The sequence below is a fragment of the Limnohabitans sp. TEGF003 genome, from assembly GCF_055395455.1.
Window position 1 is genome coordinate 1,715,799 of record NZ_AP029225.1, and the last position, 56,223, is coordinate 1,772,021.

At 59.4% G+C, this 56,223-nt stretch carries 51 protein-coding genes (2 of these 51 running past the window's edge); 17 read left to right on the forward strand and 34 right to left on the reverse strand.

All coding sequences use genetic code 11. The annotated features are described in order from the left end of the window. Both ACZ5RT_RS08485 and ACZ5RT_RS08490 read right to left on the reverse strand, forming a co-directional pair. Window positions 1-635: the beginning of a nitrite/sulfite reductase gene (locus tag ACZ5RT_RS08485; RefSeq protein WP_464452167.1), read on the reverse strand. Its footprint begins 1,186 nt before the window's first position; the window shows 635 of its 1,821 coding nt (coding positions 1-635); it begins with the start codon at window positions 633-635; its stop codon lies off the left edge, out of view. A 19-nt stretch (window positions 636-654) separates the two neighbouring features. Then, entirely contained in the window at window positions 655-1,446 is a 792-nt protein-coding gene (locus ACZ5RT_RS08490) for a sulfite exporter TauE/SafE family protein (RefSeq protein ID WP_291928437.1), read from the reverse strand. A 267-nt stretch (window positions 1,447-1,713) separates the two neighbouring features. Here ACZ5RT_RS08490 and ACZ5RT_RS08495 point away from each other — a divergent pair, with 267 nt between their 5' ends. Next, window positions 1,714-2,913, forward strand: coding sequence for an ABC transporter substrate-binding protein (locus tag ACZ5RT_RS08495; protein ID WP_464452168.1), 1,200 nt, complete (start codon window positions 1,714-1,716; stop codon window positions 2,911-2,913). 69 nt (window positions 2,914-2,982) lie between these two features. Further along, on the forward strand, window positions 2,983-3,957 hold the full coding sequence (locus ACZ5RT_RS08500) for an HD-GYP domain-containing protein (RefSeq protein WP_464452169.1): 975 nt from the start codon (window positions 2,983-2,985) through the stop codon (window positions 3,955-3,957). Between the two features lie 15 nt (window positions 3,958-3,972). Here ACZ5RT_RS08500 and ACZ5RT_RS08505 read toward each other — a convergent pair whose 3' ends face one another. After that, a complete protein-coding gene (locus ACZ5RT_RS08505) occupies window positions 3,973-6,618 on the reverse strand; it encodes a putative bifunctional diguanylate cyclase/phosphodiesterase (protein WP_464452170.1) in 2,646 nt (881 codons plus the stop codon). After that, complete coding sequence (locus ACZ5RT_RS08510; RefSeq protein ID WP_464452171.1) at window positions 6,615-7,814, reverse strand: ABC transporter substrate-binding protein; 1,200 nt, start codon at window positions 7,812-7,814, stop codon at window positions 6,615-6,617. The genes ACZ5RT_RS08505 and ACZ5RT_RS08510 overlap by 4 nt, the downstream gene beginning before the upstream one ends. 122 nt (window positions 7,815-7,936) lie before the next feature. Between ACZ5RT_RS08510 and ACZ5RT_RS08515 the strand changes: the two genes are divergently transcribed. Beyond that, window positions 7,937-9,175, forward strand: a complete 1,239-nt coding sequence (locus ACZ5RT_RS08515) for an HlyD family secretion protein (RefSeq protein ID WP_464452172.1) — start codon at window positions 7,937-7,939, stop codon at window positions 9,173-9,175. Window positions 9,176-9,182: 7 nt separating this feature from the next. After that, window positions 9,183-11,129, forward strand: coding sequence for a glycosyltransferase family 2 protein (locus tag ACZ5RT_RS08520; protein WP_464452173.1), 1,947 nt, complete (start codon window positions 9,183-9,185; stop codon window positions 11,127-11,129). Window positions 11,130-11,152: 23 nt separating this feature from the next. Here ACZ5RT_RS08520 and ACZ5RT_RS08525 read toward each other — a convergent pair whose 3' ends face one another. The 3 genes from ACZ5RT_RS08525 to ACZ5RT_RS08535 all read right to left on the reverse strand — a co-directional run bounded on the left by ACZ5RT_RS08525 (window position 11,153) and on the right by ACZ5RT_RS08535 (window position 14,326). Further along, window positions 11,153-12,772 carry an FMN-binding glutamate synthase family protein gene (locus ACZ5RT_RS08525; RefSeq protein ID WP_291928421.1) on the reverse strand — a complete coding sequence of 540 codons (1,620 nt, stop codon included), beginning with the start codon at window positions 12,770-12,772 and terminating at the stop codon, window positions 11,153-11,155. An 87-nt stretch (window positions 12,773-12,859) separates the two neighbouring features. Continuing rightward, a complete protein-coding gene (gene mnmC1, locus ACZ5RT_RS08530; protein WP_464452174.1) occupies window positions 12,860-14,014 on the reverse strand; it encodes an FAD-dependent 5-carboxymethylaminomethyl-2-thiouridine(34) oxidoreductase MnmC1 in 1,155 nt (384 codons plus the stop codon). A 36-nt stretch (window positions 14,015-14,050) separates the two neighbouring features. Further along, on the reverse strand, window positions 14,051-14,326 hold the full coding sequence (locus ACZ5RT_RS08535) for an oxidative damage protection protein (protein WP_062405287.1): 276 nt from the start codon (window positions 14,324-14,326) through the stop codon (window positions 14,051-14,053). Window positions 14,327-14,528: 202 nt separating this feature from the next. On the opposite strand from ACZ5RT_RS08535, the gene ACZ5RT_RS08540 reads away from it, so the two are divergent. Both ACZ5RT_RS08540 and ACZ5RT_RS08545 read left to right on the forward strand, forming a co-directional pair. Beyond that, window positions 14,529-15,305: a ferredoxin--NADP reductase gene (locus ACZ5RT_RS08540; RefSeq protein WP_422169736.1), complete on the forward strand. Its 777-nt coding sequence runs from the start codon at window positions 14,529-14,531 to the stop codon at window positions 15,303-15,305. Between the two features lie 288 nt (window positions 15,306-15,593). Further along, the gene (locus tag ACZ5RT_RS08545) at window positions 15,594-16,091 is read left to right on the forward strand and encodes a disulfide bond formation protein B (protein ID WP_464452175.1); all 498 of its coding nucleotides are present in this window, start codon (window positions 15,594-15,596) and stop codon (window positions 16,089-16,091) included. 268 nt (window positions 16,092-16,359) lie between these two features. Here the strand turns inward: ACZ5RT_RS08545 and argA are convergent, their stop codons facing one another. After that, the gene (gene argA, locus ACZ5RT_RS08550; RefSeq protein ID WP_291928411.1) at window positions 16,360-17,706 is read right to left on the reverse strand and encodes an amino-acid N-acetyltransferase; all 1,347 of its coding nucleotides are present in this window, start codon (window positions 17,704-17,706) and stop codon (window positions 16,360-16,362) included. A 158-nt stretch (window positions 17,707-17,864) separates the two neighbouring features. Between argA and hrpA the strand changes: the two genes are divergently transcribed. The 3 genes from hrpA to ACZ5RT_RS08565 are packed head-to-tail and all read left to right on the forward strand — an operon-like array spanning window position 17,865 to window position 22,636. Next, window positions 17,865-21,884 (forward strand): ATP-dependent RNA helicase HrpA, encoded by a 4,020-nt coding sequence (hrpA, locus tag ACZ5RT_RS08555; RefSeq protein ID WP_464454209.1) that lies wholly within the window; start codon window positions 17,865-17,867, stop codon window positions 21,882-21,884. Window positions 21,885-21,900: 16 nt separating this feature from the next. Further along, window positions 21,901-22,305, forward strand: coding sequence for a type II toxin-antitoxin system RelE/ParE family toxin (locus ACZ5RT_RS08560; protein ID WP_464452176.1), 405 nt, complete (start codon window positions 21,901-21,903; stop codon window positions 22,303-22,305). Then, entirely contained in the window at window positions 22,295-22,636 is a 342-nt protein-coding gene (locus tag ACZ5RT_RS08565) for a helix-turn-helix domain-containing protein (RefSeq protein WP_291928404.1), read from the forward strand. The genes ACZ5RT_RS08560 and ACZ5RT_RS08565 overlap by 11 nt, the downstream gene beginning before the upstream one ends. Before the next feature lie 129 nt (window positions 22,637-22,765). On the opposite strand, the gene ACZ5RT_RS08570 is transcribed toward ACZ5RT_RS08565, so the two are convergent. The 3 genes from ACZ5RT_RS08570 to ACZ5RT_RS08580 form a co-directional block, all read right to left on the reverse strand. Then, window positions 22,766-23,317, reverse strand: coding sequence for a hypothetical protein (locus ACZ5RT_RS08570; protein WP_291928401.1), 552 nt, complete (start codon window positions 23,315-23,317; stop codon window positions 22,766-22,768). Window positions 23,318-23,416: 99 nt separating this feature from the next. After that, on the reverse strand, window positions 23,417-24,241 hold the full coding sequence (locus ACZ5RT_RS08575) for a TPM domain-containing protein (RefSeq protein WP_464452177.1): 825 nt from the start codon (window positions 24,239-24,241) through the stop codon (window positions 23,417-23,419). Further along, window positions 24,238-24,882 (reverse strand): LemA family protein, encoded by a 645-nt coding sequence (locus tag ACZ5RT_RS08580; protein ID WP_464452178.1) that lies wholly within the window; start codon window positions 24,880-24,882, stop codon window positions 24,238-24,240. Before ACZ5RT_RS08580 ends, ACZ5RT_RS08575 begins: the two co-directional genes overlap by 4 nt. A gap of 183 nt (window positions 24,883-25,065) precedes the next feature. On the opposite strand from ACZ5RT_RS08580, the gene ACZ5RT_RS08585 reads away from it, so the two are divergent. Both ACZ5RT_RS08585 and ACZ5RT_RS08590 read left to right on the forward strand, forming a co-directional pair. Further along, complete coding sequence (locus ACZ5RT_RS08585; protein ID WP_424374638.1) at window positions 25,066-25,665, forward strand: hypothetical protein; 600 nt, start codon at window positions 25,066-25,068, stop codon at window positions 25,663-25,665. Window positions 25,666-25,689: 24 nt separating this feature from the next. After that, the gene (locus ACZ5RT_RS08590; RefSeq protein WP_464452179.1) at window positions 25,690-26,607 is read left to right on the forward strand and encodes a S8 family serine peptidase; all 918 of its coding nucleotides are present in this window, start codon (window positions 25,690-25,692) and stop codon (window positions 26,605-26,607) included. Between the two features lie 32 nt (window positions 26,608-26,639). Here ACZ5RT_RS08590 and ACZ5RT_RS08595 read toward each other — a convergent pair whose 3' ends face one another. Continuing rightward, complete coding sequence (locus ACZ5RT_RS08595) at window positions 26,640-27,509, reverse strand: CoA transferase (protein WP_464452180.1); 870 nt, start codon at window positions 27,507-27,509, stop codon at window positions 26,640-26,642. Between the two features lie 263 nt (window positions 27,510-27,772). Next, a complete protein-coding gene (gene pobA / locus ACZ5RT_RS08600; protein ID WP_422169744.1) occupies window positions 27,773-28,969 on the reverse strand; it encodes a 4-hydroxybenzoate 3-monooxygenase in 1,197 nt (398 codons plus the stop codon). Window positions 28,970-29,237: 268 nt separating this feature from the next. On the opposite strand from pobA, the gene ACZ5RT_RS08605 reads away from it, so the two are divergent. After that, entirely contained in the window at window positions 29,238-30,008 is a 771-nt protein-coding gene (locus ACZ5RT_RS08605) for an IclR family transcriptional regulator domain-containing protein (protein ID WP_291928385.1), read from the forward strand. Window positions 30,009-30,284: 276 nt separating this feature from the next. Here ACZ5RT_RS08605 and ACZ5RT_RS08610 read toward each other — a convergent pair whose 3' ends face one another. The 17 genes from ACZ5RT_RS08610 to ACZ5RT_RS08690 all read right to left on the reverse strand — a co-directional run bounded on the left by ACZ5RT_RS08610 (window position 30,285) and on the right by ACZ5RT_RS08690 (window position 46,589). Further along, window positions 30,285-30,998, reverse strand: coding sequence for an ABC transporter ATP-binding protein (locus tag ACZ5RT_RS08610; RefSeq protein ID WP_291928382.1), 714 nt, complete (start codon window positions 30,996-30,998; stop codon window positions 30,285-30,287). Between the two features lies 1 nt (window position 30,999). Then, on the reverse strand, window positions 31,000-31,767 hold the full coding sequence (locus ACZ5RT_RS08615) for an ABC transporter ATP-binding protein (protein ID WP_291928379.1): 768 nt from the start codon (window positions 31,765-31,767) through the stop codon (window positions 31,000-31,002). After that, window positions 31,760-32,767 carry a branched-chain amino acid ABC transporter permease gene (locus ACZ5RT_RS08620; RefSeq protein WP_464452181.1) on the reverse strand — a complete coding sequence of 336 codons (1,008 nt, stop codon included), beginning with the start codon at window positions 32,765-32,767 and terminating at the stop codon, window positions 31,760-31,762. Before ACZ5RT_RS08620 ends, ACZ5RT_RS08615 begins: the two co-directional genes overlap by 8 nt. A 13-nt stretch (window positions 32,768-32,780) precedes the next feature. Further along, window positions 32,781-33,644: a branched-chain amino acid ABC transporter permease gene (locus ACZ5RT_RS08625; RefSeq protein ID WP_422169747.1), complete on the reverse strand. Its 864-nt coding sequence runs from the start codon at window positions 33,642-33,644 to the stop codon at window positions 32,781-32,783. A 139-nt stretch (window positions 33,645-33,783) separates the two neighbouring features. After that, a complete protein-coding gene (locus tag ACZ5RT_RS08630; RefSeq protein ID WP_464452182.1) occupies window positions 33,784-34,968 on the reverse strand; it encodes an ABC transporter substrate-binding protein in 1,185 nt (394 codons plus the stop codon). Window positions 34,969-35,123: 155 nt separating this feature from the next. Then, window positions 35,124-35,573 carry a flagellar export protein FliJ gene (locus ACZ5RT_RS08635; RefSeq protein WP_464452183.1) on the reverse strand — a complete coding sequence of 150 codons (450 nt, stop codon included), beginning with the start codon at window positions 35,571-35,573 and terminating at the stop codon, window positions 35,124-35,126. Between the two features lie 16 nt (window positions 35,574-35,589). Next, the gene (locus ACZ5RT_RS08640) at window positions 35,590-36,912 is read right to left on the reverse strand and encodes a FliI/YscN family ATPase (RefSeq protein WP_422169750.1); all 1,323 of its coding nucleotides are present in this window, start codon (window positions 36,910-36,912) and stop codon (window positions 35,590-35,592) included. Further along, complete coding sequence (locus tag ACZ5RT_RS08645) at window positions 36,909-37,829, reverse strand: FliH/SctL family protein (RefSeq protein WP_464452184.1); 921 nt, start codon at window positions 37,827-37,829, stop codon at window positions 36,909-36,911. The genes ACZ5RT_RS08640 and ACZ5RT_RS08645 overlap by 4 nt, the downstream gene beginning before the upstream one ends. Beyond that, a complete protein-coding gene (gene fliG, locus ACZ5RT_RS08650; RefSeq protein ID WP_422169752.1) occupies window positions 37,816-38,934 on the reverse strand; it encodes a flagellar motor switch protein FliG in 1,119 nt (372 codons plus the stop codon). Before fliG ends, ACZ5RT_RS08645 begins: the two co-directional genes overlap by 14 nt. 21 nt (window positions 38,935-38,955) lie before the next feature. Next, a complete protein-coding gene (gene fliF, locus ACZ5RT_RS08655; protein WP_464452185.1) occupies window positions 38,956-40,827 on the reverse strand; it encodes a flagellar basal-body MS-ring/collar protein FliF in 1,872 nt (623 codons plus the stop codon). Window positions 40,828-40,852: 25 nt separating this feature from the next. Then, window positions 40,853-41,212, reverse strand: a complete 360-nt coding sequence (gene fliE, locus ACZ5RT_RS08660; RefSeq protein ID WP_291924070.1) for a flagellar hook-basal body complex protein FliE — start codon at window positions 41,210-41,212, stop codon at window positions 40,853-40,855. An 11-nt stretch (window positions 41,213-41,223) separates the two neighbouring features. Then, complete coding sequence (locus tag ACZ5RT_RS08665) at window positions 41,224-42,732, reverse strand: sigma-54 interaction domain-containing protein (protein WP_422169754.1); 1,509 nt, start codon at window positions 42,730-42,732, stop codon at window positions 41,224-41,226. 660 nt (window positions 42,733-43,392) lie between these two features. Next, complete coding sequence (locus ACZ5RT_RS08670; protein WP_464452186.1) at window positions 43,393-43,605, reverse strand: hypothetical protein; 213 nt, start codon at window positions 43,603-43,605, stop codon at window positions 43,393-43,395. A gap of 36 nt (window positions 43,606-43,641) precedes the next feature. Beyond that, complete coding sequence (locus ACZ5RT_RS08675; RefSeq protein WP_464452187.1) at window positions 43,642-43,815, reverse strand: hypothetical protein; 174 nt, start codon at window positions 43,813-43,815, stop codon at window positions 43,642-43,644. 169 nt (window positions 43,816-43,984) lie between these two features. After that, window positions 43,985-45,127 carry a flagellin N-terminal helical domain-containing protein gene (locus tag ACZ5RT_RS08680; protein WP_464452188.1) on the reverse strand — a complete coding sequence of 381 codons (1,143 nt, stop codon included), beginning with the start codon at window positions 45,125-45,127 and terminating at the stop codon, window positions 43,985-43,987. A 61-nt stretch (window positions 45,128-45,188) separates the two neighbouring features. After that, complete coding sequence (locus ACZ5RT_RS08685; RefSeq protein ID WP_464452189.1) at window positions 45,189-45,665, reverse strand: tetratricopeptide repeat protein; 477 nt, start codon at window positions 45,663-45,665, stop codon at window positions 45,189-45,191. Between the two features lie 465 nt (window positions 45,666-46,130). Beyond that, window positions 46,131-46,589, reverse strand: a complete 459-nt coding sequence (locus ACZ5RT_RS08690) for a hypothetical protein (protein ID WP_464452190.1) — start codon at window positions 46,587-46,589, stop codon at window positions 46,131-46,133. A gap of 497 nt (window positions 46,590-47,086) precedes the next feature. Between ACZ5RT_RS08690 and ACZ5RT_RS08695 the strand changes: the two genes are divergently transcribed. From ACZ5RT_RS08695 to ACZ5RT_RS08710, 4 genes are read left to right on the forward strand one after another with little or no spacing between them, the layout of a single operon-like run. Then, window positions 47,087-48,316, forward strand: a complete 1,230-nt coding sequence (locus ACZ5RT_RS08695) for a hypothetical protein (protein ID WP_464452191.1) — start codon at window positions 47,087-47,089, stop codon at window positions 48,314-48,316. Then, window positions 48,304-49,425 carry a pyridoxal-phosphate-dependent aminotransferase family protein gene (locus ACZ5RT_RS08700; RefSeq protein ID WP_464452192.1) on the forward strand — a complete coding sequence of 374 codons (1,122 nt, stop codon included), beginning with the start codon at window positions 48,304-48,306 and terminating at the stop codon, window positions 49,423-49,425. Before ACZ5RT_RS08695 ends, ACZ5RT_RS08700 begins: the two co-directional genes overlap by 13 nt. After that, entirely contained in the window at window positions 49,422-49,883 is a 462-nt protein-coding gene (locus tag ACZ5RT_RS08705) for an FAD synthase family protein (protein ID WP_464452193.1), read from the forward strand. Before ACZ5RT_RS08700 ends, ACZ5RT_RS08705 begins: the two co-directional genes overlap by 4 nt. Before the next feature lie 6 nt (window positions 49,884-49,889). Continuing rightward, window positions 49,890-50,594, forward strand: coding sequence for a class I SAM-dependent methyltransferase (locus tag ACZ5RT_RS08710; RefSeq protein WP_464452194.1), 705 nt, complete (start codon window positions 49,890-49,892; stop codon window positions 50,592-50,594). Between the two features lie 126 nt (window positions 50,595-50,720). Here the strand turns inward: ACZ5RT_RS08710 and ispD are convergent, their stop codons facing one another. Next, on the reverse strand, window positions 50,721-52,070 hold the full coding sequence (gene ispD / locus ACZ5RT_RS08715; protein WP_464452195.1) for a 2-C-methyl-D-erythritol 4-phosphate cytidylyltransferase: 1,350 nt from the start codon (window positions 52,068-52,070) through the stop codon (window positions 50,721-50,723). A gap of 220 nt (window positions 52,071-52,290) precedes the next feature. On the opposite strand from ispD, the gene ACZ5RT_RS08720 reads away from it, so the two are divergent. Then, a complete protein-coding gene (locus ACZ5RT_RS08720; protein ID WP_464452196.1) occupies window positions 52,291-54,036 on the forward strand; it encodes a hypothetical protein in 1,746 nt (581 codons plus the stop codon). A 27-nt stretch (window positions 54,037-54,063) separates the two neighbouring features. Here the strand turns inward: ACZ5RT_RS08720 and ACZ5RT_RS08725 are convergent, their stop codons facing one another. The 3 genes from ACZ5RT_RS08725 to ACZ5RT_RS08735 form a co-directional block, all read right to left on the reverse strand. Then, entirely contained in the window at window positions 54,064-54,897 is an 834-nt protein-coding gene (locus tag ACZ5RT_RS08725; RefSeq protein ID WP_464452197.1) for a flagellin N-terminal helical domain-containing protein, read from the reverse strand. Window positions 54,898-55,018: 121 nt separating this feature from the next. Continuing rightward, entirely contained in the window at window positions 55,019-55,858 is an 840-nt protein-coding gene (locus ACZ5RT_RS08730; protein ID WP_464452198.1) for a flagellin N-terminal helical domain-containing protein, read from the reverse strand. Between the two features lie 161 nt (window positions 55,859-56,019). Continuing rightward, window positions 56,020-56,223, reverse strand: partial view of a flagellar protein FlaG gene (locus tag ACZ5RT_RS08735; protein WP_464452199.1) — the 3' portion only. It continues 165 nt past the right edge of the window; the window shows 204 of its 369 coding nt (coding positions 166-369); the start codon falls outside the window, past its right edge; it ends in the stop codon at window positions 56,020-56,022.

Sequence of the window (56,223 nt, forward strand, 5' to 3'; positions counted from 1 at the left end):
AGGCCCACGTCGTGCCAGCCAATCGCGGCGCGGTCTTCCACGGCACCATGGATGGCGATCTTGAACTTGCGCGGCAGGTGCGCAAACTCGGGGTGCAGCGTGCTCCACTGGCGGATCAGCTCGGCATACGGCCGCGGATCGACCACTTCGTCCACGGCCACACCGGCCAGTTCGTCCGTGGTGGTGTTGCGGATGCAGTTGCCGCTGGTCTGGATGCCGTGCATGTTCACGGTGGCCAGCAGGTCCATCACGTCGGCCGATTTGTCCAGCGGGATCCAATTGAACTGCACGTTTTGGCGCGTGGTGAAGTGGCCGTAGTTGGTCGTGAGCTTGGGGGCCAGGCCAGCGATCTTGTCTTGGGTGGCCTGCGCTTCGGCCAGCAAGGCGGCGTCGGGCGTGTCGTATTCGCGGGCGATTCGGGCCAGCACCTTGATTTGGGCGGCGTTGATTTCGCCGTAGGGCACGGCCACGCGCAGCATGGGGGCGTAGCGCTGCACATACCAGCCGTTTTGCAGGCGCAGCGGGCGAAACTGGTCTTCGGTCAATTGACCCGTCTGCCAACGACCCAGCTGGTCGCGGAACTCTGCAGCGCGGGCGCGCACAAAGGCTTTGTCGAATTCGGTGTACTGGTACATAAAGGAGCGGTGGAAAAAATCAGATCAGAACGAGCTTGGTCCCTGCCCATGCCAGCAGCACGGACAGCAGTGAGCGGATCACGCGGTCAGGCGTGTGGTGGGTCAGGCGCGAGCCCAGCCAGATGCCGGGCAGTGAGCCCGCCAGCAGCTTGGCCAGCAAGGGCCAGTCGACCGAGCCGAGCGACGCATGGCCCAGGCCCGCCACCAAAGTGAGCGGCACGGCGTAAGCAATGTCGGCCGCCACGATGCGGGGCAGCGGCAGCATGGGGTACAGCAACAGCAGCACAGTGACGCCAATCGCGCCCGCGCCCACCGAGGTGAGGGTGACCAAGGTCCCGATCAAGGCGCCAAACACCACGGGCAAACTCCAGTGGCGGGGCGTGTTGGCCTGGGCTTCATCGGCGGCGGCCAACTGGCGGGGCAGCTGTTTGCCGCGCACCGCCTTGTAGAGCATGGCCATGGCCGTCAGCAGCAGTGCCACGCCCAAAGTGGTGGTCATCAGCGCCTGAACCGCTGCAGAGGCTGGGCCGACCCAGTGCAAAAAGCCCAAAGTGGCCAGACAGGCCGGGATGCTGCCTGCGCTGAGCAAGCCCACCACGCGCCAAGGCACGATGCGCTGGCGGGCAAAGCTCACGGTGCCGCCCAGCTTGGTGAAAGCCGCAAACAGCAGGTCGGTGCCGACGGCCATGTAGGGCTTGACGCCGAAAAAGAAGATCAACAAGGGCGTCATGAGCGAGCCACCGCCCACCCCCGTCAGGCCCACGATGGTGCCGACGAAAAAACCTGCAAAGACATAGCCCAAATCAACCATGGGCGAGACTGTAAGGGGGCTTTATGCTGAAACAAACGATTTTTTAGTTGGGTATATATGCTGGGTGCTTATAAGAAGTGGCTGCATGCATGTTGAGTGGGGGCTGTGCCTTCGTTGTGGATGGATACCCGCATGCGCGGGTATGACAAAGCAAGATCGGGTGCAGGGCCACCGGGGGATGCCCGGGTTTTGTGTGTCCTCTCTGCGACAGGGTAAAAATCGGCTGGTACAGTCACGCCTTTCCACCTTAACCCTAGGACTATTTTTATGAACCGCCTTATCGCCACGGGCCTGCTGACCGCAGCCGCCATGTCGCCCGTTTTTGCCCAGGCCCTCATCAAAATCGGGGAAATCAACAGCTATTCCGCCATCCCGCAGTTCACCCAGCCCTACAAGCAAGGCTGGCAGCTGGCGGTCGAAGAAATCAACGCCCAAGGCGGCTTGCTCGGCCGCAAGGTCGAAGTCATCGCCCGCGATGACGCGGGCAAGCCCGAGGAGGCTCTGCGCCACGCCATCGAGCTGACGTCCAAAGAAAAAGTGGACGTGCTGGCCGGGGGCTTTTTGTCCAATGTGGGCCTGGCCCTGGCCGACCACGCCGCCAAGAACAAGCGCCTGTTTGTGGCGAGTGAGCCGCTGACCGACGCCATCGTCTGGGACAAGGGCAACCGCTACACCTTCCGCCTGCGCCCCAGCACCTACATGCAATCGGCCATGCTGGTCGAAGAAGCGGCCAAGATGCCCGCCAAGCGCTGGGCCACCATCGCGCCCAACTACGAATATGGGCAAAGCGCTGTGGCCAGCTTCAAGGAACTGCTCAAGGCCAAGCGCCCCGATGTGGAATTTGTGAGCGAGCAGTGGCCCGCCCAGGGCAAGATCGACGCGGGCAGCACATTGACCGCCACCATGGCCAGCAAACCCGACGCCATCTTCAACGTGACCTTTGGCGCCGACCTGGCCAAGCTGGTGCGCGAAGGCAACCAGCGCAACGTCTTCCCCAAGACGCCTGTGGTGTCGCTGCTGTCCGGCGAGCCCGAGTACCTGGAAGTGCTGAAGGACGAAACGCCCAAGGGCTGGATCGTGACCGGCTACCCCTGGGACCAGCTGGACAACAAAGAACACGCCAGCTTTGCCGCCAACTATTACAAGAAGTTCAACGAGAACCCCAAGGTCGGCTCGGTCGTGGGCTATGCCACCATGCAGGCCATCTTTGCGGCCATCAAGAAAGCCAACACCACCGACAACGAGAAGCTGGTCACCGCCATGCGTGGCCTGAAATTCAGCACGCCCTTCGGTCAGGCCGAGTTCCGCGCCATTGACCAGCAATCCACCATGGGCGCTTATGTCGGCAAGCTCGACCAGCGCGGCGGCAAAGGCACCATGGTCCAGTGGCGCTATGCCGATGGCAAAAACTACCAGCCGACCGACGCGTATGTGAAATCTCGCCGCCCGGCCGAGGCCATTCGCTGAAACCCGTTCACCCGGCCCGGGCGCGATGCCCTATGCTGTGAATTCCCCTACCGAGCGCAAGCCCTGCCCATGAAGGACACCCCGTTCCACGATCCCGACCAACTCATGCTGGCCCAGGCCGATGCCGGGCTGGTGCTGGTGGACCCGGCCAGTGGCCGCATTGAAGGCCTGAACCCGGCGTGGCCCCAGTGGCTGGGGCGGTCCAAGGCCTCTTTGCAAGGCGCCGTGTTTTGGGAAGAAGGGGGCTGGCAGCAACCCGATGTGGTGCGCACGCTGGTGTCCTTGACCAGTCTGCCATTGGCCATGCCGCCCATGGCCGTCACGGGCATGACCCAGGACCAGCAAAGCCTGTCGCTGGTCATGAGTGCCCGGTCGGTGAACTTGGCCGACCGTCGGCTGGTGTTGTGCACCTTGGTGCGCAGCAGTTTGGCGCAAGCCATGTCGATTTCTTCTTCCGTGGCCGAAACCGCCCTCATGGGGGTGGTGCAGGCCTTGATCACGGTGCTGGAGGTGCACGACCCGGACTCGATTGGGCACCAAAGGCGCGTGGCCGATCTGGCCGGCACCTTGGCCAGAAAGCTGCAGTGGGCGCCCGACGAGGTCGAGTCGGTGGTTTTGGCGGCGCTGATCCATGACCTGGGCATGGTCACGGTGCCCGCGCGGGTTCTGGGCAAAACCGAACTCTTGTCGCAGGGCGAGGTCAAGCAAATCCAGAAGCATGTGTCGACAGGTCTGGACATGCTCAAACACATCGAATTCGCGGGCCCAGTCAAAGCCCTGATCGCGCAGCACCACGAACGCATCGACGGCAGTGGCTACCCGCTGGGCCTCAAGGGCGAGGATGTGTTGCGCGGCGCCCAGATCATTGGCATGGCCGACATGCTGGACGCCATGACGCGCGACCGCCCCTACCAGAGCGCACAAACCATGGACCAGGCCTTGCAGGTCTTGCTGGTGTCATCGGATGTGCTGTTCGATGCCGACCTGGTGCAGGCCTGTGTGGCCTTGTTTGTCCAGGACGGCTACCGCTTCCCAGGGCCCTGACCCGGCCCGGAAGTCTTAAGCAGGCTCCAGGTGCGAGGGCAGCTGCAGGATGTCCGCCAAAGGCATGGGGCGTGCAAACAGGAAGCCCTGGGCCTTGTTGCAGCCCAGGCCCAGCAGCACATCGCGCTGGAAGAAAGTCTCCACACCTTCGACGGTGACCTCCATGTGCAAGGCACGGGCCAGGGCCAAAACAGCCTGGATGATCTTCACCGTGTTGGGGTCTTGCACTGACCAGACAAAGGAGCTGTCGATCTTGAGTTTGCGGATCGGCAGTTGGCCCAGCCGCGCGAGGGAGGAATAGCCCTTGCCGAAATCGTCGATGGCGATTTCGATGCCCAGCCCGATCAGCAGTTCAAGCTGCAAATTGGCGTCTTCCATGCCCTGGATCAGCTCGGTTTCTGTCACCTCCATCACCAGACCTTCGAAGCTGCTGCATTTGGCGTCGATGCAGTTCGTCAGGATGCGGAAAATCCGGCGGTTGCTCAATTGCTTGGCCGAGACGTTGAACGCCACCTTGGCTTCGGGAAAGCGCTCGTGCAGCGGCTTGAGGTCGTCCACGATCTGGCACAGCATGACCTCGGTCAGCGGGTCGATCAGGCCCATGTTTTCAGCGATGGGGATGAACTCGCCGGGGGACACGGGGCCCAGCTCGGGGTCGTCCCAGCGGGCCAGGGCCTCAAAGCCACGCACCCGGCCATCGCGCAGCTGCACCTCGGGCTGGTAGTGCGGGCGGATCAGGCGCCCCTGCAGGGCCTCGGCCAGGCGGGCCTCGATGCGGTGACGACGCGTCAGGCGCAAGATGATGTCGTTGTTCAGCCAGGTCACGCGCGCACGCCCGGCTTCCTTGGACGACTGCAAGGCCGAATCGGCCAGCACCAGCAGCTCGTTGAGGGTTTGCGCGTGGTCGGGGTAGACCACCGCACCCACCGAAAACGAGGCCTGTGTCAGCACGCCGCCGGGCAGCTCGATGCGGTGCGTGACCGTCTGCATCGAGTCGTTGAGCTTTTGCTGCATGCCAGCGACGTTGTCCTGCATGTACAAAATCGCGATGAACTCGTCGCCTGAGCGGCGGCACAAGAAATGCGGCTGGGGCAAAAAGCGCGACAGGTTTTGTGCGATCTGCACGATCACCTGATCGCCTTGCTCATGGCCGTAGCTGTCGTTGATCAGTTTCAGGTGGTCCAGGTCGATGAACAACAGGGCAAAGCGGTGGGCGTGCGCGTTGTCGGGCCTGAGCTGGGTGTGCATCAATTCCGCAAAAGCGCGGTAGTTGGGCAGGCCGGTCAGCGGGTCCTTGTAACTCAGATCGCGCAGCCGGTCTTCGGCCAGTTTGAGGGCGCTGATGTCCGAGAAGATGGCCACATTGCCCAGGCTTTGCTGCTGCTCGTCAAACAGCGCCGACACGGCCAGCATGACCGGGATGGGGCGCTGATCGCGCGTGAGGAAGAAGGTCTCGCCACGCCACTCGCCGTGCTGGCGCACCGCCTCCCCGATGTTCACGCCTTCGTGTGAAGTTTCCTGCAGCCGGTAGAGCAGGCCAGCGGGCTGGCCAATCAGTTCTTCGCGCGGGTAGCCGGTCATGCGCAGCAAGGCGGCGTTGACGTCGGCAATGCGCCCTTGGTCGTTGGTGATCAAAATGGCTTCAGCAGCGGTCTCGAACACCCGCGACGACACCAGCAGCTTTTGTCCGATGGCCCGCTGGCGCAGCACGATGGCTTGCACCGCATCGAACACGGCCGTGATCTCATCGCCCTCGTTGTCGTGGAAGACGGGGGCCACGCCGTCGGTGGCCAACTTGGAGGTCACTTGCACCAGCGCATCGAGCCGGTCGGTCAGGTCTTTGGCAAATCCCTCAGCCCAGCGGCCCAGACGCCGGTACAGCCAGCCACCGCTGGCCAGAGTCAAGGCCACCGCCAGGAAAGCCACCAGCAGCCTTTGCCACATGGGCAAGGTCACCTCGACGTAAAGCACCATCTCTTGCTGCTCGAAAAGGATGGGCACCGGGCTGTAAGTCGTCAGCCAAGAGCCGATGCCTGCGGTCGGGGGCGGTGTCAGGCTGTAGTTCAGCCCCAGGCTGTCGGGCAAACCCAGACTGGTCAACTCCCGGGTCAGGTTGATGCTGCTGAGCAAAATGCCCAGTGGGCTGTCCGAAAAGGGGGCGATCACGGGCAAGGAAAACAGCAGCAACTGGCCTTGGTCAGACGCATAGAGCTGAACCTGGGGCCGGGCCTGTTCGATGGTGCGCGTGATCGCTGCGCTGTCCAGCCGTGGTCGCTGGCTGGAGGTCGGGCTCAAGATGAAGTCACGCCCCCGGTAATCCAGCAAATCAATCTGGTGGTGCGGGTTGCGGTTCATCTTGGCCAGCAAGGGCTCCAGATAGGCTTCGCGCCCGGCCGAATCGGTCAGGCCCGTCCAGACCACCGAAGAGTTGCCCACCGAGTCGGCCTCGCGCACGATGGCCGACAGCTCGGCCGACAGCTTGGTGGCGATCAGCGCCCGGTACTGCTGCAGTTCGCTGCGGTTGAAATAACTCACGCTGGCCAACGTGAGCAAGAAAATCAGCCCAGTGAAACCCAGCACATAAGTGCCCAAAATCCGAAGCAATCGGTCGGTGATTTGCTCGCGCAGCGAAACCGAATGCAGCGGGGCGGGGTGGTTCATGGGGTGGGGGTGAGTGTGCCGTCGGGCCCAACGCGAACGAACAGGACCTGGCTGGCGTCCAAAGCGTCGTGGCGCGTCGCCGTGAAGGCGGGCTTGTAGTCTCGCACAGCGCCGGAGAAAGGGGGCAATTTTTCGAGGGCATCGCGCACACGGCTGCCTTGGGTGCTGCGGGCACGCTCAACCGCCAGGGCCAGCAAATGCACGGTGTCGTAGGCGTGTGCTGCACCCACTGGGCTCGGAATGGCGCTGACTGTTTTGTAGGGGCTGTGCGTGTGAATCCATTGGGCCAGCGCTTTGGCACGGGGCCGCTGGTTTTGCATGAAGCTGAAGGTCTGGATCACGTCAAAGGGCACCTGGCCCAGCGCCGGGCCCACCATCTCGTGCAGCAGCCCGCCCACAGTGCCCCAGTGCGCGACCACCGGCAGACGTTTGTCGGCGGGCAGGGCGGCCATCTCTTTGAGCAAGATGGTCGCTTCCTTTTCATTGCCCACAAACATCAAGGCCTGGCCCTGGTTATCGAGGCAGCGGCGGTAGTCTTCGGCAAATGTGGTGTCACCCCAGTTGTACCAACGCACCACGCCAAAGTTGAGTTTGTAGCGGGTGGCTTTGGACTTGATCACCGCGTCGGCCGAACGGCCCCAGGAGGTGTTGGGCAAAAAGGCGCACACCTGCGAGGCTTTGTAGGTGTTGGCCATGCGGCGCATCATGGCCTCGACGCCCCAGTCGTCCTTGAGCGAGACCCGGAAGGTGTAAGAAGGGCGGTAGGGGTGGTCGGTGATGCCGTCGGCCGAACCCCAAACGCTGATCAGCGGTACCTTGAGTCGGTGGGCTTCGGGCAGCACCTCAACGCTGATGGGGCTGTACTTGCCGCCCAACACCGCCACCATGTCTTTCATCTGGGCCAGTTCGGCGTAATTGTCTTTGCCACGTGCCGTGACGCCTTTGTTGTCGGTCGTCACCAGCTGCAGGGGCCGCCCGCCCAGCACGCCGCCTGCCCGGTTGATGTCGTCGATGGCCGCACGCGCGCCCAGTTCGATGGCGATGGGCGCGGTGTTGGTTTTCTGGCCATAAGCCCCATCAAACCCGATGAGGACCGGGGCCTTGTTGTTGGGCGTGCCCTGCGCAGCGGCCCCTGTGGGCATGATGGCTGCACAGCACAACAAAACGCCGAGCCAAGGGTGAAGGTGGGGTTGCATGGCCTCAATCAAAAATGAAAAAGTTAACGATTCAATGCAATTTTATGGGTGTTGATGCTTACAAGACTTATGTTGTTAGCAAATTTACTGAATTTAGAACGTTGGTGATCAGGGGTTGAAAATTGACTGAACAAGAACAAAAACATCGTATCTCGTTGGGCAAATGGTTGCGCCGGGGCATCGGCGTCTTGATTTTCATGACCGCCATGGTGGTGGCCGTGCCAGCGGTGCTCAACCAACAAAGCGGCCACGCTGTGGTCAATGCGCCTGTGTTGTCGGTGCATTCACCGATTTCCGGGACCTTACAGGATTTCAATGCCACCGCCGGACAAGCGGTTTCTCCGGGCGCGCGGCTGGGCCGGGTGCTCAGTTTGCGGGCACGCGAGAGCCTGGAAAACGAACTGTCGAGCTTGCAAGAGCGGCTGCAAGGCTTGCAAAGCCAGCAAGCCGACTGGCAGCGGCTGCAGCGCACCTTTGAGCGGCGGGCCAAACTGCACGCCGACCATGAAATGGCCCGCCTGCAGGCCCAGCTGGCCGAAGTCGACTCGCAAGCCCGTGCGCAGCAGGCGCAGGTGCGCCAGGATGCGGACACCCTGGCCCGCCAGGAGCGGCTGGCCAGCGAAAACTTCATCTCACCGCTGCAGATCGATGCGGCCCGCAATGCCTTGCAAGCCAGTCAGGCCCGGCTCGAAGCCATTCAGGCGCGTGAAAAGATGCTGCGCATCGAAGGCGTGGCGGTGCGCGACCAGGTGTACCTGGGGCAGGGGCGCAACGATGTGCCCTACAGTCAGCAAAAACTGGAGGACCTGCGCATCCAGCTGGCCGAGCTGCAAACCCGGCTGCGCGAAACCCACAGCCGTGTGCAGCAAATCCAAAACCAGTTGGCGCAAGGCGGTGACGGCCAGCAAGCGCTGCAGGAGGCCCCGATCCACGCGCCCGTGCAAGGTTTGTTGTGGCGCAAGTTTTTTGCCAATGGCAGCGAAGTCATCGCCGGGGCCGAGCTGGCGCAGGTGATTCATTGCCGTGACGCCTTTGTGGATGTGGCGGTGCCTGAAAGCCAGCTGCACCACATGTCGCCGGGCACGGTGGTGCAGTACCGCCTGCTGGGCACCAGCGACTGGCTGCAGGGCCGCGTGCGTGCCACCAGCGGCAGCGGCAACAACGGAGCTGACCAGACACTGGCCGCGCAGCTGCGGCGCGAGCGCAACGAGGGGCGGGTGCTCGTCGACATCCGGCCGCAAGACCTGCCCCAACCCGAAGCCAGCCTGTGCTACGCCGGGCGCGTGGTGGACGTGAAAATCCCGCGCAACTGGAACCCTCAGGCGCTGTTCAGCCGCCTGACCGCCATGGCCAGAACCTGATCACCGCGTGATCGACGACAACTTCATCCCGCTGCTGCTGGTCTTGGGGCTGTTTGCCCTGTTGTGGGACACCCGCCGTGACCACCCCCGTGTCCGGATGGCGGTGACCCTGGTGCCGGCTGTGCTGTGGGTGCCCTACCTGTTTTGGCGCGTGGGCTCGACCTTGCAGGCGGCGGGTGGGCAAGGCTGGCAGGCCCAGGCCTGGATCTGGGCGGTGGCCCTGATCGAGTTGCTGGCGCTGTTGGAGGTGGGCATCTTTTTGCTGATCATGAGCCGCCTCAACACCCGCAGCGCCCAGGCCGACGCTGTAGACGGCGCGGCCGTTTTGGGCCAGCCCGAGGTGGATGTGTTCATTCCCACCTACAACGAGCCGCTGGATGTGCTGGAAAAAACCATCCTGGGTGCGCAGGCGATCGATTACCCGAACAAGACGGTCTGGGTGCTGGACGATGGCCGTCGGGATTGGCTGCAGGCCTATTGCGCCCGCCACGGCGTGCGCTATTTGACGCGGCCCGACAACCTGCACGCCAAAGCGGGCAACCTCAACCACGCGCTGCAGCACGCCCGAGGGGCGTTTGTGGCCGTGTTCGATGCCGATTTTGTGCCCTCGCGGGGTTTCATCCGGCGCACCTTGGGCCTGTTTGTGGACCCGAGCGTGGGCATCGTCCAAACGCCCCAGCACTTTTACAACAAGGACCCGATCCAGACCAATCTGGGCCTGATGCAGGACTACCCGGACGAACAGCGCTTGTTTTTTGACCAGATGGCCGCTTCGCGCGACGCCTGGGACGCTTCGTTTTGCTGCGGCTCGTGCAGCATCATGCGGCGTCAGGCGCTGGATGCAGCGGGCGGCATCCCGACCGAAAGCATCACCGAAGACCTGCTCACCACCTTGGTCATGCTGCGCCATGGCTACCGCACCGTGTACCTGAACGAGCGCCTGAGCATGGGCCTGGCGGCCGAGTCGATCGAGGGCTTTTTTGTGCAGCGCGAACGCTGGTGCCGGGGCGCCATCCAGTCGCTGTTTTTGCGTTGGGGCCCCTTGGGGCCGGGGCTCACGCCCATGCAACGCCTGCTGTTTTTCCCGACCAGCTGGCTCACACAGTACTTTGTGCGCCTGTTTTTGTTGCTCATCCCGCTGGCCTACCTCTTGCTGGGTTGGATGCCTTTGCAGTTCACCAACACGGGCGACCTGATCCGCTTTCAGCTGCCTTTGCTGGCGGGCCTGTTTTTGGCGACCCGCTGGCTGGTGGGCTCGCACTACATCCCGCTGGTGTCGGTGCCCGCCAGCATTTTTGCCAGCTTCCGGCTGGCCCCCACGGTGCTGGCTTCGCTGATACAACCTTTTGGCAAACCTTTTCGGGTCACGCCCAAGGGCTCAATGTCGGTAGGCGGCCGCCAGGTGGACACGGTCACCCTCGCGCCGATCCTGCTCACTTTGGCCCTGACCTTGTTGGGGCTGTTGATCAATGTGACGCCCGAGCTGGCGGTGGTGCCCTTCACCGAGTTTTTCCCGATCGCGGTGTTCTGGTCGGGCCTGAATGTGTTGGCCTTGGCGTTGGCGGCGCTGCTGTGCATCGAAGGCCCGCGTCTGCGCCGCGAGGAGCGCTTCGAACTGAAAGAACCCGCGCTGCTGCACTGGGGGGATAAGTCCCTGCCCGTGCTGTTGGTGGACGCCAGTGTGGACGGTTTTCACCTGAGCGCGGACCCGGCAGGTTCCGCACTGCCCGAGGCCAGCGAGGGCCTGCGCCTGGTGGTTCAGGATGTGGGCGAGGTGCCGCTGCAGATTCTGCGCCGCTGGCCTGGTCGCCTGAGCGGGCGTTTTGTGCCCAGTCAAGCGCAGCGCGACGCCTTGATCCGCAAGCTGTTCAGTGGTGACTACAGCAACCACGTCAGTCGCGTGCAAAGCTGGCGCAAATTGCTGCAGCGCATGTGGCGCAAAGCGATGCACTGAGCCTGGGCCACGCCCTGGCCGACTCACACGGTCACGGCTTCTGTGCCCGCGGGCACGCCCCAATGCGCGGCCGCGCTGGCCGTCCAGAACTCGGCAAAGGGACTGGGCAGTGGCGCGGGGGCCGCAGACGCCAGCAGCTGCCCCGGCAACAAGGTGTCGATGTTGGAGGCCAGAGTCCGGGCCTGGCCGTGGCCATTGCGCACCATCAGGTGGTGCGGCGTGATGTCGCCGGGCTTTTGCAGACCCGCAGCGCCCACCAGATCGGCCAGGGCATGCAGGGTGTTGGCGTGAAAGTAAAACACCCGCTCGGCCTTGTCGGTGACCACGATGGCACGTTGGCGCACCGGGTCTTGAGTGGCCACGCCCGTTGGGCAGTGGTCGGTGTGGCAGCTGCGTGACTGGATGCAGCCCAGCGCAAACATGAAGCCCCGCGCCGCGTTGCACCAGTCCGCCCCCAGGGCCAGGCAGCGTGCCATGTCGAAGGCCGAAATCACCTTGCCCGATGCCCCGATCTTGATGCGGTCTCGCAGGCCTGCACCCACCAGGCTGTTGTGCACCAGCCGCAGTCCGTCGCGCAGGGGCATGCCCACATGGTCGGCAAACTCGATGGGTGCGGCGCCCGTGCCGCCTTCTGAGCCGTCCACGACGATGAAATCGGGTGTTTGCCCGGTCTCCAGCATGGCCTTGACCAGCGAAAACCATTCGGCCGGATGCCCGACACACAGCTTGATGCCCACGGGTTTGCCACCCGAGAGTTCGCGCAGCTGCCCCACAAAAGCCAGCAACTCCAGCGGTGTGCTGAACGCCGAATGCCGGGCGGGCGACACACAGTCCTGCCCCATGGGCACGCCCCGCGCTTCGGCGATTTCGGGGCTGACTTTGGCTTTGGGCAAAACGCCGCCGTGGCCAGGTTTGGCCCCTTGTGACAGTTTCAGCTCGATCATCTTGACCTGAGGCGAGCGGGCTTGTTCCGCAAAGCGCACCGGGTCGAAACGGCCTTCGGGTGTGCGGCAGCCGAAATAGCCCGAGGCGATCTGCCAGATCAGATCGCCGCCCGGCTCGCGGTGGTACCGGGAGATGCTGCCCTCTCCGGTGTCGTGCGCAAACTGCCCCATGGCGGCACCCTTGTTCAGGGCCTTGATCGCGTTGGGCGACAAAGCCCCGAAGCTCATGCCCGATATGTTGAGCAGTGACAGCGCATAGGGCTGCTGGCATTGGTGTGCGCCCACCGTGATCCTGAAATTCGCCGGGTCCAGCTGCGTCGGTTGCAAAGAATGGGTGACCCACTCGGATTGGGCGGCGTACATGTCCTTGATGCTGCCAAATCCGCGCTTGTCGTTTTGCACTTTGGAGCGGGCGTAAACCATGGCCCGCTGGTTGCGCGAAAAGGGCAGTTTTTCCTCGTCGTCTTCCAGAAAATATTGCCGCAATTCAGGCCGGATGTATTCCAGCCCGTAGCGCAGCCTGCCGGTGAGGGGGTAGTTGCGCCGCACCGCCTGTTTGGGTTGTCGGAAGTCCATCCAGCCCAGCACGAACAAGGCGGCAAAACCTGCACTGGCCCAAGCCGAGACGGGCCAGCTGAGGAGGGCGGCCGGGGCGGTGACCAGCCAGGGCAGGTAACGCGACAAGGATTGACGGGCCATGGGCAGCTCTCCAAAACAAACGACCACGGGGGTCGATACGCGCAGGTATGGACCCCATCGTAGATGGTTTTGTTAGTTTTTGTAAATTTATGCGCGAACGAAGCGCTCAGCCGCCAGGTGCTTGGCCAAGGATTCAGGCAAGGGCAGGGGCTCTTGGTTCAGCCAGGCGGCGGTGAGTTCACCGCACAACACGGCCAGGCTGATGCCGCGTGCGCCCATGCCCGTGCTCAGGCACAGGCCTGGCAGGCGGGCGCGGTCAATGGGGCCGACCGCAGGCAGTCGGTTGGGCAAGGTGCAGCGCAAACCGGCCCAGCCCTGCACGAGGTTCGGCCCGAATTGCCTGGCCATGGCTTCGCCCAAAGCGGGCAGCAGCGTGGCCAGGCGCACTTGGTTGGCGGCGTGGTCTTCTTCGCGCACGGGGGCTTGCTCGCAGTTGCGCTCAAAGGTGGAGCCGATGAACCAGCCGGGCGGCCCCTCGGGCGTGGGCACGCCGCTGATGAAGCTGCCGTGGCCGTTGACCGGAAAAGGCGGCAGCAGCTGGCGCTGGCCCTCGGTCAAGTCGGCCATGTGGCCAAAACTGACTTGCCCACGCAAGGGATTCAGCGGCACGGCAAAGCCGGGCAGGGGCCGCAGCAATGCCAAGCTGTCAAAGGCGCTGGCCACCACCAGCCAAGGGGCCTGGCCCAGTGTTTGGCCTTGGGCATCGGTCACGGCCCATGCATCGCCGCGCCGCGCGATGCCTTGCACCTGCTGGCCCCAGCGCACTTGCACGCCCGGGGTTTGCAGCTGCGCGGCCACCAGTTGCCGGGGCCGAATCCAGCCCGCTTGCGCATGCCACAGCGCGGGCGTGCCCTGTGGCAGGCCCGCAGCAGCGATTTGCGCCGGGCTCGCCGGGGTGCTGTGCTGGTCGGCACAGGTGGCTGGCAGTCTGCGTTTGCCCGCCAGATTGTGTTCCAGCACGCCGCTCAGGGCCCAGTCGGTGCCGCTGTGCAGCAGGGCCCGGGCGCGTTGCAGGGTGGCCTGCACGCCTGCGCGCGTGATGCGCGAGAGCACGTTGTCGTCGGGTGAAACATGGGGCGCAGCCAAACCCGCAGGCAGGCCCGATGCGCCAGCTCCCACGCCCGGGGCTTGGTCGAGCACGGTGACGGCCCAGCCCCGCAAAGCCAGGCTGTGCGCGACAGCCGAGCCGGACAAGCCCGCACCGATCACCAGCGCTTCGCGCTTCTCGGGTGGCGAGCTCAAGGGGTCAACAAGCAGGGGGTCAAACGCTGCGGGGCATCAGCCCGCTGCGGGTGGCACATAGCCCTGGGCGGCGTCGGCGCCATCGCCGAAGAAGTGGTTTTCCATTTGGCGGGCCAGGTATTGGCGGGCCCGCAGATCGGCCAGGTTCAGGCGGTTTTCATTGACCAGCATGGTCTGGTGCTTGAGCCAGTCGGCCCAGGCTTGCTTGCTCACACCTTCCCAGATGCGTTTGCCCAGCTCGCCGGGGTAGGGCGGAAAATCCAGACCTTCAGCTTCTTTGCCGAGTTTGATGCATTGAACGGTACGTGCCATGGTGGTGTCGAGCCTTGATCTGTCTAAAGAAGCGCTGGTTATACGGATATAGAATTTCAGTATTTCCAGTTGGGAGCGGTTCACACGACAATCCGGGTTGACCCGTTGACGTGTGGTCTTGCAGGCCGTAACTGTAGCAAGCTTTCAGCATCCCCCAAGGGCATTGGGTCTCTGGTCCCGCCCCAACACACAGCAATACCAAATGAGTGCATTTCTTGAAGAGCGCGTTTTGAGCGTTCACCACTGGACCGACCGCCTGTTCAGTTTCACCACCACCCGCGACCAAGCCCTGCGCTTTTCCAACGGCCACTTCACCATGATCGGCCTGCGCGGCGACAACGGCAAACCGCTGTTGCGCGCCTATTCCATTGCCAGCGCCAACTACGAAGAGCATCTGGAGTTTTTGAGCATCAAGGTGCCCGACGGCCCGCTGACCTCCCGGCTGCAACACATCCAGGTGGGCGACACCATTGTGGTGGGTCGCAAGCCCACGGGCACCTTGCTGTGTGACTACCTGTTGCCCGGCAAAAACCTGTACCTCATGTCCACTGGCACGGGGCTGGCCCCCTTCATGAGCATCATCCGCGACCCCGACACCTACGAGCGCTTTGAAAAAGTGATCCTGGTGCACGGCGTGCGGCAGGTGAACGAGCTGGCGTACCACGACTACATCACCCAAGAACTGCCAGCGAACGAGTTTTTGGGTGAAATGGTGAGCCAGCAGCTGCTGTACTACCCCACCGTCACCCGCGAACCGTACAAAAATCAGGGACGCCTGACCGACCTGATCGAAAACGGCAAGCTGTTCGCCGACCTGGGCTTGCCCCCGCTCGACCCCGAGACCGACCGCGTGATGATCTGCGGCAGCCCAGCCATGCTCAAAGACCTCAAGCGCATCTGCGAAGAGCGAGGCCTGAAAGAAGGCAACACCAGCACCCCCGGCGCTTTTGTCATCGAACGCGCGTTCGCCGAATCCTGACGAGGCAGGGGCTTTGTGACAGGCCCCACCGATCAGGCCGGAGCATGAAGGCAAAATAGGATTTTTGTGTTGTCACACCCGCGAATGCAGGCATCCAAGCCTTTTGTCATACCCGCAAAGGCGGGTATCCAGCTTTCCATGTCATGCCCGCGAAGGCGGGTATGCAGTTCTCCGTGTCATACCCGCGCACGCGGGTATCCATGTCTGAACAGCCTGGATGCCCGATCAAGTCGGGCATGACAAACTTGGCCCAACTGTCGCCAACATGATCCACCCCTCAACCACGCCATGAACCTGACTTCCATCACCCCCTCACGCTGGATGGCTCTGATCGCTTTGTCGGGCATCGGCATGCTGATCTTTGGCCTGTATTTGCAGCATGTGGTGGGTCTGAACCCTTGCCCCATGTGCATCGTGCAGCGGTACGCGCTGATCGGGGTGGTGCTGTTCGGGGCCATTGGCTGGCGTTTGCGTGGCTGGAGCCTGACGGTATCGGCCCTGTTGCTCGCGCTGATGGCGGGTTTCGGCGCGTTCACAGCAGCACGCCAGAGCTGGCTGCAGTGGTACCCACCCGAAATCGTCACCTGCGGCCGTGACTTTTACGGCATGGTCGAAAACTTCCCCATCAACCGCGCCATTCCCATGATCTTCAAAGGCAGCGGCGACTGCACCAAGATCGACTGGACCTTTCTGGGCGGCTCGATCGCCAACTGGTCGTTTGTGTGTTTTGTGGTGTTTGGCCTGGCGGGCTGGTTGATCGCGTACAAGGCTTTCAGGGACCGTTGATGCCCACTGAGAAGGCCAGCGTCTGCTTTGTCATGCCCGCGCATGCGGGTATCCACGGCAGTCGCAGGCATGGACCCCCGATCAAGTCGGGGGTGACGTCGATGTGTCATGCCCGCGGATGCGGGTATCCATCGAAACCGGAGGCATGGACCCCCGATCAAGTCGGGGGTGACGAGATAAGAGACATCGCCCCCTGATCAAGTAGGGGTTGACCTTGCTGTGTCATACCCGCGCACGCGGGTATCCATGCCAGACGAAGGCCCAGCGGTCAGAGCTTCTTGACCAGCACCTGGCTCTTGCGGTCCCAGTTGTATTTGCGTTTGCGGGCTTCTGGCAGCCAGTCGGGGTCCACCTGCACAAAGCCGCGCTTGATGAACCAGTGCATGGTGCGGGTGGTCAGCACAAAGATGCTTTTGAGGCCCATGGCGCGGGCGCGTTGCTCCACGCGCTTCAAAATCTTCTCGCCGTCACCCTGGCCCTGCGACTGGGGCGACACCGTCAGCGCCGCCATCTCGGCCGTCTTGGCTTCGGGGTAGGGGTAGAGCGCGGCGCAGGCAAAGATCACGCCGTCGTGGTCGATGATGGTGTAGTGGTCGATGTCGCGTTCGATCTCGGTGCGGTCACGCTTGACCAGGGTGCCGTCTTTCTCGAACGGCTCGATCAGCTGCAAGATGCCGCCCACGTCGTCGGCGGTGGCCTCGCGCAGTTCTTCGAGCTTTTCGTCCACCACCATGGTGCCGATGCCGTCGTGCACATACACCTCCAGCAGCAGCGAGCCGTCGACTGCAAAGGGCAGGATGTGCGAGCGCTCTACGCCTTCTTCGCAGGCTTTGACGCAGTGCTGCAGGTAAAAACCAATGTCGGTCGGCTCGGTCGGCGGGGGCAGCGAGGCCAGCAACTGTTTGGCCGCTGCCAGTGGCAGCTCGGTGTCGATGGGGTTGTCGTCGCTGGCGGGCTCACCCGGCTGCATGCGGATGCCCGGAATCTCGGTCACAAAAATCAGTTTGTCGGCCTGCAGCTCGGCGGCCACGCTGGTGGCGACCTCTTCCATGGCCAGGTTGAAGGCCTCCCCCGTGGGCGAGAAGCCAAAGGGCGACAGCAGCACCATCGCCCCCATGTCCAGTGTGCGCATGATGCCGTCCACGTCCACCTTGCGCACCAGGCCCGAGTGCTGGAAATCCACGCCATCCACAATGCCCACGGGCCTTGCGGTGATGAAGTTGCCTGAAATCACCCGCACCGTAGAGCCCGCCATGGGGGTGTTGGGCAAGCCCTGGCTGAAGGCCGCTTCGATCTCGTAACGCAGCTGGCCTGCGGCTTCTTGCGCGCAATCGAGCGCCACGCTGTCGGTGATGCGGATGCCGTGTGAGTACTTGGGCGTGTGGCCTTTGGCGGCCAGTTGCTCGTTGACCTGCGGGCGAAAGCCGTGCACCAGCACGATCTTGACGCCCATGCTCTGGATCAGGGCCAGGTCTTGCGCCAGGTTTTGCAGCTTGCCCGCCGCAATCGCCTCGCCCGCGATGCCGACCACAAAGGTCTTGCCCCGGTGCATGTGGATATAAGGCGCCACCGACCGGAACCAGGGCACAAAGGTGAAGTTGAAGACAGTGGACATGGGCAATCTGGGGGCGGCAAAGGTGGCGGGGCGTCGGGCTGGGATAATCCCGGGCTGTTCTTGCCTTGATTTTCACAGAAGTTTTTGCCTTGTCTGACACCCCCCTCCAAATCGACTTCCCCGAAGGCCTGCCCGTCTCGGCCCGCCGTGACGAAATCATGGCCGCCATGGACCAGCACCAGGTCATCATCGTGTGCGGTGAAACCGGCTCGGGCAAGACCACCCAGCTGCCCAAAATTGCGCTGATGCTGGGGCGGGGACGCTTGAATGCCAAGCCCGGAGAGAAGGGCCGCCTGATCGGCCACACCCAGCCACGGCGCATTGCGGCCAGCTCGGTGGCCAAGCGCATTGCCGAAGAACTCAAGACGCCGCTGGGCGAGGTGGTGGGTTTCAAGGTGCGGTTTCAGGACCGTTTGAGCAAAAACGCCTCGGTCAAGCTCATGACCGACGGCATCTTGCTGGCCGAAACGCAGACCGACCCGCTGCTGCAGGCCTACGACACGATCATCATCGACGAGGCGCACGAACGCAGCCTGAACATCGACTTTTTGCTGGGCTACCTGCGACAAATCTTGCCGCGCAGACCGGACCTCAAGATCGTGGTGACTTCGGCCACCATCGATGCCGACCGCTTTGCCAAGCACTTTGCTTCGCGCCAGGGCCCGGCCCCGGTCATCATGGTGTCGGGTCGCACCTTCCCGGTCGAGCAGCGCTACCGCCCGTTTGAAGAGTCGCGTGACTACGGCCTGAACGAGGCCATGGCCGATGCGGTGGACGAACTCTGGCAGGGCGGGGCAGGCGGCGACATCCTGATTTTTTTGCCGGGCGAGCGCGAGATCCGCGAAGCCGCCGACCACCTGCGCAAACACCTGGCGCACCAGCCGCTCACGCGCAACGCCGAAGTGCTGCCGCTGTTTGCCCGCCTGTCACAGGCCGAGCAGGACCGGATTTTTGAAGCGTCCAACGGCCGTCGCATCGTGCTGGCCACCAACGTGGCCGAAACCTCGCTCACCGTGCCCGGCATCCGTTACGTGATCGACGCGGGCACGGCGCGGGTCAAGCGCTACAGCCTGCGCAGCAAGGTCGAGCAGCTGCTGGTCGAGCCCATCAGCCAGGCGGCGGCCAACCAGCGGGCGGGCCGCTGCGGCCGCGTGGCCAACGGCATCTGCATCCGCCTGTACGACGAAAAGGACTTTGCAGGCCGCCCGCGCTTTACCGATCCGGAAATTTTGCGCTCGTCTTTGGCAGGCGTGATCTTGCGCATGAAGTCGTTGCACTTGGGCGTGGTGGAAGACTTCCCGTTCATCGAAGCGCCGTCCAAACGCGCCATCACCGACGGCTACCAACTGCTGGCCGAGCTGGGCGCGGTGGATGACGACAACGAACTCACCCCCATTGGCAAAGAGCTGGCCCGCCTGCCGCTGGACCCCCGCGTGGGCCGCATGATTTTGGAAGCGCGCCACCGCAACGCGCTCGACGAAGTGCTGGTGATCGCCAGCGCCATGAGCGTGCAAGACGTGCGCGACCGCCCCATGGACGCCCAGGCCCAGGCCGACCAGGCGCACGCCAAGTTCGACGACGACAAGAGCGAATTCACCGGTTATCTGAAGCTGTGGAAATGGATTCACGATGCAAGGGGCGGCCCATCGGCCCATGGACACCCGGTCAAGCCGGGTGTGACAAAAGAATCTGTCATACCCGCGAACGCGGGTATCCATGCGCCTCATGGACACCCGGTCAAGCCGGGTGTGACAAAGGGGGCGGGCATTCATGCCCCCGCATCCACCCACAAACTCAGCAACCGCCAATACGAGCAGCTGCTGCGCCAGAACTTCATCAACGTCCGGCGCGTGCGCGAGTGGCGCGACACGCACACCCAGCTGCTCACCGTGGTGACCGAGCACCAATGGCGCATCAACACGCAGCCCGCCACGTATGAGCAGCTGCACCTGTCCATGCTGGCGGGCCTGCTCGGCAACGTGGGCTACAAGCTCGAAGATGAGGACGCCTATCTGGGCGCACGCGGCATCAAGTTCCACAAACACCCCGGCGCACACCTGAGCAAGAAGCCGGGCCGCTGGATCGTGGTGGCTGAACTGGTGGAGACCACGCGCCTGTTTGGCCGGGGCATTGCGGCGATTGAGCCTCAGTGGCTGGAGCAGGTCGGCGCGCACCTGCTGCGCAAACAGGTGCTCGACCCGCATTGGGAAAAGAAGTCCGCCGAAGTGGTGGCGCTGGAGCGGGCCACGCTTTACGGCCTGGTGGTCTACAGCGGGCGGCGCACCGCCTACAGCCGGGTGGACCTGCACGGCGCACGCGAGATTTTCATCCGCGAAGCGCTGGTGGGCGATCAGTGGGAGACCAAGCTGCCTTTCCTGGCCGCCAACCACAAGATGATCGCCAAGGTCGAAGAGCTGGAGCACAAGTCGCGCAGGCAAGACGTGTTGGTGGACGATGAGCTGATCTACGCCTTTTACGACCAGCAAATCCCGCCCGAAGTCTGCAGCGGCCGTTTGCTCGAAGAGTGGTATCGGCAAGAAAGCGTCAAGCAACCGCGCCTGCTGATGTTGACCCGCGAAGAGTTGATGCGCCACGAGGCCGCAGGCATCACCACGCAGGCTTTCCCCAAACACATCCGCCTGGGCGGGACCGATTGCCAAGCCACTTATCTGCACGAGCCGGGCGATGCCCGCGATGGCGTCACGGTCACCGTGCCTTTGTTTGTGCTCAACCAAGTGAGCGAAGACCGCTGCGAATGGCTGGTGCCCGGCCTGCTCAAAGACAAAATTCAGGCGCTGCTCAAAAGCCTGCCGCAGCGCCCGCGCAGCCGCTTTGTGCCGCTGCCCGAATCGGCCACGCGTATCGCGGCCGAGTTGTCAGCCCCCGAGCTGTTTGGTGCCGGGTCGCTGACCGACGTGTTGCTCAAAAAAGTGCGCGACGAAACCAGTCTGGACGTCAAACGTACCGACTTCAAACACGACATGCTCAGCCCGCACCTGTTCATGAACCTGCTGGTGGTCGACGAACACGGTCGCCAGCTGGGCATGGGCCGCAACCTGGGCGCCCTCAAAGGCGAGCTGGGTGCCAAAGCCCGTGGCGCGTTCCAGGCGTTGGCGCAGTTGAAGGTGGCGTCTTCTGTCATGGCCACCCCCTCAGGCATGCCCACTCCATCTGTCGCACCTGCGAACGCTAGTGTCCACGCCCCCCATGGACACCCGATCAAGTCGGGTGTGACAAGACAAGATGTCATACCCGCGAACGCGGGTATCCAGCCCCGCACAGGCACAGCATCCACCAAAGCCACCCCCGCCAAACAGACCCCCATCGCCCCCCAGCGCTACACCACCTGGACATTCGGCGAACTGCCCGAACTGATGGAAATCAGCAAAGGCGGCCAGACCCTGATCGGCTTCCCGGCGCTGGTGGACATGCAAGACGCCGTGACGATCGAGGTGTTTGACGAGCCCGACGTGGCCGCCAACAAAAACCGCGCTGGCCTGCGCCGCCTGTTTGCGCTGCAGATCAAAGACGCGCTCAAGTACCTGGAAAAAAACATCCCCGACCTGCAAAAAATGGCTGTGGCCTACATGCCGCTGGGCACGGCGGATGAGCTGAAAACCCAGATCATCGACGTGGCGCTGGATCGTGCTTTCTTGCTCGACCCGCTGCCCAACAATGAAATCACCTTCAAGCGCCGCATCGAAGAAGGCCGGGGCCGCCTCACGCTGATTGCGAACGAAGTGGCCCGGCTGGCGGGCACCATCTTGCTGGAGTTTGGCGCGGCCACACGCAAGATCAAGGACACCAAAAACGCCCCCGATGCGACAGCCGACTGCACCCAGCAACTGCAACGCCTGATGCCCAAAAACTTCATGGCCGCCACCCCATGGCCGCAGCTGCAGCACTACGCCCGCTACCTCAAGGCCATCACCCTGCGCCTGGACAAATACCGCGCCGACCCCGCCCGCGACGCCCAGCGCCTGACCGAGCTGAAACCGCAAGAACAACGCTACTGGCGTCTGGTGGCCGAACGCAAAGGCGCCCAAGACGCCCGCATGCTGGAGTTCCGCTGGCTACTGGAAGAGCTGCGCGTGAGCTTCTTCGCCCAAGAACTGCGCACCCCGCAGCCGGTGAGCATCAAGCGGCTGGAGAAGGCTTGGGGGCAGTTGAATCATTGAGGTGTTTTTGTGATTTATGCCACTAAGTGGCATAATTCGACGCATCCGCCGCGTCTTCAAAACCCGTCAATTTGCCAAGTGGATGCGTAAAAGCGAGCTGACGGATCAAGCTTTGTGCCAAGCCGTGAGCGAGATGGTCAGTGGCCTGGTGGATGCTGATCTGGGCGGCGATGTGCTCAAGAAACGCGTTGCCTTGCCCGGGCGCGGTAAGCGTGGAGGCGCCCGCACTTTGGTGGCAACGCGCAGGGCCAGCCGTTGGTTTTTTGTGTTCGGGTTTGAGAAGAACGAAAAGGCCAATGTTTCCAATGCCGAGCTGGAAGCCTTGCAGTGGCTGGCCAAACAACTGCTGGACTTGACGGGGCGTCAGCTTGAAGTCTCGGTGCAAGACGGTTCATTACAGGAGATTTGCCATGAGCACTAAAGCCAAAACCAAGGTCAAGCCCCAAACCGTCAGTCGCATGTTGGAAACGGTCTATGAGACAGCGGCCGATCTGGAGCGTTTGGGCTTCATCGACAAGCGCAAGATGCAGAAGCTGGAAGCGCTTTGCATGGAGCCGATTGCGCCTTATGACAGCGCCCAAATCCGCGCCCTGCGTGAGCAGCACAAGCTGAGCCAGACAGTCATGGCCTCGGTGCTCAACACCAGCGCTTCCACCGTGCGCAAATGGGAAATCGGCGAAAAGCACCCCAGCGGCCCTTCGCTCAAGTTGCTGAACTTGTTGGACCGCAAGGGGTTGGATGCCTTGCTGTGATGCGCCGGATAAATACCGCGTTAAACCCGCCCGCGACGCCCAGCGCCTGAGTCAACTGCGTGTGAGCTTCTTCGTACAAGAGTTGCGTACTCTGCTCTAGTAGCGCTCTGTTTCCCTCAGTAGGGCTTGTCAGTTCTTCCCAAACTTGGCCTTGGCTGCCGCAACGCAGCTGGCTTTGGCGTCGCCTGCGAGGGCATCGCATTTTTCGATGGCCACTTTGTAGTCGGCGTCGACTTTTTCGGTGGCCGCGTCTTTCTTGGCTTCACCGATTTCCTTGTTCATCTTGGCGTCGGCCAGGGCTTTTTTCTCGACGGCCTTGGCTTCTTGGCGGCACACGTCCTTGGCGTTGCCCGCGAGGTCGTCACAGCGCTCTTTGGCGACTTCGTAGGCGGCTTTGGCTTTGGCCACCAGGACATTGGTGCGGTCGGCGGCTTTGCCTGTGTAGCTGTATTCCAGCTCGGCGCGTGCAATCTTTTCCTTGGCTTTGGCTTCTTCCACGCAGATGTCTTTGGCATTGCCTGACTGCGAGCCGCAAGCGGCTTTGTCGGCCTTGTAGTCCGCGCTGATGCGTGTTTTGCTGGCCTTGTAGTCGGCTTTGCTCATGGTTTGGGCATAGGCGGCCGAGATGGGCAGCAGGCTGGCGCACAGCAGGGCGGCGGTGAAGGTCTTGAGTTTTTGCATGAAGGTTTCCCCTTTGAGGTGATGAAGAGAACCCATTAGCACACGCCTGGCCTTGTGTGATCAGTGCGTCAACCAACGCAGCGCGATGACGCGCTGCGTTCACCAGCGCCCGGAAGCACCGCCACCGCCAAAGCCGCCGCCCCCGCCTTTGAAGCCGCCACCGGGGCCACCGCGCCCGCCGTACCGGGCTCGCAGCAATCCGGCCAAGCCCACCCAGGTGGTCAGCCCTGTGATGCCACCCGCGATCAGTGCCAAAGACAGCACCCCAAGCAGGAACCACGAGACGGCGCCCACAATCGCGGCGGTCATGATCGCGCCAGGAAATCGGCCCAGCACGGCCCGCAACACAAAGCCCAGCAGAGCGCCAGCGGCAATGATCCAGCTGATGTCCATCCAGGGCTTGACCGTTGGCGCAGCGGTCGGTGCGGGCAGGGGCTCGCCGTCGATGACACCCATCATGCGTTGCAGCCCTGTGTCGATGCCGCCGAAAAAGTCTTGCTGCCGAAAAGCAGGCGTGATGCTTTCCTCGATGATGCGTTTGCTGGTGGCGTCGTTGAGGGCGCCTTCCAGTCCGTAACCTACCTCTATGCGCACGGCGCGGTCGTTCTTGGCCACCACAAGAATGGCCCCATCGTCGATCTTGGTGCGGCCCAGCTTCCATTGCTCGGCCACGCGCAGGGCATATTGCTCGATGGTTTCGGGTTGGGTGGTGGGCACCAGCAAGACGGCCAGCTGGCTGCCTTTGCGTGCTTCAAAGGCGGTCAGCTTTTGTTCGATCGTGGTTTGCTGCGCCGGGGTGAGTGTGCGGGTTTGGTCGACCACGTGGCCTGTCAAGGGCGGCACGGGCAACTGGGCGTTGCAGACTTGCCCGACCAGCAAGGCCCCGAAGAGCCAGCCCACGCAGCGGATGCGCCACACGTTCACTTGGCATCACCCGGTACGGTGGCAGATGGTTTGGCGGGTGCAGTCCCGAAATCCACGGTGGGTGGCCGGGCGATCGCTTGCTCGTTTTCGACTGAAAAGTTGGGTTTTTCTTTGTAGCCCAATGCCCAAGCCGTCAGGTTGGAGGGGAATGAGTGGACGGTGACGTTGTAGTCCTGCACGGCTCGGATATAGCGGTTGCGGGCGACGGTGATGCGGTTTTCTGTGCCTTCGAGTTGGGCTTGCAGGTCGATGAAGCCTTGGTTGGCCCGCAGAGCGGGGTAGTTTTCTGACACCACCAAGAGCCTGGACAAGGAGCCCGAGAGTTCTTTTTGGGCCTGCTGAAATTTCTGGAACGCTTGCGGGTCGTTGACCAGTTCGGGCGTTGCCTGGATGGCCGTGGCCTTGGAGCGCGCTTCCACCACGGCTTGCAAGGTGCTTTGCTCAAAGTCGGCCTGGCCTTTGACGACGTTGACCAGGTTGGGAATCAGGTCGGCCCGGCGCTGGTATTGGCTCAGCACTTCGGACCAACTGGCCTTGATCTGTTCGTTCCCCCTTTGGAACTCGTTGTAGCCGCAGCCCGAAAGGACGAGTGCGGTGCCGATCAAAAAGAGGGAAAACCAGCGTTGAAAAGTGGCGGTCATGGCGTGCCTCGCGTTGGTGGGTGTTCGGCAAGGGTATGGCGCGAAGGACCGGGGCACTGTGCGCTGCACCACATTCAGCAAGGGGCTGCCAAGGCTGTCGCTTGCGCATATCGTTGCGCATTTGCATTGTTGTTTTTGTCGAATATGTAGCTATAAGTGACTATATCGACATATAATCGACCAATGATTTTTAAACGCTTCAGTGCTGTTGCCGTGCTGTGGAGCCTTCTGGCTGGCGTGTCCGCGCCTGCCTTGGCTTTTCAGGACAGGGACTGGCAGCTGGTGCCTGCTGCAACGACCCATTGGGTGGAGTTCACTCAGGGCTCGGAGTTGTCCAAACTGGTGGCGGGCTACCGCTCGGGCGGTTTTGAGTCTGCGGGCGGCCAATGGGTGGGTTTTGACAAGTGGTACCGCCCGAAAATGGTGGACACCCGCCTGACCTGGATGACGCAGCTGTCGCCAGAGTTTGGCGTGCTGTGGGGCGCCAGCACGGGCGAGCGGGCTGAAAAATACACCATTGCACCCAGCCTGAAGCTGGGTTTTGTCTACCAGATCAAGGCCGGTCCGCGTTCGCATTTGTCGATTCGGGCGACTTCGGTCATTGGCGGGCGCTTGCAGGAACGAGCCTGCACAGCCGACTATGGCGAGATTGGTGGCGTCCAGCAGGTCCATTGCCGTTTGGCCGCGACCGAGTTGGCCCCCGACCAAACCCTGAAATACCTGATCAACGCTTTGCCACCCGACCGGCACCAGGCGCAGATCCGATACACCTACATTTTTTGAATTCCCCACCCTGAGAGGAACACCATGAAAACCATTCGACTTGTTGCCTTGGCCACCATCGGTTTGCTGGCCCTGTCTGCCGCCCATGCCCAAAAATCCGGCCCCTCCAAGACCGCGCCTGCGCCGCAACTGCAAACCTGGATGAGCCCGGAAGTGGCCGATGCCTGGAAGCAGGGCTACAAGGGTTCGGGCGTGACCGTGACGGTGGTGGACGACTTCCGCAGCAATCAGGGTCTGTACGGCAATCTGGGGCAGGGCACCCAGCTCTTGCGACATGGCGAATGGACGCTCAAAGAGGCCAGCATGATTGCACCGTCGGCCACCATGCGGGCACATGACTTCAATTCAGGCACCTCGGTGGGCCTGAGCCGTGGTCTGAATGTGCTGAACCTGAGTTACGGCATGTATGCGCCTGCGGGATACACCGCTTCGCAAATCGGCTGGAGCAGCCAGGAGTCCTCCATCATTTCGCACGCCCAAAATGGCAAGGCTGTGATTTCCAAAGCCGCTGGCAACGATGCCATCGTGATCGGTTCGGCCAACGCCTCCGGACAAGTGGATTACCTGAACCTCGCGCTCAAAGGGGCCCAGTCGGCCATTTATGTCGGCGCCCTGAACACCAACGGCACGACCAGCGCACCGGCCTCTTTGGCCAGCTACTCCAACACGCCGGGTGCAGACGCGGTGGTTCAACAGCAATTTGTGGTCGTGGGTGTGGACGGCGCCAAGACGGGTTTGTACGGCACATCGTTTGCAGCGCCGATCATCAGCGGTTATGCGGCCATTCTGGGCAGCAAGTTCACCAAATCAACACCCACCCAGATTGCCAACCAGCTGTTGAAGACGGCTCGCCAGGACACGATCTCGGGTTACAACCCCGCCACACACGGCCGCGGTGAGGCGAGCATCACCCGCGCACTGGCCCCTGTCAGCATTCAATAAGCCCTCGGGGCTGCGGCCTTCGCTGCTCCGATTCAGCGCGGCAGCGTCATCAGCGGAATGTCTTTGGCTGCGGCCAGTTTGTCGAGCTGCGCTCGGGTCTGGCCCGCCAAAAATGATTCGATGGCTTGCCGCGTGGCGGGATTGAACAAGTCCTTGACCGGGTGGGTCAGCGCCACACCTGCGGCTTCGCACAGGCTGATGGCAAAGTGCGGCTCGAGCGCTGCCACGGCCACCCGGCCGTTTTTGCAGGCATAGATGCGGTAACCCGCGTGCGCACCGCCTACCGCACCTTCGGGCGTGGTCATGCGCAGCTGTCTGGGCAAGGCCAGCCAAGCGGCCGCGTCGGACAGGGCGACTTCGTGGTGCGACCCTTTGCCCGTGGTCTTGAGCGTGATCAGCGCCTTCAGCGCAGCTTCGCTGGCCATGATGGCGCCCCCCATGTCGGCAAACAAACTGGGTGGCAAGTCCATGCCATTGACCAAACCGACTTCGGCCTGGTAAGTCAAATCGTGGCCAGGGATTTCGGCCAAGGGGCCAGGAGCGCCGACCACTTCGATCAGGCTGAGCGCGGGGTATTGCTTGTGCAGCTTCTTCCAACCCAGGCCCAGCTTGGTCAGGGCCGATGGGCGAAACGAGGTCAGCAGCACATCGGTCTTAGGCAAGAGCTTGTGCAACTCGGCTTGGCCTTTTTCTGTCTTGAGGTCCAGCGTTTTGTGCTTCACGCCTTTGTGCAGCAGGTCGTAGCCGCTGGGCGTGTAGTGCTGCATCGGGTCGCCCGCAGGCGGGTTGATCTTGGTGCAGGTGGCGCCCATCTGGGCCAGTCGCATCAGCGCGGCAGGGCCGGGCAGGTTGAGGGCAAGACTCAAGACGCGCGTGCCGCGCAGGGGTTTGTTGGTGCTCATGGTGCTGATCATTTTAGGAGGGCACTTGTTCCATGGCTGCCAATGCGCGACACCAAAGGCATTCGGCCGCAGGGGCGGCCTCCCACAGGGACAGCGAGCATGGCTGGGTCTCAGCCTCCCACAAGGACTGCCAGCGTAGCTGGGTATTTTGTGGGAGCGAGCCCCTGCTCGCGAATGGTGGCAGTGGCTCAGCAGGCATTCGGCCGCAGGGGCGGCCTCCCACTGGGGCAACCAGCAAGGGGCGTCAGTCCCTCAGAGAGGGTTTACCGGTCGCCAAAGTCCAGCGGCAAGCCCACATAGTTTTCGGCCATGGTGCGCGAACCGGCTTCGCTGTGGATCAGGTAGTCCAGCTCCGCGTCCTGGAACTTCTGGCCGATGTCGCCGTTTTCCGGAAAGTGGTGCATCAGGCTGGTGAACCACCACGAAAAGCGCTCCGCACGCCAGATGCGGCGCAGGCAGCGTTCCGAATACGCGTCTATGCCCGCCTCGGTCTTGTCGGCATAGAACTCGATGAAAGCAGTGGACAAATACTTCACGTCGGTAGCGGCCAGGTTCAGGCCTTTGGCACCTGTGGGCGGCACGATGTGCGCGGCGTCGCCCGCCAAAAACATTCGGCCAAAGCGCATGGGCTCGGTCACGAAGCTGCGCAGCGGGGCGATGCTTTTCTCAATGCTGGGGCCGGTCACCAAATGCTCGCGGGCTTCGGGGTCCAGGCGCTTGCGCAATTCGGCCCAGAAGGCGTCGTCTGACCATTGCTCGACCTTGTCGGTCAAGGGCACTTGCAGGTAATAGCGGCTGCGCGTGGCGCTGCGCTGTGAGCACAGGGCAAAGCCGCGGGTGCTGTTGGCGTAGATCAATTCATGGTGCACAGGGGGTGTGTCGGACAACACGCCCAACCAGCCAAAGGGGTAGACCTTTTCAAACTCTTTGATTGCGCCTTTGGGGGCACTGGCGCGGCAGACGCCATGAAAGCCATCGCAGCCCGCGATGAAGTCGCATTCGATGGTGTGTAGCTGGCCATTTTTTTCGTAGGTGACGCGGGGCTTGGCAGTGTCGAACTCGTGCACCTGCACATTCTGGGCTTCGTAGACCGTGGGCAGACCTTCTGCCTGGCGCGTGTCCATCAGGTCGCGGGTGACTTCGGTCTGGCCGTACACCATGACTTTTTTGCCGCCCGTGAGATGGTCCATGTCGATGCGGTGGCGTGCGCCTTTGAACAAGAGGTCAAAGCCTGTGTGCACCAAGCCTTCTTTGTGCATGCGTTGGCCCACGCCTGCCTCGTCCAGCAGGTCCATGGTCACTTGCTCCAGCACACCCGCGCGGATGCGCGAAAGCACATAGTCGGGGCTTTGGCGCTCGACGATGATGGCGTCAATGCCGGCCTTGAACAGCAATTGGCCGAGCAACAGGCCGGAGGGGCCTGCGCCAACAATGGCCACTTGGGTGCGGGTGGTGCTCATGGGTGTCTCCTGGAGTCTGTCTGTGCAATGCCCGCAAGCTTAGGGGGCAGGCTCAAGGGCAGAAGGGCATGGCATTCGAGTTTGTGCGATGAAAAGATGATTTGTGCGATGATCGCGCAAATCATTCTGCCGTTGAGGCAGCTTCCCACTAAAACCCAAAAGCCTTCGTTGCATTTTTTTGTGGGAGCGAGCCCCCGCTCGCGAATGGTGGTGATCCCGCTGCAGTCATTCGCGAGCGGGGGCTCGCTCCTACTTCACTCCGATTCACATGACAATTGCCAAAGCTGACTATATCGAGGGACTGGCCAAGGGCCTGGCTGTGCTGGAGGCGTTTGACACCGAGCGCCAGCGCTTGAACGCCACGCTGGCCGCGCAGCGCACGGGCATCACGCGGGCGGCGGCACGGCGGCATTTGCTCACCTTGGCCGAGTTGGGTTATCTGGAGACCGATGGTTCGCACTACTGGTTGTCGCCACGGGTGCTGCGTTTGGCAGGCAGCTACATGGCCACCTCGCGCCTGCCGCGCACGCTGCAGCCCACACTCAACCGCCTGGCGGCACAAACGCAGGCGGCTTTCAGCGCGGTGGTTCTGGACCACGACGAGTGCGTGATCGTGGCCCGCAGTGCAGGCGTGGCCGAACCGGTGCGGCACCTGGCCTATGGTCTGCACCTGGGTGCACGCTTGCCCGCGCACGCCACCTCCACCGGGCGGGTTTTGCTGGCCAGTTTGCCCAAGGCCGATTTCACGGCCTGGCTCAAAGGCCGGGAGTTGGCCCGCATCACGCCGCAAACCGAGGTGAATGCCGCCCGATTCAAGGCGTTGGTCGAGCAGGTGCGGCAGGCGGACCATTGCCTGGCCCGCGATGGCCACGAGCTGGGCATCCACGCGCTGGCGGTGCCCCTGCGCAACATGCAGGGCCAGACCCTGGCCGCGCTGAATGTGGTGGGCACGGCGGATCAGTTGAGCGACGCCTCTGTGCAGCGCAAGTGGCTGCCATTGCTGCAGGATGCAGCGCGGGAGTTGCGGCCTTTGCTGTGATGGTGCAGTGCGTGGTTTAGCGCGCATTCGGCCGCAGGGGCGGCCTCCCACGAAGACCGATGTGTCGACGGCAGAGGGCGCTTTGTGGGAGCGAGCCCCTGCTCGCGAATGGCTGCAGTGGTTTAGCGCGCATTCGGCCGCAGGGGCGGCCTCCCACGAAGACCGATGTGTCGACGGCAGAGGGCGCTTTGTGGGAGCGAGCCCCTGCTCGCGAATGGCTGCAGTGGCTCAGCACGCATTCGGCCGCAGTGGCGGCCTCCCACACCGCTTGTCGGCTCAAACGCCCAAGTGCTGTTCCAGCACGCTGGGGTCATCCAGCAGGATTTGCGAGGAGCCTTCGAACACCACTTGCCCCTTGACCAGGATGATGTTGCGGTCGGTGATCTGGGTGACGTGTTTCCAGTTTTTGTCAACGATGATCGAGCTGATGCCGCTGGCCTTGATCAGGCTGCAGATGCGCCAGATGTCGCGGGCGATCAGCGGGGCCAGGCCTTCGGTGGCTTCGTCGAGGATGAGCACATCGGGGTTGGTCATGAGGGCCCGGCCGATGGTGAGCATCTGTTGCTCGCCGCCCGACAGTTGCTGCCCGCCGTGGCCCAGGCGTTCTTTCAGGCGCGGAAAGGTCTCCAGCACCCGCTCGTAGGTCCAGTCGCGTTGGCCTTGGCTACCGGCACGGGCAGCCATTTTCAGGTTCTCCACCACGCTCAGGTTGCCGAAAATGCCCCGGCCTTCGGGCACATAGGCAATGCCCAGCTGCGCCACTTCAAACGTGGGGCGGCCGTTCATGCGCTGGCCCTTGATGTCCACCGTGCCCGAGCGCGGTGGCACGATGCCCATGATGGATTTGAGCAGGGTGCTTTTGCCCATGCCGTTGCGGCCCATGAGGCCGATCGTCTCGCCCCGGCCGACAGAAAAGTTCACGCCGCGCAGGATGTGGCTGGCGCCGTAGTAGGTGTTCAGGTCTTGGGCCTGGATCAACAAATTGCTCATCTCAATGTTCCTCACCCAAGTACGCCGCTTGCACACCCGCATCGGCGCGCACGGCCGCAGGCGTGTCGCTCGCAATCACTTGCCCGTTGACCATCACCGTCAGGTGGTCGGCCAGGGTGAACACGGCGTCCATGTCGTGCTCGACCAGCAAAATCGCGTGGTCTTTTTTGAGGCGCAGCAGCAGCTGCACCATGCGCTCGGCCTCGGCCTGGCCCATGCCGGCCAGCGGTTCATCGAGCAGCAGCACGCGGGGCTCGGTGGCCAGGGTCATGGCGATTTCGAGCTGGCGTTGCTCGCCATGGCTGGTGGCCCCGGCCAGGGCCTGGCGCCGGTCTTGCAGGCCCGCGAGTTCAATGGCGCGTTCGGCCCGCGCGTTGACGGCCTGCATGCGGGCGGCTGTCCGCACCCAACCCAGCGGGTTGAAGGGCGAAGGCTGCACACGCGATTGCGCAGACAAGCGCACGTTGTCCCACACGCTGAAGGTGCTGAAAATGTTGGTCTTTTGGTAGCTGCGGCCGAGGCCATGGCGCGAAATTTTCTCGGGGGTCCAACCGGTGATGGACTCTTCGCCCAAGGTGATGCTGCCACTGGTGGGGGGCAGGTCGCCCGAGAGCAGGTTGGTCAGTGTGGACTTGCCCGCGCCGTTGGGGCCAATGACGGCGTGGATGTGGCCGAGCCACAAATCCAGCGACACGTCGTTGACGGCCGCCAGCCCGCCAAAGCGCTTGGTCAAACCACGGGCGGACAGCAAAGCTTGGCGATCAGTCATGGCCCGCCTCCTTGGCTGTTTGGCTGCCGAAAACCCGGTTGATCAGGCCCAAAATGCCTTTGGGCGCAAAGATGATCAAAGCTACGATGAACAGACCCATCCACATTTGCCAGTGCTTGCCGGTTTTGAAGCTGCCCACATCGGGCAGGTCTTTGAAGACATGCAGCAAATACTCAAAGCTGAAGGCCCCCACAATGGCGCCCGCGAAATTGCCCATGCCACCCAAAATCACCATCATGATGGCGTGGGCGCTCATGTGAAAGCCCATGAGCTCGGGGTTCACAAACCCGGTTTGTGCGGCCCACAAATAACCCGCCAGGCCCGCCAAGGCCCCGGCCAGCGTGAATGCGGCGAGCTTGTGGCTGAAGGTGTTGAAACCCAGGGCCCGCATGCGGTGCTCGTTCACGCGGATGCCCGACAGCGCCCGGCCAAAGGGGCTCCAGAGCAGGCGGCGCAAAAACACATACACCGCCAGCAAACAGCCCAGCGTGAAGTAATAAAACACCCGCTTGTTTTCCAGGTCGATGATGCCCGCATCGGGGCGGAAATTCAGGAACAAACCGTCCGAGCCGCCCAGGGCCTTGTTGTCAAAGAAGATGTAGAAAATCATCTGCGCGAAAGCCATGGTCACCATGATGAAGTAGATGCCGTGGGTGCGCACCACCAAAAAGCCGATGACCAAAGCCGCCAGGGCAGAGCCGCCCACGGCCAACGGCAAGCTGGCCAGTAGGCTGATGGGTTCGTTTTGTGGTGTGACAAACGCCAGCACATAACCGGCCAGGCCAAAGTAGGCCGCATGGCCCAGCGACACGAGGCCCGTCACGCCTTGCAGCAAATCCAGGCTCATGGCCAGGATGGCCAGGATCATCATGCGCACGACCATGGCCGTGTAGAAGTCGGTCCCCACAAAGGGGAAGGCGGCGAGCGCCAAAAAGCCCAGCAACATCACCAGCTGGATGCTGCGCGGCAGGGTTTCGAGGTGAATTTGGGGCATGCTCATGTGGAACTCTTTTTCATTGCTTGAACAGGCCTTCGGGTTTGTAGAGCAGCACGGCGGCCATCAGCACATACACCAGCATGCCCGAGGCCTGGGGCAGCAGCACCTTGCCAAAAGTGTCGACCAGGCCCACCAGCAAGGCGGCGATCAAGGCGCCGCGCACCGAACCGATGCCGCCAATGACCACCACCACAAAACACATGATCAAGACCTGTGAGCCCATATTGGGGTAGACGCTCGACACAGGCGCGGCGATCATGCCTGCGATGGAGGCCAGGCCAATGCCCAAAGCAAACACCACCGAGTGGATGAGTTTGATGTTGATACCCAAGGACTCGGTCATCTCGCGGTTGAATGCCCCCGCACGGATCTTCATGCCCAGACGGGTTTTGGAGATCAGCAAATACAGGCCCAAAGCCAGCACCAGACACACGCCCGACATGAACAGGCGGTACACCGGATACGAAAGGTTCTCGGTCAAGGGGATGGACGCGGCCAGCAGCTCGGGCACGGGCAGGCCGTGCACATCGTCGCCCCAGATCATGGAGCGCAGCTCTTCAAACACATAAATCAAACCAAACGTGAGCAGCACCTGGTCCAAGTGGTCGCGGTGGTAGAAGTGGCGAAACAGCAAGCGCTCAATCAGTAAACCAAAAGCCACCGACAAAGCCGTGCCCACCACGATGGCCAGCGCAAAGCTGCCCAGCTGCGCGGCCAAAGACCAGGCCAGGTAAGCGCCCAGCATGTAAAAGCTGCCGTGCGCCAGGTTGACCACACCCATGATGCCGAAGATCAGCGTCAGGCCAGCGGCCAGCATGAACAGCAGCAGCCCGTACTGGACGCTGTTGAGCAGCTGGATCAAGAAATTCACAAAGTCCATCGGGGATCACACTTTGAATGGAGGAGGGTGGCCGAAGCCCGGAGGATGCGCACCATTGAAAACGGCGGACCGAAATCCGCCGTGGCACGGCTGGCAAGCACAGGTGTTGAGGCAAGCCCCAGCACCCGTTGCCTGCAGTTTACATGCGGCAACCTGCGCCAGAGTCGGCCAACGCCTTGGCAGCGATGCCGATGACCTTGTTCTCTTTGTTAGACACTTCACGCAGGTAAATGTCTTGCACCGGGTTGTGTGACTTGCTCATGGTCCACTTGCCACGCGGGCTGTCGATCACGGCGGCCTCCATGGCCTTGATCATGGTGGCCTTTTGGCTCACATCGCCCTTGACCGCGTTGGCCCCTTGCACCAGCAGCAAGCCTGTGTCGTAGCCTTGCACGGCGTACACGTCAGGTTGCATCTTGAAGGTCTTGGCGTAGTTCAGGCGGAATTCCTTGTTGCGCTTGGTCTCGATGCCGTCGCCGTAGTGCAGGGCTGTCAAAACGCCGTCGGCCGCCGGACCTGCTGCGTCCAGCACGCCTTCGGTCAGGAAGCCAGAGCCATACAAGGGAATCTTGCCTTTGAGGCCCGCAGCGGCATAGTCCTTGAGGAACTTGGCCGCGCCGCCACCGGCAAAGAAGCAGGCCACGGCGTCGGGCTTGAGTGCGGCGATTTCGGTCAGCAGCGCCTGGAACTCGACGTTGGGGAAGGGCAGACCCAGCTCCTTGACGATGGTGCCGCCCGCTTTGGTATAGCTCTCTTTGAAGCCCTCAAAGGCTTCGTCGCCTGCGGCGTATTTCCAGGTGATCCACACCGCCTTTTTGTGGCCGCGCTTGACCATGGCTTCACCCAGCGCCATGGTGGGCTGGCTGTTGGAGAAACTGGTGCGGAATACGTTGGGGGCGCACTGGGCGCGGGTGGCGACGTGCACACCCGCGTTGGGGATCAGGCTGATCACGCCGCTCTCGCGGGCCACGCGGTGGATGCCCATTTGCACGCCCGAATGGACGGTGCCGATGAGCACATCAACCTTGTCGCGTTGTACCAGTTTGTTGGCGTTTTCAATCGCTTTGGAAGGCTCGGACTCGTCGTCCACCTTGAACCATTCGATCTCGCGGCCACCGAGCTTGCCGCCTTGCTCGTTGATGGCCATGCGCAAGCCGTTTTCAATGGCCACGCCCAGCTGGGCAAATGTGCCGGTGTAGGGCAACATGAAACCGACGCGGATCTTGCCGGACTGGGCGAGTGCGCTTTGGGGGATCAAAAGGCCGGAAGAGGTGGCGCCCAACAGGGCTGCGCCTTGGGTCAAAACGGAACGTCGGGATGTCATGTGTGTCTCCAATGATGCAAACCGGTTGGCTGCACTGTGCGGCCAACCGATCAAACCATTATGTGGCACCCCGACAGGGCATTTCCTAGGGGAAAGTCCTGAGCCCCAACCGCCGTTCAGCAGCCGCGCGAGTTTCGTTGGGGGCGGCCAGGCGTTCAGCCTTGCATGCGCAAGTTGAATTGCCTGACGCCCAGTTCGTCCATTTGACGTTGCTCGTGTTTTTCCTGGTCGCGTCGCACGGCCTGCAGGTCTTGCTCTTCCAGTGCCCGCATTTTTTGAAGCTCCATCTCGGCCAACAGGCGTTTTTTGCGCAAGCTGGTCACCAGGGCCTCGGCTTTGCTGATGTCGAGCACCACACGGTGCTGCAGGTTCAGCAGTTGGGCCATGAACTGGCGCTGGTTCATGCTCGCTTGCATGCCCATGACTTCGGTTTGCGTCTGTTGCTCCTTGATCCGGTATTCGTCATACAGGCGGCACAGGCGTTTGTGGCTGGCCTGGAGCTGGTCGACGCGAGCGACTGCCGCCGCCAGCTCGGTTTGGATTTGGGTGACGTCGTCACTGGCTTTTTTGACCAGGGCGGGCCAGCAATTTCGGGCTTGACGCACAGGATGCTCCTTTCGTTCAGCCAGCCATCAGGGACTGGAGTTCGTGACGGGTGGAGGCCACATCCATGTTGGTGTGCATGTCTTGTTGCAGAAACTTTTCCATGCTTTGCCGCAAACGGATGGCCTGGTCGAGTTCGGCGTTGCTGCCGGCCTCGTAGGCGCCGACCTGGATCAGGTCCTGGTTCTGTTGGTACAGCGACCACAGGCGTCTGAAGCGGTTCGATTGCTTGAGGTCTTCGGGGCTGAGCAGGTTTTGCATGACCCGCGAGATGGACCCATTCAGGTCAATCGCCGGGTAGTGGGCGGCATCGGCCAGTTTGCGCGAGAGCATGACTTGCCCGTCGAGCGAGGCGCGGGCGATGTCCACGATCGGGTCGTTGGCGTCGTCGCCCTCGGCCAGCACGGTGTAGATGGCGGTGATGGAGCCAAAGCCATGGCGGCCTACGCCAGCGCGTTCGATCAGGTTGGGCAGCAGTGCAAAGACCGAAGGCGGGTAACCCTTGGCGGTTGGCGGTTCGCCCACGGCCAGGCCGATTTCGCGCTGGGCATGGGCCACGCGGGTCAGGCTGTCGACCAGCATCAGGACGTTTTTGCCCTGGTCACGGAAGTATTCGGCGATCACATGCGTCATGTGGGTGGCTTTGAGGCGCAGCACGGGTGACACGTTGGCGGGCGCAGCCACCAGCACCGATTTGGCCAGGCCTTCAGGGCCCAGGGTTTCTTCGATGAAGGCCTGCACTTCGCGGCCCCGCTCGCCGATCAGGCCGATCACGACCACGTCGGCTTCGGTGAACCGGGTCATCATGCCCAGCAGCACGCTTTTGCCCACGCCCGATCCGGCCACCAGGCCCAGACGCTGGCCGCGCCCGATGGTCAGCACGCCGTTGATGGCCTTGACGCCCACGTCGAGGATCTGGTGAATGGGGCCGCGCTCCATCGGGTTGAGCGGGCGGCCCAGCAGGCTCAGCACATCGGGGCAGTCGGGTGCGGGTTTGCCGTCCAGGGGTTGACCCCTGCCGTCGATGATGCGGCCGAGCAAGTCGGGGCCGAGGTGGACGTTGGAGGAATGGTTGAGCACCGTGACCCGAGCGCCCGGGCCGATGCCGTTGGGCTCGGTGAAGGGCATGAGGTAGAGGGTGTCGTCGTTGAAGCCCACGACTTCGGCCTCCACCCGGTGGCCAAATTGGCCCACGACTTCGCAGCAGGCGCCCAGCGGTGCCATCAGTCCCCGGGTTTCCAGCCGCATGCCCACCAGCCGCACCAATGTGCCGTTGCGCTGGGGCTCGGGGGCGTGCAGCTCACCGATCAGCTGGCTGACTTCGGCATCAAAATCCATCATGGTGTGTCGTCGTCCGGGTTGGCTGCGGGTTTGATTTCGGTGTCTTCCACATCGACCACCTGGCGTTGCCAGTCACGCACCGGGGTGTCGGCAGGCAAGGCTTCGGCCCGGTCCTTGACCAAGGAAGACTGCTGCATCCAGGCCTCGGGCTGGGCCAGCAAGCGGCGGGCCAAGGGCTCCAGACGTGTTTCGATCAGGTCTTGCACCACGCTGTCTTGCACGCGCACCCGCACGCTGCCAGGGCGAAGCAGGGCGTCGGCTTCGAGCTGCATGTGCTTGGTCACGGATTCGCCCATGGCGGTCAGGCGCTGCAGGTCTTCGGGGTTGACGCTGACGTGGACAGGCTCGACCGCGTGGTCGAGCTGCTGAATGCACTGCTGAATCAGGTTGTGGATGGCTTGGCCCGAGAGTTGAAGCTCGGCCCGCACCAGTTGTTCGGCCAAATGCAAAGACAGGCGCTTGAGGGGTTCAAAAAACCGTTGCGGGTCCTGGCTGATGCTGCGCAGCTCGATGCCCAAGTGGCGCATCAGCTCGCGCTCTTTGCTGCGTTCATTTTCAAATTCGGTGCGCACCAGGGCTTGCCCTTCCAGCAGGCCGCGCTGATACGCTTCGTCGCGCAACTGGGCCAAAGCCGCTTCGGTCCAAGGCGATTCCGGCTCGGCCGTAGGCGCAGCCTCTTGCGCTGCGGTCGCATCGGCGGGGACTTCTGTGGTCGCTTCGTTGGCGTCGGTTTCGGCAGCTTCGGTCAGCAAGCCTTCGGTGGGTTCGGCTTTGTCGGCCACGCGCCATGGACCAAACGAACGGGCCGTGGCCTCGTCCCATTGGGTGCGCAGAAAACGGGGGGCCTCGGCCTTGCTGTTGAGCAAGGGGTTGGGGCTCCAGGGGGCAGGCTTTTCGTTCAGGTCAGACAAAGCCATCGCCGCCTCCTGCCAACACCAGCTCGCCCGCATCGGACAGCTTGCGTGCCAGGCGCATGACGTTCTTCTGCGCTTCTTCCACTTCGGTGATGCGCAGCGGGCCTTTGCTTTCCATGTCGTCCACGAACATGACGCGGGCACGGGCCGACATGTTGTCGAGGAACTTGTCCTTGACGAAGTCGGGTGCGCCTTTGAGGGCGACCATCAGCAAATCGGGCTCGGCCGTGCGCATGATGGCCTGGATGCCGCGGTTGTCCACGCCCACCAGGTTTTCGAAAGTGAACATGTTGTCCTGGATCTTCTGCATCAACTCGCCGTCGATTTGCGACAGGCCGGCCATGATGGAGGATTCGAGCTCGACCTTGACCGAGTTCATGATCTGGGCCGCTGCCTTGACGCCGCCGAAGCTGGACGATTTGGACGAAGAGTTCGTGGCGAACTGCTTCATCATGATCTGCTCCAGCTCTTCCATGGCGGAGGGCTGCACCGTCTCCAGGCTGGCAATGCGCTGGATGATCTCGGGGCGCGACTCACCCGGCAGGAAGTTCAGCACGTCGGCGGCCACGGTGTATTCGAGCACCGACAAGATGATGGCCACCACCTGGGGGTGTTCGCCGCGGATCATCTCGGCAATCGAGCGGGCGTCCATCCATTTCAGGATTTCCAGGCCCTTGCTGCCCTGGCCGGGCATGATGCGGCTGAGCACCGATGCGGCCTTGTCTTCGCCCAAGGCGCGTTTGAGCACTTTTTCGACATAGTCGCCCGTGCCTAGGCCCAGGCTGGTTTGCTTCTTGAGCATGGTGACAAACTCGTCCAGGACGATGTTCACCGCCTCTTGTGACAAATCCGACACCGAGACCATGGCAGCGCCCAGCGACTGCACTTCCTTGGGGTTCATGAAGCGGATGATCTCGGAAGCTTGTTGCTCACCCAGCAGCAGCATCAGCACCGCAGCACGTTGTGTGCTGGTCAACTCGGCCAATTCCTTGGCCAATTCTTCAGTCATCGGGATGGAGCCATCGCCCAGCAGGGCGGGCGCAGCGTCCTTGCCGTCTTTGGGCTTGTCGGCTTTGGCGTCTTTGTCGTCAGGTTTCTTGGTGGCCATGGTGTTTGTTCCTCAATAGCTTCAGCTGGACTTGATCATGCCCTTGAGCACGTTGGCCACGCGACCGGAGTCTTCGGCCACCAGCATGCGGATGAGCGCCACTTTATCGTCATAGGTATTGGCGGTGTCCAGCATGTCCATGGAGATGCTCGATTTCTTGGGCTTGAGCTTGGCCTTGATTTCTTCCAGGCTCTCGCCTTCGCCGATCTGGATCATGCGCATGTCGTCTTCGCTCAACTCGCCATCGCTCAGAGCGGCCTTGGCCTGGTCGGCATCGGTGGCAGCGTCGCTGGCGTACATGTTGCGCATGATGGGGCGCACCACGATCAGCATGAACACGATGAAGCTGATGGCCAGCAAGCCGCCTTTGATGCCGGTTTGCACCGCATCTTCCAGGTACCACGGAATGGTCTCCAGTGCTGTCGCAGGCTCGAACTTGGCGGGCACCACCGAGACGTTGTCGCCGCGCTGCTGGTCGTAACCCACCACGCCGCGCACCACTTGCAACATTTGCTCCAGCTCTTGGGGAGTGTAGGCCACTGTGGTTGGTGCGTTGGGAGCCACTGGGGCGTCCTTGGCGGGTGGCGGTGCGGGGCGTTCGTTCACGACCACCGCCACGCTGACTTTCATGATGCCGCCTGTGGCGTTGCGCACATGGCGCACGGTGCGGTCCAACTCGAAATTGCGGGTGGATCGGCTGCTGAGTTTGTTGCCGGACTCACCCTGACCTTTGTTGGCGTCCACCTGAGTGGCGTTGGTGGTCGTGGGGTCTGCGGGGGGCGTGTTGGCCAATGCCCCGGGAATGCCTTCGGCGGCCCGGCTGGCAGCGCGGTCTTCGGCCAGCACTTCAGAGCGGGTGCGGGGGCCTTTGTCTCGGTTGTCAAAGTCTTCGGTCGTGCTCTCGATCTGGGTGAAATCCAGCGTCAGGTTCACTTGCGAGCGCACATTGGCTTCGCCCACCATGGGGGCCAGAATTTGCATGATGCGGTTGCGGTAGACCTCTTCAAGTTGCTGCTTGTGCTGCTCTTGCGCCGAGGTCAAGCCCAATTTTTGTTCGGTGGCCGACTCGGTCATGAGCTTGCCCACGTTGTCCACCACGGTCACATGGTCTGGTGCCAGATAAGGCACGCTGGAGGACACCAAGTGCACGATCGCCTGCACCTGCGAAGCGGACACGGCGCGGCCGGGGTAGGGGGCCAAAACCACAGAGGCTTTGGGTGGTGTGCGGTCCCGCACGAACACGCTTTGCTTGGGTGTGGCCAGGTGCACGCGGGCGCTTTGCACGCTGCCAATTTGCATGATGCTGCGGGCCAGTTCCTGCTCCATGGCCGCGTTCACTTTGACCTGCTCCATGAATTGGCTGGTGGTCATGGACGACTGTTCTTTCAAGCCGTCCAGACCGGTCGCTCCGGCCTTGGGCAAGCCTTGAGAGGCCAGAAAAATCCGCGCTTCGTGAAAGCGCTGGCTGGGCACGGTGAGCTGGCCTGTCGCGGGGTCGATCTTGGGTTTGAAGTCAGCAGTTTTGAGTGACTCAAAAGCTTTTTGCTGGTCGGCTTCCTGCAGCCCGGGCATCACGGGGCGGTAGGGGGTGGCCTGCATCCAGGCGTAAACCAGACCAAAGATGACCAACACGGCCAGCATGATGATCAGCGGCAGCACTTTGCGAACGGCCGGTTGGTTGATCACGGTCTTGAAGGTGTCGGCCATGCCCTGGGTGCGCCAGGGGCTGAGCATGCCGCCTGCGCCTGCGCCATTGGCGGCACCGTTGGCACCTTGGGCGGTGGCCAACGCCGTGCTGCCCGAAGCATTGGCGGGCGTGGTGGCGGGGGTGTTGTTGGACGCTGGGGGCGCGGTCATCACGCCAGTGTTCATCGAAGCGGTTGCTGTGGCCATGTTTGTTCTTCTTCAGTTGAGAGGGTCAGACCGGCATGTTCAGAATTTCTTCGTAGGCCTTGAGCACTTTGTTGCGCACTTGCAAGGTGGCTTCAAAGGCCAACGAAGATTTCTGCATGCCCAGCACCACGTCGGTCAGCGCGATGTTTTCGCCACGGTCAAAGGCGGCACGCATTTCGGCAGATTGGACTTGCAGGTTGTTGACCTGCCCGAGCGCACCCGAGACCAGATCGGAGAAACCTGTTTTCTGGACACCGCCTGCGCTGCCGCCCAGTTCGGTCGCGCCGGGCATGCCCGCGGTTTTGCCAGAGGCTTCGGCCTGGTGGCTGCGCAGGGTTTGCAGCATCGACTGGATGCTGGCAGGAGAGATGGCTTTGTCGATCATGCGTGTCTCCGTCAATAGGCCGCGTTGGCCATGCCCAAGCCGTGCTCACGCAGTTGGGCCAATTTGTAGCGCAAGGTGCGCGGGCTGATGCCCAGGCGCTTGGCGGCTTCCGTCTTGCTGGGGGTGCTGGCCAAGGTGGCCATGATCACCTGGTGCTCGTTCATGCGGGCGGCGCTGTGCAGGTCGGTGGGCACTTCGGCGTGCAAGCTGGGAGCCTCGTCGGTGATGACCGGCGCTTGCAAACCGAAGGTGTGCTTGGCGGCGTTCATGAAGTCATCGAAACCCGCCACAGGCTGGGCTGGGGCCGCAGGTTCAGCGTTCACCGACGCCTGCGCTGGGGCAGGTGCGGGCGTCGAAGTTGTTGCGGGGGCGCTGGCGGTCAGCCAGTCGTCAAACATCAGGTGTGCGGGGGTGACCACGTGGTCGGTGCACAACACCATGGCGCGGCGCATCACGTTTTCCAGCTCGCGCACATTGCCGGGCCAGGGGTATTGCAGCAGCTGCATCTGCGCCTGCGGGTGCAGCTGCCAAGGTTTCTTGTCGTGCTGCAGCAGGCACTGCATGGCCAAAGGAATGATGTCGCCGGGGCGCTCGGCCAGGGGCAACAAGCGCATGCGGAAAGTGGCAATGCGGTAGTACAGGTCCTCGCGGAACTCGCGCTCGGCGATGGCTTTTTTCAGGTCCTTGTTGGTGGCGGCCACGATGCGCACATTCAAGGGGATCACAGTTTGGCCGCCCAGGCGGGTGAGTTGGCGCTCTTGCAGCACGCGCAGCAGCTTGCTTTGCAGGTGCATGGGCATCTCGCCAATTTCGTCCAGGAACAAGGTCCCGCCCTGGGCTTGTTCGAACAAACCTTTTTGGTCGCGGTGGGCACCCGTGAAAGCGCCTTTCTCATGACCGAACAGCATGTCTTCGATCAGATTTTCCGGCATGGCCGCACAGTTCAGCGCAACAAACGGGCCGTGTGCGCGGCCCGAGGCCTCATGCAGCACGCGGGCCAAGACTTCCTTGCCCGAGCCTGTGGGGCCCACCAGCAAGGCAGTCACATCGGCCTGGGCCACTTTTTGCGCCAAGGCCAGCAGGTGCTGGCTGGCAGGGTCCACAAACACCACATTGCGCACAGGCTGTGGCGACAAACGGGGGGTGCTGGGGTTGATCTGGTTGTGCAGCCGCTGCCATGAGGCCGTGCGCACGTCTTGTGCGGCCAGCACCGTCAAGGCGCCAGCTTGGGTGGCTTCCACAGCCAGGTCCAGCTCGTGTCGATCGACGCGGCAGACCACGGGGGTGCTCAAACCGGCCTCTTGCAAAAGTTGTTGAACCGCCTTGAGCCGTGTTGCGTCGAGTGTCAGGTGCAAGACCACCATGGCTGCGTCCGCAGCGTGGGTGAGCAGGTTGTCGAGCGTGGTGACGGGCATCACAGCCCAGCCGCTCACCTGCAAGGCATGGCTGTGCTCAGGGCTCAGGGCTGCTTCGGGGTCCAGCCAGAGGGCCAGAGGGGTGGAAACGGGGTGTGACTTCACGGTGTTGGTCTCATGTTCAGATGAAACCTACCAAGCAACCCTTGTGCCAGATTTAAATGGATTTAAAAAGCGTTGAAAAAACGAAAAGTGAATACTTTAATATTTTCAATCCGCATGCGATTTTGACACTGGGCTTGACGAAAGATTGACAGCGGCAGCCCTGAACAGTTGTCAAACCCGCCGCTCCCCGTCATACCCGCCAGTCCCCGTCATACCCGCCACTCATCGTCATACCCGCTACTCCCCGTCATACCCGCGCATGCGGGTATCCATCGCAGCCGAAGCCATAGACCCCCGATCCAGTCGGGCGTGACAAAGTCAGAAGGCATAGACCCCCGATCAAGTCGTGATGTGTCATACCCGCGCATGCGGGTATCCATCGCAGCCGAAGCCATAGACCCCCGATCCAGTCGGGCGTGACAAAGTCAGAAGGCATGGACCCCCGATCAAGTCGTGATGTGTCATACCCGCGCATGCGGGTATCCATCGCAGCCGAAGCCCTAGACGCCCGATCCAGTCGGGCGTGACAAAGTCAGAAGGCATGGACCCCCGATCAAGTCGTGATGCGTCATACCCGTGCATGCGGGTATCCATGCCATCCGAAGCCCTAGACCCCCGATCCAGTCGGGCGTGACAAAGTCAGAAGGCATAGACCCCCGATCATGACGGAAGTCCAACCACCGGCTTGTCTTTGGCGTGAAAGAGCATGCAGAACTGCCCATCCACACGCAACACCTCCATCGACGGCAGCAGCCGCGATTGAAAGCCCATGGCCCGGCAGGCATAGGGGGCCGATGGAATGTGTGTGATGGCGAAATGCCGGCATTGCCAGCAGTTGGGGCCGCGCTGTGGGCCATCGGCGGGGTTGGGCATGCGTGTTCTGTGGGGAATTTCGGGCTCAGCCGGCACTCAGTCGCGCAGCAAATCCAGCACGGTTTTCAGGTCCAGATGGCCGTGCGCCTGGGCAGCCAACTCGGGTTGCATCGCCATGCTTTGCTCAGCCAGTTGGCGGTGAGCTTGTGCGCTCATGGCCTCCAGAAAATGGCGGGTGCTTTCGGTGTTGTGGATCGCCAGTGTGCGCATGAAATCTCCGGTCTATGGGGCCGAGCCCTGTCAATGAATCGTCGCTCGCACAGCGAGCAAATGGTCTTTTCACAGAGTGCAAAAGCTGTGCCAGAGCAAGGTCGACAGGGCGAAAAAAAAACCTGCAAACCGCACAGGTTTGCAGGTGTGCGCTCAGCGCTGAAGTGGATCAGCCTTGCAACAATTTCAACACCGATTGCGGCGACTGGTTGGCCTGTGCCAGCATGGCTGTCGCGGCTTGAGAAATGATCTGTGTGCGGGCCAGTTCGCTGCTGGCCTTGGCATAGTCGGTGTCCATGATGCGGCTGCGCGACTCGGAGGTGTTTTGCGACACGTTGGCCAGGTTGTCCACCGAGTAAGTGACGCGGTTGATGATGGCACCGATGCCCGCACGCTCTTCGTTGATGCGGTTGATTGCGTTGTCCAGCTCGGCAATGGCCGTGTTGGAGCCTGTGTTGGTGGTGATGTCGAGGGGTTTGATGTTGGCCAACGCACCGTCTTCGTTGACAAAAGCAAGTGCCACATCAGTTTGAGCCGTTGGAGCTGTTGTGAAGGTGACCACGCCATTTGCAGCGGTGATTCCAGCTTGACCCAAATCCACTTTGAACTTGGCCGCCATGTTGTCGCCGATGGATTTGAGAATTTTGGTGGGATCGCCTGTGAGCAAGTCATTGCCAGTCACTTCGTAAGTGGCTGTTTTCGTGCCTACAGTAACCGAAATTTTGTCGCCTACAGAATAGTTGCCAGCAAGCGTGAGGGCGCTACCGCTCAAGCTTGCTGTGCCGGTGGACTCCTTGAAGCCCATGGGTGGAATCGTGTGGGTGATGACCTGGCCTTCATTGGCGCCCACTTGGAAGCGGAAGCGACCGACTTCACCTGCATCGTTTTTGAAGGTGCCATTGAGCACATCCATGCCGTTCCACTGGGTGGCGCGTGTGACCCGGTTGACTTCGGTCTTCAGCTGCTGGAATTCCAGGTTCAGGTATTTGCGGTCTTCGGGGGTGTAGGTGTCGTTGGCCGACTGGATGGACAACTCGCGCATGCGCTGGAGCATGTTGGTCATCTCGATCATCGCGCCTTCGGTGGTCTGCAGCATCGAAATCGAGTCGTTGCCGTTTCGGATCGCCTGGTCCAGGCCACGAATCTGCGCGGTCATGCGCGAGGTGATGGCCAAACCGGCCGCATCGTCTTTGGCCGAGTTGACACGTTTACCGGTCGACAGTTGCTCCATCGCAGAAGACAGCTCGCGGTTGTTTTTGACCATCGCGTTTTGCGAGACCAGCGATTTGATGTTGGTGTTGATAACGGACATGGCCGGAATTCCTTAATGAAAATGTTGGGGCTGTAAAGGTTTGTAGGTCAGTACGGATGCATCAGTGCATGTGGCGCGAGGCTTCAAGTGGCAATTGGTCGGAAACGAGGTCTTGCAAAGACAACAGTTCTTCGCGCAGCAATTCGTCTTGGGGGTGTTGGGTCAATGCTTGTTGGGCGGCCAGCATGGCTTTGCCTGGCTCACACTGGCAGCGCAGCACGCGAATCAGGTGACGCCAGGTGAAAGGCGTGGCGGCATCGCCTTGCGTCTCGACCAGTTTGCGCAGCATGTCTTCGGCGGTGGTCCAGTCTTGCTGGATCTCGGCCAGCAAAGCGCTGATGGCCAAAATGTCTTCGCTTTCGGGGTACAGGCTTTGGCCTGCAGCGGCCAGGGCGTTGGCCAGGTCAATTCGGTTGGCTGCTACCAGATCGGCCAAAGTCTGGCGAATTTCGGCTGCTGAAAACTGCGACACATCACGCACGCTGAGCAATTGGCCCGAAATGGCTTGTGACAGCATGGCTTGGTAAAGGTTTGTCATGTTCAGGTCTCCTGAAAAGGGGTGTCAAAATTTCGGTGGCATCTAGCCAAAACCGAGGATGACCCTTTTAAGCAAACCGCGTGCCAGCATTTCTTTAGCCAATTTCTGAATTTATTTGCAAATAAATCCATGGAAATCGAAAAATAGTCGATCCTTTGGTCCGCAATAACGGCGAAAACTGTTTTTTGAAAAAGATCAGGCCTTTGCACCTGTCGGTTCAGCGGCAATCGATTGCCTTCATGTGACAACCCCTGTCATGGGAAGCTCAGGACAAATCAACAGAGGGTCTCGCGCCCGAAGTGCGACGGAGCGAGTTGAGATTGGGGGGGGATGTTGAAAGCAAACAAGACCGCGCCTTTTGTAGGGTTTGTCTTGTTTGTTCAGGCGCTTGGGTTCGTTGTCCCTGCGCCGAAGGCGCCCGATCTGTCGTGATGGGCCAAGGAGCGGGGCTGACCCCCGGTGGCTTCAGGCTACTTTGAGTGCAGGCTTGATGACCACTTGCTGCAGAGCGTTGAACTCTTCGAGCAACAACTTGTCTTGAGGATGCGAGGCCAGGCCCTGCGCCGCCGCGGTCAGTGCCCGAGCATCATCGCCGTGGCAACGCAGCACCCTTACCCACTGACCCCAAGTCACAGCCTGAGCGGCGAGGCCTTGCAGGTTGATCAGTTTCTCAAGTGCGGTGCTGGCGGCGGCCCAGTCGTGGCGCACTTGGGTCACCAGTGCCCGGATGACCAAAATGTCTTCACTTTGCGGAAAGCGCTTTTGGGCCTCATGCGACAACAAGTCGGCTTCAGTCAAGCGGTTTTGGCCAACCAAGTCGGCAATGGATTGCCGGATCTTGGCAGGGCTGAGTTCTTGGGTGGCGCTGGTGAGCAGGGCTGAATAAGCGGTTTTGGCAAGAAAGGCGGGTGCAGCATTAAGCATGGATCACTCCTTGGTTGATATTGCGGCGGCAAAAAATAGCCGACACAAGCGGATTAAGTTGATAAGCAATGCACGTGCCAAGTGATCATTGAAAAGTGAATGGCCGGTGATAGTCATCGCTAACTAAGTAAAACCAATACGTAATAAGGCTGCTGGTTGGACTGTGACAACATGGACACGGACTATGCGCACGCCACAGCTGAAATAGCGCTCAGCATGATCTTGACTCAATCCCGACTCATCCATGATGCGGGTGTTGGATTCAACCAAGTTCATTGACAGATTGGCTGATGTACCACCTGTATGTACTAACCGGTTCGTAGAAGCAGCCCAAGTTGATCGGGCGTTGGTTATTTGTTAAATGGTGTCGAATGTGTAGCAAGCGGCAATTTATGGCTGCTTCTGGCACATTGATGGCAACCGGTTGCCGAAATTAGCCAAAACAAGTGCTTAGGGATGGAAATTTCGGTTGGCGCGATATTTGCTTTATTGCCGCCATGAAGCTGTTTACAAAATTACCATTGCTGCAAGTTCATTGGGAGAAGCATTACTCCGATGTTCCGTGGATGTGTCAGCGTCTGTTCGTTCCGGTGGACGAAGTGATCCTCAGTCAATCATTTGAATTTATTTTCGAAGGTGTAACGCAGTTACCGGAAATTGATTTTGATTGGAAGTCGGACGCCGAATCATTTCGGCAGGATCCTCAGATTGAAACAGCGTTAGCCTCTGATGGGATGGGATTGGTTCTGAAGCTGCTGAGCTTCAACAGCACACACATTAATGGTTTTTGGATCCAGCAGCATGCTCCTATTCGTCACGCGAATGTCGTATGCCTGCAGCAGGATAAAACTCAAGGCGATTGGCTGGTTATTTATAACTCGTTGGATCGCACTAAGAATTTACAGAAAGACACCTTGATCATCGCAGGTGGAGCTGAATATGTTGATATTAGGCTGTGGATAGACTTACTATTGAACCGTGATGTACGAACAGCTGAAGTGATGTTGGAGGCGGATTTATCTTTGAAGAAAATAGCTGAAAATCAATCATGGATAGCTTCTCGATTTAGTCTTGAACATGTTTTGCATGGACTTAAAAAAACATTTCGATACTGGACAGAAGAAGAAAAACAGCTTTACTTAAATGATGCATTGTCAGTCTTAGAAGCTCTGAAATCACTATCATTGAATACGTGTGTTTTTGGCGGTGCTGCTTTGGGATGGGCACGGAATGGTAAGTTTTTAGAACATGACGATGATCTTGATGTTGTCATATGTTTAGATAAAAAAACTTTCCCAAATATCGCCGTTGCGCTTGATGTGGTAACAAAAACGCTTAATCACGCAGGCTGGGAAATTACGGCAACATTCTTCAGCCATTTATGGGTTGCCACTCAATCTAAAGTTGCGCCTACCTTAGATATTTTCATTGGCCTCGTCGAAGAAGGTGGAATTTCGTGTTATCCCATGCCTCGCAGGGCACTGAAAATAGATCAGATGTTTCCTTCAGTACCTCGCTCACTCCATGGTCTTCAGATACCAATGCCACTAAATATTGAACATTACCTTCAAGTTGATTACGGACCAAATTGGCAAGTACCATCCCCAGACTATTCCATTGAATGGGATCGAAGTCCCTATGCAGACATTACAGGAATTCGTAAAAAAATACCTAATGCAACGCTGAGAGAAATTGCTTTTATGCGAAAACTCGCATGGACTTCATGAAAAATATCTGCTTAACCCGGATCGAGGACTCCAAATCGTCGTTAATCTTGACCCCAGGTCCAGTCATGATGGAGCCGGATATTTTGGCATTGGGTGGGGTACAGACGCCCTATTTCCGCAATGACAATTTTTCTGCAATATACAAAGACTGTGAGCGGCTTTTACTAATGGCGGTTAATGCACCAGTTGGCTCCCGAGCAGTTTTTATCACAGGCTCTGGAACCGCTTCAATGGAGGCTGCAGTGATCAACTTCACGCCGCCAGATCAGCCAGTTTTAGTTGTTCAGGGGGGGAGTTTCGGTCAGCGATTTGTAGACATAGCCACTGTTCACAAGAGATCTGTGCATACAGTTTTCGGCGATCGCATTCGAGAGCCCTTGTGTCGCTCGGGAATCACTGCCAACACGCACCCGGCTGCCGCTGTACTGATCAATGCCCACGAAACTAGCACTGGTCATTTGTATGACTTGCAAGACAGTGCTGACTTTTGCCGCAAAGCCGATTCATTGCATATTGTGGATGCGATCAGTTCTTTTGGTGCTGATGTGATCGATATGCTGATTCAATCCATTGATGTGCTGATTCTTTCTTCAAACAAAGCGATGGGACTGCAACCGGGTTTGTCTATGCTGATCATGACGCCTCGAGCGATCGAGCGGATCCCGAATGAAATAGATTCTTTCTATTTCAACATTCCAGCCATGCTCAAAGATGGCATCAGGGGTCAGACGCCATTCACGCCTGCGGTAAACATCCTATTTCAGCTACAGCTGCGCTTGACTCGCTGGGGCCAATACGGCATGAAGAGCGTGGTCAACCGAACTTCGCAAACTGCAGCACATTTTCGACAAGCTATTTCGCATTTGCCTTTACGCATCTTTGCCCCAGCGCCATCAAATGCACTCACTGCACTTGAGCTTCCAAGCCATATTTCGGCTAAGTGGGTGGTAAATAAGCTAGAGAAGGAACACGACATTGTTGTCGCCACAAATAGCGGAATACTGGCCGAGAGAGTCTTTAGAGTTAGCCATATGGGTAACGTTGGTTGCCATGAAATGGATCAGGTGGCCAGCGCACTGACCAGAGTTTTACAGGAGTCAATGAAATGATTAAAAATAAAACTGTTGTGTATACATCTGGAACTTTTGATATGCTTCATATCAATCATTTGCGTATGATTGAATATTCCCGTGGTTTGGGTGATCTTTTGATAGTTGGCGTTAATACTGACGATTTGGTTATTCGTCACAAGTCGGAGCCCATCGTTCCGTTTTCTGAACGTATTGCCCTTGTTCGCGCACTACGATGGCCTGATATTGTCGTCCCACAATTTTCACTCGACCATACAGACAAGGTTAAAAAAATGAAATTCGATATCTTTGTTGTTGGTGATGACTGGGCTGGTAAATATGACTACCTCGAAGAACAGGGCGTAACCGTAGTGTATTTCCCTTATGGTCAAGGAGTGTCAAGCACTGGCTTGAAAAAGCGCGTGGTCGATCGTTACAGCGTCTTACAACAAAAGGCTGATAGTCACTTTGGACTTGAAACTGCAACAAAGGAATAATTTCAAATGCAATCACATTTAAAGACTGACCAACGTGGAGCCCTGTGGCAAAAAATATGGGATCGCAAGCATGCCGACACTGGTTTGCCTTTACACCATGCTGATGGCTTTGATTTACTTGAAAATCACCAGTACGCTGCTTTAACTAATCCATTTATTAATTGGATGGGGCCCTTGAATGAACAACGTGTCCTAGAGGTGGGATGTGGTTCTGGGGCATTCGGAATGCAATTAGAGCCATGTCTCGAATTCTGCGGAATTGATTTTTCTGAAAGAGCAGTTGAGAGAATTAAAAAAGAAATGGATGGCTGCTTTAAGGTGGCCGAAGCCAATCGTATACCTTTTGAGGATAAATATTTTGACTGCGTATTCTCCTTTGGAGTTTTCTTTTATTTTGATTCGCTGGAATACGCAAGACAATCTTTGCTTGAGCAGCTGCGCGTGTTACGTCCCGAAGGACAACTGTTTGTTTTTGAGATAAATGACGTGAATAAACAGGATATTTATCTACATACCAGAGGTCAAGAAGAAAGGGGGCAACATAAAAGAAGTACAGTTGATGTTGATCATTTGTTTTATAGTAAAAGTTTTTTTACTGATTTTGCTGATGAATTTGGTCTTGATTGTGAAATACGCGATGAGTCTCAGATGTCCATTGAATTCCACAGTGGAGCAAAATATCGATTTTCAGTACGATTGAGTAAAAGCTGAATTTACATTTATGCGTGGTTGCCTGCTTGATTTTCGAGCCGCATGAAAGGGATTTTTCTAAGCCAACTCGCGCTATGACTGCGAGCCGATTTCGTACTACGCATTAAATAATAAAGCAAAAAGGCTTTATGAAAATGTACGCTGAATGATTCCTGTTGTGGATGTCCCCGCCAATTTAACCGCGTTGAATGCGATTTGATATGGATTGAACAGTGAAGTTTGTTGTTCATTTTCGAAGTTATCCCTGCGCATGCCGGTGTCGGTGCGACCTGGCACCACACAATTAACACGGATTCCGTCCTTTTCCCACTCTTCACTCAGGCCTTGGGTCATGTTCACAATGGCAGCCTTGGTAGCGGAATAGATAACAAAATCCGCTCGACCGCGCGTGTATGAGGACGATGCAAACTGAAGTAACGCACCACGGCTTACTTTTAGCGCAGCGTGGCTGTATTTGGCTATCCATAACGCTGCGCTGAGGTTGATGGCTACTTGATCTGCAATCTCCATATCAGTTTGCCCCTCAATACAGCCTTTTTTCAGAAGACCTATGGCATTAACCACCACATCCAGGCCATTCAGTTCTCTGTCCGCTTGGTCGACAGCTTGCTTGACGGCTTCAGGCTCGCGCACATCGCAACCATTGCTTCGTCCTCTGCTGATCACTGTCGCACCTGCATCACGCATGATCGAAGCCATCGCCTTGCCAATGCCTGCAGTGCCGCCAAATATCAACACCTTCTTGCCGCGAACATCCACTCCAGGTTGTTCGATGTTGAACTCCGCTTGACGTAATCTGAACATCTCGTCTGCCAGGATCATGTCCACTGGGTTAGTGATTTTGAAATTTTCCTCATGGCCACAGACGATACGAACTTTGCCCATTGGATTGCAATGCAAGTAGATGCCACAATCATCCGTGTAGTTGCTTAGACGGTCTTCACCCACTTCTTCGTAGCAGGAGAGCAAGGTTTGGTAACGGAAGGCCTGTGGCGTTTGTCCACGCAGGATGTGCTTGCGGTCTGGAATGGATTGGATGTAACCATCGCGTTCAACGACGATGGTGTCTGTTGCGGGTATAGCTACATCCACAGCTTCATGCTTGAGCAATGCCTTGAGGACGTCCTGAATGATCTGGCCGCTTACGAAAGGTCTCGCTGCGTCGTGAATTAAGACGTTGGTCGGCTCAAAGGGGAGTAGGGCTTTGAGTCCCTCCAATGTCGACGCCTGCCGAGATGCGCCACCCGGGACGATCATCGTATTAGGTTCTTGCGCTAGAAGGCCACAAACCTGGGACATTGCATCGACGGGCGCGACAATGACGATCATTGCCAATGGCATTTGCCTACGCAGAGCCTCGTAGCTATGGACCAGCACAGGTTTGCCAGCGATACGGATGAATTGCTTAGGCTGCTCGCCGCCCATGCGGGACCCCATGCCGCCGGCAAGCAAGATTGCTGCTGTGTTCTTATTCATGATGTATCTCTGAAGATTGACTGGTGTGGCTGTTGGTCGGGCTTTAAGCGGAAAATTTTTGCCGCTCTGAACAATTAAGAGTGAACATGCAAGAGTCGGGCCATAGATTCCGAGGACTTGCCTTGACCAAGATGACGTTGGGCTGAAATGCAGACGGGTGTGTTGTCTAAAACGTCGTGATGTATGGGTGTCCTCTTAAGTCAATGCTCGGTTTCGCGTCATGTTGGCTTGGTATTTGCATGTATTTGCAAAAGTCATTAACGGTAAGAGATTGCCACTTAGAGAGGGTCTTATGAAACTAAGTATCGAAATGCATCAGACATTGGCATTGATCAATGCCGCCCTGCTCAGTGGTGATGAGCAGGCGCTAGGAGTTGCATTCGAGGGGGTTGAACTCACAGAACTTTTATCGCAAAAAACGATCGCTGTGGTGCGAGCCTTGGGAAAGGGTCCGTTGGTGATTTTGTTGTGTACGCTGGCCGAGCACAACGATGTGGAGGCGTTGGATGCCAAGCGTTGGTTGGCTTGCTACCAATCGATAGCGCGACAACATTTGGAACCTGAATTAGAGAATCTTGGAACGCATCATGTGCGGCGATTGGTTTTGAATGCCTTGATTGCTCGACAGCCTTTAAACGTCAATAGCCTGACCTCGCCGAAAATCAAAGGTACACCGCTGGATCTGCAAGAAGCAATGGAGCTGTTGATTGACCACAAGGATTGGGCCTCTGCTCAAGTCTTGCTAAAGCATTTAAAGCATCAGTTAATGGAAAAAGAAATTTTGAGCAGGATTGCAAGTTGTTTGTCTTCGCGCCATCCTTTGTATGTTGAGGCCTCAGGCTTGCCCCAAGTGGATGTAAATTACAAAGTTTTGGCGGATCTCTATGGGTTCTGTGCCGATGCGGCCAAGCAAGCCAAAGCAACTGATGTAGAAATCGCCTTGTCACATCTTTCAGCCAGTGCATTGGAAACAGCTGGTGACTATGCAGCAGCAGTCAGAATTCTGGACAAGACAGACCCACAGGAACATTCAGTTGCAGTGCAGTTAGACAGCGCGCGTTGCTGTTGTAAACAAGGTGATTTTCTTGAATCCATTAGGCGCCTTGATCATGTTCTCGGTCTGTTGGTTGAGAATCCAATTCAACAAGAGAAGATTTGGTTGGCGTCATCGCAAGAGACAAGGCTTGGAGAGTCTGATGGTGAAGAACCCTTTGACCTGAAGAAGGCCAACAAAGCGCTCAGCGATCTTAATGCCATGGCTACCAGCAAAGGCACACCTGTTTTTCTGGTCTCGGGCACATTATTGGGCTGTGTTCGCGAGGGGCAGCTGTTGTCACACGATAAAGACATTGACGTAGGCATAGTCGGTTGGGAAAACCAGTATGAGTTGTGCATGGCCTTACAGGAGAGCGGTTTGTTTACTGTTTCAGCCCAGTATCTGAAAGGGCAGGATACGTTTTACATTCCGGTTTGCCACAATGCAACAGGCATCTGGATCGACATTTTTGTTTACCATCCTCAAGGCAAACACTTGGTCACTGGTGTTGACTTCTTTTTTGGATACCGCCAAACCTTCGCATTCACACCATTTCAACTCAAGGATGTCCAATTCTTGGGGGTAGACATGAAAATACCTGCCAATTCTGAGCTTAACTTGACTGAAAACTATGGAGAATGGCGTTCACCTGATCCTAATTACTTGTCTCATCTGGAATCACCTTCGACGATGAACAAAGGTGCTTTACCCTACATGCTCACGGCGCGTTTATCTGCACTGTCGGCTATATCATTTTTGTTAGCACTCCCGCGGGAAAAACACAAAAATTCAATCAAAAAGTTGCGGAAAGTGCTGACTCTCATGCACGAACACCAACAACGCTCAGGTGGTATGGCGCAGGAACTTATAGATAAATTGAGGAACTTCACGATTCATGCAACCCTGGATCCTGAGGTGTGTGCAGGTTGAGCTACCTTTAGTCTTGAATCAGCAAAATTAGCTCAATAATGCAAGTACATATATCGGTTGCTGGTTAGCCTGCGACAACATTGCGGATCCAGCATTGTTCAAAATCATGGCCCGCGCCAGTTCTGCTGTGGCGAGGGCGTAATCTGCATCCATGATGCGACTGCGCGAAGCATTGGTGTTGAGCGAGACATTTGAGGCATTGTCGGCGGCATAGGTCAGGCGGTTCATCATTGCACCCCATTTGCCTCGTTCAGTGTCGATTTGCGTGATAGCTTGATCTATTAAATTTAGACTGGTTATGGCATGGGGCCGGGTGTTGATACTGGCGGTGGTGAGTGCTGTTTTTACGTCACCACTGTCGAACGATGCTAACGGAAGAGCTATGTTGTCTTCGCTACCAGGGCCGACATGAAAATATATGTTTTTGGCGCTGCCAGCTCCTAAGTCGAGCAACTGCATACCGTTCCAAGAGGTATTGGTGATGCTGTTGTTAATTTCGGTTTGCAGACCAGCAAATTCTTGCTGCATTGCATCCCTAGCATCTTGATCATTTGTGTCGTTGGCGGACTGAATGGCCAGCTCACGCATACGTTGCAGCATGGTTACCATCTGGCCAGAAGCACCATCGGCCGTCTGCAGCATTGAAATGCCATCGTTGGCGTTTCGCACGGCTTGGTTCAGGCTCAGAATTTGCGTACCCAGTTTGTTACCAATGGCCAAGCCAGTGGCATCGTCTGCAGCCGAATTGATGCGCTGACCCGTAGAAAGTTGTTCCATCGCTTTGTCCAGTGTGCGTTGGCTTTGAACCAGTGCATGCTGAGTAGCGATGGAGTTGACATTGGTGTTGACGATGGTGCCCACGGGAGTGCTCCTGATGCAAATCAGCCCATTTTTAAAGCGAAGACTCGCTATAGACAGCCTGACTGGGGGGTTAGGACAAAAAGCCCCATTCAGGGCTTTTTGTCTTGGAGGGAACTACCCATTAGCGCAAGAGTGATAGGACAGACTGCGGTGCTTGGTTGGCTTGTGCCAACATGGCCGTTGCCGCTTGCGAGATGATCTGTGTGCGAGCCAGTTCAGTGGTCGCAGTGGCGTAGTCGGTGTCTTTGATTCGGCTGCGAGACTCAGAGGTATTCTGAGAAACATTGGCCAGGTTGTCGCCAGCATAAGTCAAACGGTTGATTTTCGCACCCAAGTCAGCACGGAATGTGTCAACAGCTTTCAAGGCTGTATCAATCGTGCCGATAGCAGTCTTTGCACCAGCAGCCGCAGAGAGTGCAAGTGTGCCGATTGCCAAGCCAGCACTGCCAACCTGCAGATTCTTGAACGTGACAGTGATAGCCGAATCGCCGCTGTTCGCCCCGACCATGAAATTGGCTGCTGCTGAGGCTGTGGCAAATTTGGTGCCATCCAACAGTTTCATTCCGTTCCATGTAGTGTTGGTAGCAATTCGAGTGATTTCCTCGCTCAACTGTGTCACTTCGGCCTTCAATGCAGTGCGGTCATCAGTGGTGTTGGTATCGTTGGCAGCTTGAACAGCCAGTTCACGCATACGCTGCAGCATGTTCGTGATTTCCTTGGTCGCGCCTTCTGCAGTCTGAATCATGGAGATACCATCGTTGGCGTTACGCACAGCCTGATTCAGGCCACGAATTTGTGACGTCATTTTGTTGGCGATAGCCAAGCCGGCGGCGTCGTCGGATGCACTGTTGATGCGAGTTCCTGTGGACAACTGCTCCATTGCCTTGTTCATAGAACGGTTGTTGGCAGTCATAGCGTTTTGGGCCACGATAGATTTCACGTTGGTGTTGATAACTGACATGGTCTTACTCCTTGAAGAGATTTATTTCAAAAGGTTGGCAGGAACCCGAAGGGAGTAGGACCTGCCTGGTTTTCACAGAAAATCTGATTTGAATCTCTGTTACTTGATGAATCGGTAGCTGGTCAGAAAGCTTTAGGGCTTTGTTGATTTTTTTGCAAACTTCAAGACTTTTGGTCTTGCAGCAGGCCTTTCATGTCGTCCAGGTTGTGGGCAACGCGCAGGGCGGTTTCGCTGGGGATCTGGCGCACTACTTCGCCTTCGCGGTTTTTTACTGTGACCACTATCTTGTTGGCCACATCGTCCACGCTGAAGCTCAGATCGCGTTTGTTCTGAGTCATTTGCTTGTTCAGGTGCTCGGTGGCTTC

Excerpts from the sequence above, each read along its gene's own strand:
- ACZ5RT_RS08490 (WP_291928437.1), bottom strand. The coding sequence starts at position 1,446 with ATGGTTGATTTGGGCTATGTCTTTGCAGGTTTTTTCGTCGGCACCATC.
- ACZ5RT_RS08495 (WP_464452168.1), top strand. The coding sequence starts at position 1,714 with ATGAACCGCCTTATCGCCACGGGCCTGCTGACCGCAGCCGCCATGTCG.
- ACZ5RT_RS08500 (WP_464452169.1), top strand. The coding sequence starts at position 2,983 with ATGAAGGACACCCCGTTCCACGATCCCGACCAACTCATGCTGGCCCAG.
- ACZ5RT_RS08505 (WP_464452170.1), bottom strand. The coding sequence starts at position 6,618 with ATGAACCACCCCGCCCCGCTGCATTCGGTTTCGCTGCGCGAGCAAATC.
- ACZ5RT_RS08510 (WP_464452171.1), bottom strand. The coding sequence starts at position 7,814 with ATGCAACCCCACCTTCACCCTTGGCTCGGCGTTTTGTTGTGCTGTGCA.
- ACZ5RT_RS08525 (WP_291928421.1), bottom strand. The coding sequence starts at position 12,772 with ATGGCCCGTCAATCCTTGTCGCGTTACCTGCCCTGGCTGGTCACCGCC.
- ACZ5RT_RS08535 (WP_062405287.1), bottom strand. The coding sequence starts at position 14,326 with ATGGCACGTACCGTTCAATGCATCAAACTCGGCAAAGAAGCTGAAGGT.
- ACZ5RT_RS08540 (WP_422169736.1), top strand. The coding sequence starts at position 14,529 with ATGAGTGCATTTCTTGAAGAGCGCGTTTTGAGCGTTCACCACTGGACC.
- ACZ5RT_RS08545 (WP_464452175.1), top strand. The coding sequence starts at position 15,594 with ATGAACCTGACTTCCATCACCCCCTCACGCTGGATGGCTCTGATCGCT.
- argA (WP_291928411.1), bottom strand. The coding sequence starts at position 17,706 with ATGTCCACTGTCTTCAACTTCACCTTTGTGCCCTGGTTCCGGTCGGTG.
- hrpA (WP_464454209.1), top strand. The coding sequence starts at position 17,865 with ATGGCCGCCATGGACCAGCACCAGGTCATCATCGTGTGCGGTGAAACC.
- ACZ5RT_RS08560 (WP_464452176.1), top strand. The coding sequence starts at position 21,901 with ATGCCACTAAGTGGCATAATTCGACGCATCCGCCGCGTCTTCAAAACC.
- ACZ5RT_RS08565 (WP_291928404.1), top strand. The coding sequence starts at position 22,295 with ATGAGCACTAAAGCCAAAACCAAGGTCAAGCCCCAAACCGTCAGTCGC.
- ACZ5RT_RS08570 (WP_291928401.1), bottom strand. The coding sequence starts at position 23,317 with ATGCAAAAACTCAAGACCTTCACCGCCGCCCTGCTGTGCGCCAGCCTG.
- ACZ5RT_RS08580 (WP_464452178.1), bottom strand. The coding sequence starts at position 24,882 with ATGACCGCCACTTTTCAACGCTGGTTTTCCCTCTTTTTGATCGGCACC.
- ACZ5RT_RS08585 (WP_424374638.1), top strand. The coding sequence starts at position 25,066 with ATGATTTTTAAACGCTTCAGTGCTGTTGCCGTGCTGTGGAGCCTTCTG.
- ACZ5RT_RS08590 (WP_464452179.1), top strand. The coding sequence starts at position 25,690 with ATGAAAACCATTCGACTTGTTGCCTTGGCCACCATCGGTTTGCTGGCC.
- ACZ5RT_RS08595 (WP_464452180.1), bottom strand. The coding sequence starts at position 27,509 with ATGAGCACCAACAAACCCCTGCGCGGCACGCGCGTCTTGAGTCTTGCC.
- pobA (WP_422169744.1), bottom strand. The coding sequence starts at position 28,969 with ATGAGCACCACCCGCACCCAAGTGGCCATTGTTGGCGCAGGCCCCTCC.
- ACZ5RT_RS08605 (WP_291928385.1), top strand. The coding sequence starts at position 29,238 with ATGACAATTGCCAAAGCTGACTATATCGAGGGACTGGCCAAGGGCCTG.
- ACZ5RT_RS08610 (WP_291928382.1), bottom strand. The coding sequence starts at position 30,998 with ATGAGCAATTTGTTGATCCAGGCCCAAGACCTGAACACCTACTACGGC.
- ACZ5RT_RS08615 (WP_291928379.1), bottom strand. The coding sequence starts at position 31,767 with ATGACTGATCGCCAAGCTTTGCTGTCCGCCCGTGGTTTGACCAAGCGC.
- ACZ5RT_RS08620 (WP_464452181.1), bottom strand. The coding sequence starts at position 32,767 with ATGAGCATGCCCCAAATTCACCTCGAAACCCTGCCGCGCAGCATCCAG.
- ACZ5RT_RS08625 (WP_422169747.1), bottom strand. The coding sequence starts at position 33,644 with ATGGACTTTGTGAATTTCTTGATCCAGCTGCTCAACAGCGTCCAGTAC.
- ACZ5RT_RS08630 (WP_464452182.1), bottom strand. The coding sequence starts at position 34,968 with ATGACATCCCGACGTTCCGTTTTGACCCAAGGCGCAGCCCTGTTGGGC.
- ACZ5RT_RS08640 (WP_422169750.1), bottom strand. The coding sequence starts at position 36,912 with ATGATGGATTTTGATGCCGAAGTCAGCCAGCTGATCGGTGAGCTGCAC.
- ACZ5RT_RS08645 (WP_464452184.1), bottom strand. The coding sequence starts at position 37,829 with ATGGCTTTGTCTGACCTGAACGAAAAGCCTGCCCCCTGGAGCCCCAAC.
- fliG (WP_422169752.1), bottom strand. The coding sequence starts at position 38,934 with ATGGCCACCAAGAAACCTGACGACAAAGACGCCAAAGCCGACAAGCCC.
- fliF (WP_464452185.1), bottom strand. The coding sequence starts at position 40,827 with ATGGCCACAGCAACCGCTTCGATGAACACTGGCGTGATGACCGCGCCC.
- fliE (WP_291924070.1), bottom strand. The coding sequence starts at position 41,212 with ATGATCGACAAAGCCATCTCTCCTGCCAGCATCCAGTCGATGCTGCAA.
- ACZ5RT_RS08670 (WP_464452186.1), bottom strand. The coding sequence starts at position 43,605 with ATGCCCAACCCCGCCGATGGCCCACAGCGCGGCCCCAACTGCTGGCAA.
- ACZ5RT_RS08675 (WP_464452187.1), bottom strand. The coding sequence starts at position 43,815 with ATGCGCACACTGGCGATCCACAACACCGAAAGCACCCGCCATTTTCTG.
- ACZ5RT_RS08680 (WP_464452188.1), bottom strand. The coding sequence starts at position 45,127 with ATGTCCGTTATCAACACCAACATCAAATCGCTGGTCTCGCAAAACGCG.
- ACZ5RT_RS08685 (WP_464452189.1), bottom strand. The coding sequence starts at position 45,665 with ATGACAAACCTTTACCAAGCCATGCTGTCACAAGCCATTTCGGGCCAA.
- ACZ5RT_RS08690 (WP_464452190.1), bottom strand. The coding sequence starts at position 46,589 with ATGCTTAATGCTGCACCCGCCTTTCTTGCCAAAACCGCTTATTCAGCC.
- ACZ5RT_RS08695 (WP_464452191.1), top strand. The coding sequence starts at position 47,087 with ATGAAGCTGTTTACAAAATTACCATTGCTGCAAGTTCATTGGGAGAAG.
- ACZ5RT_RS08700 (WP_464452192.1), top strand. The coding sequence starts at position 48,304 with ATGGACTTCATGAAAAATATCTGCTTAACCCGGATCGAGGACTCCAAA.
- ACZ5RT_RS08705 (WP_464452193.1), top strand. The coding sequence starts at position 49,422 with ATGATTAAAAATAAAACTGTTGTGTATACATCTGGAACTTTTGATATG.
- ACZ5RT_RS08710 (WP_464452194.1), top strand. The coding sequence starts at position 49,890 with ATGCAATCACATTTAAAGACTGACCAACGTGGAGCCCTGTGGCAAAAA.
- ispD (WP_464452195.1), bottom strand. The coding sequence starts at position 52,070 with ATGAATAAGAACACAGCAGCAATCTTGCTTGCCGGCGGCATGGGGTCC.
- ACZ5RT_RS08720 (WP_464452196.1), top strand. The coding sequence starts at position 52,291 with ATGTTGGCTTGGTATTTGCATGTATTTGCAAAAGTCATTAACGGTAAG.
- ACZ5RT_RS08730 (WP_464452198.1), bottom strand. The coding sequence starts at position 55,858 with ATGTCAGTTATCAACACCAACGTGAAATCTATCGTGGCCCAAAACGCT.